General features: G+C 64.3%; 35 protein-coding genes and 1 pseudogene (1 of these 36 cut by a window edge). 28 read left to right on the top strand and 8 right to left on the bottom strand.

Going from position 1 to position 43,429, the window contains the following annotated elements; all coding sequences use genetic code 11:
* Positions 1-243: 243 nt before the first annotated feature.
* Positions 244-2,142: a sigma-54-dependent Fis family transcriptional regulator gene (locus tag CEK68_RS14640; protein ID WP_152239808.1), complete on the bottom strand. Its 1,899-nt coding sequence runs from the start codon at positions 2,140-2,142 to the stop codon at positions 244-246.
* A 243-nt stretch (positions 2,143-2,385) separates the two neighbouring features.
* Here CEK68_RS14640 and adh point away from each other — a divergent pair, with 243 nt between their 5' ends.
* The 3 genes from adh (at position 2,386) to CEK68_RS14625 (ending at position 5,466) form a co-directional block, all read left to right on the top strand.
* The gene (adh, locus tag CEK68_RS14635) at positions 2,386-3,915 is read left to right on the top strand and encodes an aldehyde dehydrogenase (RefSeq protein ID WP_017914593.1); all 1,530 of its coding nucleotides are present in this window, start codon (positions 2,386-2,388) and stop codon (positions 3,913-3,915) included.
* 127 nt (positions 3,916-4,042) lie between these two features.
* Entirely contained in the window at positions 4,043-5,071 is a 1,029-nt protein-coding gene (adhP, locus tag CEK68_RS14630) for an alcohol dehydrogenase AdhP (RefSeq protein WP_148828231.1), read from the top strand.
* On the top strand, positions 5,071-5,466 hold the full coding sequence (locus CEK68_RS14625) for a DUF779 domain-containing protein (protein ID WP_152239807.1): 396 nt from the start codon (positions 5,071-5,073) through the stop codon (positions 5,464-5,466). Before adhP ends, CEK68_RS14625 begins: the two co-directional genes overlap by 1 nt.
* 229 nt (positions 5,467-5,695) lie before the next feature.
* On the opposite strand, the gene CEK68_RS14620 is transcribed toward CEK68_RS14625, so the two are convergent.
* Positions 5,696-5,998: a hypothetical protein gene (locus CEK68_RS14620; protein WP_193314211.1), complete on the bottom strand. Its 303-nt coding sequence runs from the start codon at positions 5,996-5,998 to the stop codon at positions 5,696-5,698.
* 158 nt (positions 5,999-6,156) lie between these two features.
* Here CEK68_RS14620 and CEK68_RS14615 point away from each other — a divergent pair, with 158 nt between their 5' ends.
* Positions 6,157-6,552, top strand: coding sequence for a hypothetical protein (locus CEK68_RS14615; RefSeq protein WP_152239805.1), 396 nt, complete (start codon positions 6,157-6,159; stop codon positions 6,550-6,552).
* A complete protein-coding gene (locus CEK68_RS14610) occupies positions 6,552-7,529 on the top strand; it encodes a Ku protein (protein ID WP_152239804.1) in 978 nt (325 codons plus the stop codon). The genes CEK68_RS14615 and CEK68_RS14610 overlap by 1 nt, the downstream gene beginning before the upstream one ends.
* Before the next feature lie 269 nt (positions 7,530-7,798).
* Here the strand turns inward: CEK68_RS14610 and lldD are convergent, their stop codons facing one another.
* From lldD to CEK68_RS14590, 4 genes are all read right to left on the bottom strand, one after another.
* Positions 7,799-8,959: an FMN-dependent L-lactate dehydrogenase LldD gene (gene lldD, locus CEK68_RS14605; RefSeq protein WP_152239803.1), complete on the bottom strand. Its 1,161-nt coding sequence runs from the start codon at positions 8,957-8,959 to the stop codon at positions 7,799-7,801.
* Positions 8,960-8,972: 13 nt separating this feature from the next.
* Positions 8,973-9,773, bottom strand: coding sequence for a transcriptional regulator LldR (gene lldR, locus CEK68_RS14600; RefSeq protein ID WP_152239802.1), 801 nt, complete (start codon positions 9,771-9,773; stop codon positions 8,973-8,975).
* A gap of 85 nt (positions 9,774-9,858) precedes the next feature.
* Entirely contained in the window at positions 9,859-10,332 is a 474-nt protein-coding gene (locus tag CEK68_RS14595; protein WP_152239801.1) for a DUF2214 family protein, read from the bottom strand.
* Between the two features lie 10 nt (positions 10,333-10,342).
* Positions 10,343-10,924 (bottom strand): PEMT/PEM2 methyltransferase family protein, encoded by a 582-nt coding sequence (locus CEK68_RS14590; RefSeq protein ID WP_051067643.1) that lies wholly within the window; start codon positions 10,922-10,924, stop codon positions 10,343-10,345.
* 224 nt (positions 10,925-11,148) lie between these two features.
* On the opposite strand from CEK68_RS14590, the gene CEK68_RS14585 reads away from it, so the two are divergent.
* From CEK68_RS14585 to fabV, 3 genes are all read left to right on the top strand, one after another.
* Positions 11,149-12,246: a histidine kinase gene (locus CEK68_RS14585; RefSeq protein WP_152239800.1), complete on the top strand. Its 1,098-nt coding sequence runs from the start codon at positions 11,149-11,151 to the stop codon at positions 12,244-12,246.
* Positions 12,243-12,875 (top strand): response regulator transcription factor, encoded by a 633-nt coding sequence (locus CEK68_RS14580; RefSeq protein WP_152239799.1) that lies wholly within the window; start codon positions 12,243-12,245, stop codon positions 12,873-12,875. The genes CEK68_RS14585 and CEK68_RS14580 overlap by 4 nt, the downstream gene beginning before the upstream one ends.
* Before the next feature lie 353 nt (positions 12,876-13,228).
* A complete protein-coding gene (fabV, locus tag CEK68_RS14575; RefSeq protein WP_152239798.1) occupies positions 13,229-14,434 on the top strand; it encodes an enoyl-ACP reductase FabV in 1,206 nt (401 codons plus the stop codon).
* A gap of 572 nt (positions 14,435-15,006) precedes the next feature.
* On the opposite strand, the gene CEK68_RS14570 is transcribed toward fabV, so the two are convergent.
* A complete protein-coding gene (locus CEK68_RS14570) occupies positions 15,007-16,029 on the bottom strand; it encodes a sugar kinase (RefSeq protein ID WP_152239797.1) in 1,023 nt (340 codons plus the stop codon).
* 295 nt (positions 16,030-16,324) lie between these two features.
* On the opposite strand from CEK68_RS14570, the gene CEK68_RS14565 reads away from it, so the two are divergent.
* The 16 genes and pseudogenes from CEK68_RS14565 to CEK68_RS21040 all read left to right on the top strand — a co-directional run bounded on the left by CEK68_RS14565 (position 16,325) and on the right by CEK68_RS21040 (position 38,018).
* A complete protein-coding gene (locus CEK68_RS14565) occupies positions 16,325-19,102 on the top strand; it encodes a TonB-dependent receptor (protein ID WP_193314210.1) in 2,778 nt (925 codons plus the stop codon).
* A gap of 445 nt (positions 19,103-19,547) precedes the next feature.
* Complete coding sequence (locus tag CEK68_RS14560; RefSeq protein ID WP_152239796.1) at positions 19,548-23,336, top strand: LamG-like jellyroll fold domain-containing protein; 3,789 nt, start codon at positions 19,548-19,550, stop codon at positions 23,334-23,336.
* 246 nt (positions 23,337-23,582) lie between these two features.
* Positions 23,583-23,796, top strand: a pseudogene (locus CEK68_RS14555) (hypothetical protein).
* Between the two features lie 173 nt (positions 23,797-23,969).
* Complete coding sequence (locus tag CEK68_RS14550; protein ID WP_152239795.1) at positions 23,970-24,848, top strand: RNA helicase; 879 nt, start codon at positions 23,970-23,972, stop codon at positions 24,846-24,848.
* 107 nt (positions 24,849-24,955) lie between these two features.
* Positions 24,956-26,668, top strand: a complete 1,713-nt coding sequence (locus tag CEK68_RS14545; RefSeq protein ID WP_157836392.1) for an AIPR family protein — start codon at positions 24,956-24,958, stop codon at positions 26,666-26,668.
* A gap of 127 nt (positions 26,669-26,795) precedes the next feature.
* Complete coding sequence (locus CEK68_RS14540) at positions 26,796-27,188, top strand: DUF4160 domain-containing protein (protein ID WP_081613455.1); 393 nt, start codon at positions 26,796-26,798, stop codon at positions 27,186-27,188.
* 301 nt (positions 27,189-27,489) lie between these two features.
* A complete protein-coding gene (locus tag CEK68_RS14535) occupies positions 27,490-28,599 on the top strand; it encodes a DUF6708 domain-containing protein (protein WP_193314209.1) in 1,110 nt (369 codons plus the stop codon).
* A 195-nt stretch (positions 28,600-28,794) separates the two neighbouring features.
* On the top strand, positions 28,795-29,889 hold the full coding sequence (locus CEK68_RS14530) for a DUF6708 domain-containing protein (protein WP_193314208.1): 1,095 nt from the start codon (positions 28,795-28,797) through the stop codon (positions 29,887-29,889).
* A 124-nt stretch (positions 29,890-30,013) separates the two neighbouring features.
* A complete protein-coding gene (locus CEK68_RS14525; RefSeq protein WP_193314207.1) occupies positions 30,014-31,171 on the top strand; it encodes a DUF6708 domain-containing protein in 1,158 nt (385 codons plus the stop codon).
* 97 nt (positions 31,172-31,268) lie between these two features.
* On the top strand, positions 31,269-32,294 hold the full coding sequence (locus CEK68_RS14520; RefSeq protein ID WP_223875639.1) for a DUF6708 domain-containing protein: 1,026 nt from the start codon (positions 31,269-31,271) through the stop codon (positions 32,292-32,294).
* A 293-nt stretch (positions 32,295-32,587) separates the two neighbouring features.
* On the top strand, positions 32,588-32,941 hold the full coding sequence (locus tag CEK68_RS14515) for a hypothetical protein (RefSeq protein WP_152239792.1): 354 nt from the start codon (positions 32,588-32,590) through the stop codon (positions 32,939-32,941).
* Between the two features lie 227 nt (positions 32,942-33,168).
* On the top strand, positions 33,169-33,522 hold the full coding sequence (locus CEK68_RS14510; RefSeq protein WP_150410026.1) for a DUF2185 domain-containing protein: 354 nt from the start codon (positions 33,169-33,171) through the stop codon (positions 33,520-33,522).
* A 563-nt stretch (positions 33,523-34,085) separates the two neighbouring features.
* Positions 34,086-34,541, top strand: a complete 456-nt coding sequence (locus CEK68_RS14505; protein ID WP_152239791.1) for a hypothetical protein — start codon at positions 34,086-34,088, stop codon at positions 34,539-34,541.
* Positions 34,542-34,971: 430 nt separating this feature from the next.
* Positions 34,972-35,667: a DUF1963 domain-containing protein gene (locus CEK68_RS14500; RefSeq protein ID WP_226977897.1), complete on the top strand. Its 696-nt coding sequence runs from the start codon at positions 34,972-34,974 to the stop codon at positions 35,665-35,667.
* 175 nt (positions 35,668-35,842) lie between these two features.
* On the top strand, positions 35,843-36,139 hold the full coding sequence (locus tag CEK68_RS14495) for a hypothetical protein (protein WP_152181223.1): 297 nt from the start codon (positions 35,843-35,845) through the stop codon (positions 36,137-36,139).
* A gap of 1,609 nt (positions 36,140-37,748) precedes the next feature.
* A complete protein-coding gene (locus CEK68_RS21040; RefSeq protein ID WP_191091390.1) occupies positions 37,749-38,018 on the top strand; it encodes a hypothetical protein in 270 nt (89 codons plus the stop codon).
* Between the two features lie 1,038 nt (positions 38,019-39,056).
* Here the strand turns inward: CEK68_RS21040 and CEK68_RS14480 are convergent.
* The gene (locus CEK68_RS14480; protein WP_152239790.1) at positions 39,057-40,361 is read right to left on the bottom strand and encodes a Venom serine protease KN13; all 1,305 of its coding nucleotides are present in this window, start codon (positions 40,359-40,361) and stop codon (positions 39,057-39,059) included.
* Between the two features lie 151 nt (positions 40,362-40,512).
* Between CEK68_RS14480 and CEK68_RS14475 the strand changes: the two genes are divergently transcribed.
* From CEK68_RS14475 to CEK68_RS14460, 4 genes are all read left to right on the top strand, one after another.
* A protein-coding gene (locus CEK68_RS14475) for an IS3 family transposase (RefSeq protein ID WP_150410023.1) occupies positions 40,513-41,618 on the top strand; the annotation gives its coding sequence in 2 pieces (ribosomal slippage) (positions 40,513-40,771 and positions 40,771-41,618; 1,107 coding nt in all).
* Between the two features lie 72 nt (positions 41,619-41,690).
* Positions 41,691-42,173 carry a hypothetical protein gene (locus tag CEK68_RS14470; RefSeq protein ID WP_043090286.1) on the top strand — a complete coding sequence of 161 codons (483 nt, stop codon included), beginning with the start codon at positions 41,691-41,693 and terminating at the stop codon, positions 42,171-42,173.
* A gap of 99 nt (positions 42,174-42,272) precedes the next feature.
* Positions 42,273-42,671 carry an Imm10 family immunity protein gene (locus CEK68_RS14465; RefSeq protein ID WP_017911379.1) on the top strand — a complete coding sequence of 133 codons (399 nt, stop codon included), beginning with the start codon at positions 42,273-42,275 and terminating at the stop codon, positions 42,669-42,671.
* Positions 42,672-43,329: 658 nt separating this feature from the next.
* Positions 43,330-43,429, top strand: the start of a protein-coding gene (locus tag CEK68_RS14460; protein WP_081616361.1) for an ankyrin repeat domain-containing protein. It continues 314 nt past the right edge of the window; 100 of the gene's 414 nt are visible here — the first part of the coding sequence; it begins with the start codon at positions 43,330-43,332; its stop codon lies beyond the right edge, outside the window.

Genomic DNA, 43,429 nt, shown 5'->3' with positions numbered 1-43,429 from the left:
TTCGTCAACATCCGCGCCAAATCCCCCTTGGCCAACACCTACGCACGTCTGCGCGCAGCGGGCAAGCCGGCCAAGGTCGCCATCGTCGCCTGCATGCACAAGTTCCTGCGCTGGCTCAATGCCATCGCGCGCGATCAGGCCCCGTACGCTCCTCCTGTCATCGCAGGTGCATGACAGTTGACTCCTACGAGACGTGCGCCGTCGACGATCGCGCGGCGCAGCCGGAGACAGCGAAACGCGATCTCAGCGCGTCCCCAGCTGCAGCCGTCGGTACAGCGTGCTGCGGCTGATGCCGAGCCGGCGTGCGGCCTGCGAGACGTTGCCGGCGCAGGCGTCCAGCGCCTGGCGCATGGCCTGCAGCGCCAGGCTGTCGAGGTCGGCGGACGGCAGCGGTGGCGGTGCGACGTGGGTACCGCCCTGCTTCGCCGCGTGCACGCCGGGCAGGTAGGCCGGCAAGGCGTCGGTATCGACCAGCGCATCCGCTTCGCTCAACGCCACCAGGGTGCGCAGGCACGCCACCAGCTGGCGCAGATTGCCCGGCCACGCGTAGGCGCCCAGCGTCGCCAGGGCCGCCTCGGTCAGCCGCCTGCCCTGCCCCAGTCGCGCCCACAGCTCGGCGACGAGCGCGCGTCGGTCCGGATGCGCACGCAGCGCCGGAATCTGCACGCAGTGGTGGGCGATGCGGTAGTACAGATCGGGTCGGAAGCGCTGCTCGGCCATCGCCGTGTCCAGGTCGCGGTGGGTGGCGCAGACCAGGGCGAAATCCAGCTTCACCGGCTTGCCGCCGCCCAGCGGCAACAGTTCGCGTTCCTGCAGCACGCGCAGCAGCCGCGGCTGCAGGGCCAGCGGCATGTCGCCGATCTCGTCCAGGAACAGCACGCCGCCATCGGCCTGGCGCAACAGCCCCGGATTGCCGTGCTTGCGCGCGCCGGTGAAGGCGCCGTCCTCGTAGCCGAACAGTTCCGCCTCGATCAGCCCTTCCGGCAGTGCCGCACAATTGACCGCCACGAACGGGCGCCCGGCGCGGGCGCTGCGCCGGTGCAGCTCGCGCGCGAACACTTCCTTGCCGGTGCCGGTCTCGCCCTGCACCAGCACCGGCAGTTGCGCATCGAGCACGCGCCGCGCGCGTTCCAGCGCCAGTTCCTGCGCCGCGTCGAACAGCGGCGCGTCGGACGCCGCCGCCGCCGAAGGCCGCGATGACGCGGTCACGGTGATCGGCGCCTGCTGCGGGCGCCGCCGCGGACGATCGTCGGCCGGGCTGTCGATGCGTCCGTGCAGCGCCCGCCCCTGCAGGTCGAACACGCTGCCCTGCTGGCGCAGCCGCGACAGCGGCTCTTCGAACAGCGCTTCGTAGGGCGCGCGGCCGAGTTCGTGGCGCTCCAGCCCGAACAGCCGCAACCCGGCCTGGTTGGCCGCCACCAGGCGGCCGTTGCGGAACGCCAGCAGCGCTTCGCGCGCCGTGCCGAGCAGCGCCGGGTCGTGGTGCACGCGCAGCAGTTCGCAGCCGGGAATGCCGTCGTCGAAATAGCGGTGTTCGATGTTGGCCACCGCCATCCGCGCCAGTGCCAGCGCATGCATGTGCTGCACGCTGGCGTCGCCGGAGATGTCGAGCACGCCGGCCAGGGCGCCGTACGGATCGAAGATCGGCACCGCCGCGCAACTGAGGATCTGGTGCGGGGCGAAGTAGTGTTCGCCACCGCGCACTTCCACCGAACGGCTTTCGACGATCGCCGTGCCGATCGCATTGGTGCCGACCTGGGTTTCGCTCCAGCACGCGCCGGGCATCAGCGCCACCCTGCCCGCCTTGTCGAGGAAGCGCGGGCTGCCTTCGGCGTCGAGGATCCAGCCGGCCTCGTCGGTGAGCAGCACGATGCTGCCGGTGGCCGCGGCGTCGCCGGCCAGGCCTTCCAGCTCGGCGCGGGCCAGCCGCCACAGGCGCTCGTGCGCCTCGCGCAGGGCGCGCAGGCGCGAGGCTTCCAGTGGTTCGATCGCGGGCTTCGCGTCCGCGGCCAGGCCCAGGCGCTGGCAGCGCTGCCACGACTGCAGGATGGTGTCGGGCACCTGCCCGACCGGCGCGCCGCCGCGTTCGAAGAAGGCCCGCCGGGCCTGGCCGAGTTGGTGTTGCGAGGGGTGCTGCGCCATGTCCTGCTCCGCTGTCGCAGATTGCGACACCTGGTGATACGGGTGTTCCGATAAACAGCACATCCGCCGACGCAGCGCAATCGCAAGACGTGACGCGACGCAGCAAAACCGCAGGGGGTGCGTCGGTGTGTCGCGGTGCGACCGCGTGACGCGGCGCAGCACGCGAAACCTGGCATCGGACTTGCGCACATGCCGCTACCGGACGGCCCCGCCCGTCCTTTCCGACCGCCGAAGGAGAACACCATGAACGCCGTCAGCACCGCCAAGCCGCATGCCACCGATCCGCAGTCCATCTTCAAGTCGCGCTACGGCAACTTCATCGGCGGCAAGTGGGTGGAGCCGAAGAGCGGGCAGTATTTCGACAACAGCACGCCGATCACCGGCAAGGTATTCACCGCGGTGGCGCGCTCCAACGCCGAGGATATCGAGGCGGCGCTGGACGCCGCGCACGCCGCCAAGGACGCCTGGGGCAAGAGCTCCAGCACCGAGCGCAGCAACGTGCTGCTGAAGATCGCCGACCGCATCGAGCAGAACCTGGAGCTGCTGGCCTATGCCGAGACCTGGGACAACGGCAAGCCGGTGCGCGAAACCCTCAATGCCGACGTGCCGTTGTGCGTGGACCACTTCCGCTACTTCGCCGGCGCGGTGCGCGCGCAGGAAGGCGGCATCTCCGAGATCGACCACGACACCATCGCCTACCACTTCCACGAACCGCTCGGCGTGGTCGGGCAGATCATCCCGTGGAACTTCCCGCTGCTGATGGCGTGCTGGAAGCTGGCGCCGGCGCTGGCCGCGGGCAACTGCGTGGTAATGAAGCCGGCCGAGCAGACCCCGGCCTCGATCCTGGTGCTGATGGAGGTGATCGGCGACCTGCTGCCGCCGGGCGTGCTCAACGTGGTCAACGGCTTCGGCCTGGAAGCGGGCAAGCCGCTGGCCAGCAACCCGCGCATCGCCAAGATCGCCTTCACCGGCGAGACCACCACCGGCCGGCTGATCATGCAGTACGCCAGCCAGAACCTGATCCCGGTGACGCTGGAGCTGGGCGGCAAGTCGCCCAACATCTTCTTCGCCGACGTGATGGCCGAGGACGACGACTTCCTCGACAAGGCGGTGGAAGGCTTCGTGCTGTTCGCCTTCAACCAGGGCGAGGTGTGCACCTGTCCGTCGCGCGCGCTGATCCAGGAGTCGATCTACGAGCGCTTCATGGAGAAGGTGCTCAAGCGGGTGGCGGCGATCAAGCAGGGCAATCCGCTCGATCCCAATACCATGGTCGGCGCGCAGGCCTCCAGCGAGCAGTTGGAGAAGATCCTGTCCTACATCGACATCGGCAAGCAGGAAGGCGCCGAGGTGCTGATCGGCGGCGAACGCAACGCGCTGGATGGCGAGCTGGCCGGCGGCTTCTACGTCAAGCCGACGGTGTTCAAGGGTCACAACAAGATGCGCGTGTTCCAGGAGGAGATCTTCGGCCCGGTGGTGTCGGTGACCACCTTCAAGGACGAGGCGGACGCGCTGGCGATCGCCAACGACACGCTGTACGGGCTGGGCGCCGGCGTGTGGAGCCGCGATGCCGCGCGGCTGTACCGCATGGGCCGGGCGATCCAGGCCGGGCGGGTGTGGACCAACTGCTACCACGCCTATCCGGCGCATGCCGCGTTCGGCGGCTACAAGCAGTCGGGCATCGGCCGCGAGAACCACAAGATGATGCTCGACCACTACCAGCAGACCAAGAACCTGCTGGTCAGCTACTCGCCGAAGGCGTTGGGCTTCTTCTGATCCGCCGGGCAGGGCGGCGGCACGCTGCCGGCGTGCCGTCGTCCGCCTGCGAACTGATCTGGATCAAGGCACTCCGTCGCCGGTCGCGCGATGGTGACAGGACCCGTTTTTCTCAGGAGCGTAGACGATGGACAAGACGATGAAAGCCGCCGTGGTGCGTGAGTTCGGCAAGCCATTGGTGATCGAGGAAGTGACGGTGCCGCGGCCGCAGGCCGGCGACATCCTGGTCAAGATCGAAGCCTGCGGCGTGTGCCATACCGACCTGCATGCGGCCGAGGGCGACTGGCCGGTGAAACCGAACCCGCCGTTCATCCCCGGCCACGAGGGCGTGGGCCATGTGGTGGCGGTCGGCGCCGGCGTGGACCACGTCAGGGAAGGCGATCGCGTCGGCATTCCGTGGCTGTACTCGGCCTGCGGCCATTGCGAGCATTGCCTGGGCGGCTGGGAAACCCTGTGCGAGGCGCAGCAGAACACCGGCTACTCGGTCAACGGCGGCTTCGCCGAATATGCCCTGGCCAATGCCAACTACGTCGGCCACCTGCCGAAGAACATCGGCTTCGTCGAGGTCGCGCCGATCCTGTGCGCCGGCGTCACCGTGTACAAGGGCCTGAAGGTCACCGACACCAAGCCCGGCAACTGGGTGGTGATCTCTGGCATCGGCGGCCTCGGCCACATGGCGGTGCAGTACGCCAAGGCGATGGGCCTGAACGTGGCCGCGGTCGACGTGGACGACGCCAAGCTGGCGCTGGCCACGCGCCTGGGCGCGACGGTGACGGTGAATGCGCGCACCACCGATCCGGTCGCGTACCTGAAGAAGGAAATCGGTGGCGCGCACGGTGCGCTGGTCACCGCGGTGTCGCCGAAGGCGTTCGAGCAGGCCATCGGCATGGTCCGCCGCGGCGGTACCGTCTCGCTCAACGGGTTGCCGCCGGGCCAGTTCCCGCTGGACATCTTCGGCATGGTGCTCAACGGTGTGACCGTGCGCGGCTCGATCGTCGGCACGCGCCTGGACCTGCAGGAATCGCTGGAATTCGCCGAGCAGGGCAAGGTCGCCGCGACCGTGGCCACTGACACTCTGGACAACGTCAACGACGTGTTCGCGCGCATGCACGCCGGCAAGATCGAAGGCCGCATCGTCCTGGACATGGCCGCCTGATGGACGCGTCCGCGCCCGCTGCCGCGCTGCCGCCGCAGGTGCTGGCGACGCTGCCGGCCCTGCAGCTGATCGCCAAGCTGCGGGCGCGGCACGGCGCGCTGCTGTTCCATCAGTCGGGCGGCTGCTGCGATGGTTCCTCGCCGATGTGCTACCCGCAGGACGACTTCATCGTCGGCGACCGCGACGTGCTGCTCGGCGAGATCGGGCAGGCGCCGTTCTACATCAGCCCGTCGCAGTTCGCCTACTGGAAGCACACCCAGTTGATCATCGACGTCGTGCCCGGCCGCGGCGGCATGTTCTCGCTGGAGAACGGCGAGGGCGTGCGCTTCCTGGTGCGCTCGCGGCTGTTCAGCGACAGCGAGTACGCCGCGCTGGAGGCGGCGGGAAAGGTGTAGTGGCGGAAGGCACGCGGTGCAGCGCGTTTCTCTGCACCGTGTTTCCGATCGTGTCGATGGAAGCGCTGCCCTCCGCCCCTCCTTGTGGGAGGGACTTCAGTCCCGACTGCAGTGCAGTCGGACGCGCCGATGATGTCGCTCGTCGCGGCTGATGTTGCAGTCGAGATTTGTTGAGGTGCCCTGAAATCACTTCCACACCGACGCTGGTCTAACGCCAGACTTCGACGCGCTACGACGCCTTCGGCGCCTTCGCCGGCACGAACGGCGACACCGGATCGCTGGCGGGGAAGGTCTCTTCCAGGGCTTCGTCCTGGTTGGCGTCGGCATGCCGTCCGTGCGCGGTGTCCGGCGTGGAGTGCGCCGGAGTGTCCCGCGGGGCAGGGCGGTTCTCGCCGGTGCGCGGTTCGTGTTCGACGATGGTCTCGGGGCGGTCGCCGGCGCCGCGGTCTTCGCGGTCCTGCGTCTGGCGCTTGCCGCGCTGTTCGCCGGGAATGGGCGCGGCCTGGCGCAGCGGATCGGTGGGCGTGGACATGTCCGGTTCCTCCAGGGAATAGCGGAGGTCCAGTTCACCGCCGGCGTGGTGAAGCCATTGCGAATCGCGCATCCTCCACGGATCGGTCACGGGTCGCTAACGGCGGCAGCGCTACTGCTGCGCGTCCCCCCGCCGCCGTTGCCGCCCGGAGCCCTGCCATGCGCCCCAGCGACCGCCCCGACCCGCTGCTGTTCAACGCCCATCTGGATCCCTTGCCGAGCGTGCCGCCGCCGCGCCGCCGTGGTGCGGCACTGCGTCCGCACGACGCACCGGACTACCGCCGCTACAGCCTGGCCGACTACCGCCAGCGCCGCGCCCGCCACCGCACGCCGTGGCGCGATCTGCGCCCGGCCTACGCCTTCGCCCTGCAGACCCATGCCCGCGGCTGGCCGCGCGGGCCCGTCGCCGAGACCGAGGACGAACTGGCCGCGCACTGGGACCTGATGCGCGGCGACTCGCGGCTGGACTGGACCCAGGCGCGGCAGGTGATCGAGGATGCCTGGCAGGCGCTGGATCACCTGCCGGCGCAGGCCGCCGGCGTGGAGGCGCACTGATGCCGCGCCCGATCTGGACCGGCACGCTGTCCTTCGGCCTGCTCAACGTGCCGGTGTCGCTGATGTCCGGCGAACGCCGGGTCGACCTGCACTTTCGCATGCTCGATGCGCGCGACAAGCGCCCGATCCGCTTCGAGCGGGTCAACGCCGACACCGGCGAGGAAGTGCCGTGGAAGGACATCGTCAAGGCCTATGAATACAGCAAGGGCAACTACGTGGTGGTCGAGCAGCAGGACATCGCCTCGGCCGCACCGGAAAGCCACGAGACGGTGGAAGTGGAGGCCTTCGTCGACGCCGCCGAGATCGACCTGCGCTATTTCGAGAAACCCTACGTGCTGGTGCCGGGCAAGAAGGCCGAGAAGGGCTACGTGTTGCTGCGCGAGACCCTGCGCAACACCGGCAAGGTCGGCATCGCGCGGGTGGTGATCCGCACCCGCGAGTATTTGTCGGCGGTGATGCCGCTGCAGGATGCGCTGGTGCTGATCCTGCTGCGCTACCCGCAGGAACTGGTCGACCTGGACGACTACATGCTGCCCAGCGGCAAGGCCGCCGACTACCGGATCAGCGCCAAGGAAACCGAGATGGCGGCGCAGCTGATCGATTCGATGTCCGGGCGCTGGGACCCCGATGCCTACCACGACGAATTCCGCGAGCGGCTGCACGCGGTGATCCAGAAACGGATCAAGGCGCAGGAGGGCACCACCCAGGTCGACGAGGATGCCGAGGCGCCGCAGCGCGAGGACGCCACCACCAACGTGGTCGACTTCATGTCGCTGCTGCAGAAGAGCCTGGAGGCCAAGAAGCGCACGCCGGCCAGGCAGGACGAGCGCGTGCCGGTGCGCAAGACCGCGAAGAAGGCGACCAAGCCGGCCAAGGCCGCGGCCGGCAAGGCGAAGAAAGCCACACGCGCCAAACCGGCGGCGGCCAAGGCCAAGCCGGCGGCACGCAAGGCGCCGGCGCGGCGCAAGGTCGGCTAGGGCAGGCGGGGGGCGGTGCGAGGGCGTGCCGCCGATCCCGAGGACGCCGCATCCGGACCGGCAGATGCGCCGCTGGCGTGCAGTGCGCGGCGGTTGAGCGGTGTGCAGCGCATGCCGCCCGGCCTCGGTGGTGCGCCTGCCGAGTCAACCCGCACGACCGTGGTTGCGCGGATGTCGTTGCTCGATCGTTTCTGGCGTCCACGTCCTCGCTTCCTCGCGACAGGCACGCGCGATCGCCGCGCCGCGTGCGCGCGGATGGCCGACCCGTCCTACGGCGAGACCATCGCCTCGCGCGTCACCTGCGCCAGCGACTCGCGCGAAATCGCCGCGATCGATTTGGCACCGGTCAGGGTCATCGCCACCTGCATCTCCTTCTCGATCAGGCTCAGCAGATGCTCCACGCCGGCCTGGCCGGCGGCGGCCAGCGCGTAGACGAAGGCGCGGCCGAGCAGCACGGTGTCGGCGCCCAGCGCCAGCATGCGCACCACGTCCAGGCCGTTGCGCACGCCGGAGTCGGCCAGGATCTTCAGCTCGCCCTTCACCGCATCGGCGATCGCCGGCAATGCCCGCGCGCTGGACAGCACGCCGTCGAGCTGGCGCCCGCCATGGTTGGAAACGACAATGCCGTCGGCGCCGAACCGCACCGCATCGCGCGCATCGTCCGGATCGAGGATGCCCTTGATCACCATCGGCCCGGTCCAGAACTCGCGGATCCACTCCAGGTCCTTCCACGAAATCGACGGATCGAAGTTGGCGCCGAGCCAGCCGATGTAGTCGGCCAGCCCGGTGGGATGGCCGCGGTAGGTGGAGATGTTGCCCAGGTCGTGCGGGCGCCCACGCAGGCCCACGTCCCAGGCCCAGCGCGGATGGGTGACGGCCTGCAGCATGCGCCGCAGCGGCGCGTTGGGGCCGCTCATGCCCGAATGCGCGTCGCGGTAGCGCGCGCCCGGCACCGGCATGTCCACGGTGAACACCAGGGTGGTGACGCCTGCGGCCTTGGCCCGCTCCAGCGCGTTGCGCATGAAGCCGCGGTCCTTGAGCACGTACAGCTGGAACCACATCGGCCGGTCGATCGCCGGCGCCACTTCCTCGATCGGGCACACCGACACCGTGGACAGGGTGAACGGCACGCCCTTGGCCGCCGCCGCCCTGGCCGCCTGTACCTCGCCGCGGCGCGCGTACATGCCGGTCAGGCCCACCGGCCCCAGCGCCACCGGCAAGGCCAGGCGTTCGCCGAACAGCTCGGTGTGCAGGTCCAGCGCCGACATGTCGCGCAGCACGCGCTGGCGCAGGGCGATGTCGCTCAGGTCGGACACGTTGCGGCGCAGGGTGTGCTCGGCATAGGCGCCGCCGTCGATGTAGTGGAACAGGAACGGCGGCAGCTGGCGCTGCGCGGCGGCACGGTAGTCGGTGGAGGCGGAAATGATCATGGGGGCAGGGCGGTCAGGGAGAGGAGGGGAGGCGCGAGGCACGGGCGCGGCGCGCATCGTCCTCGTCGAGGGTGCGCAGCGCGCTGTGCACGAATTCCAGGTGGGCGTGCGCGGCGGCGCGGGCGCGTTCGGGGTCGCCGGCCAGGATCGCGTCGCGCAGGGCGCGGTGCTGGGCGAGCAGGGCGGAGAAGATGCGCGGCGATTCGAACAGCTGTTGCCGGCTCTGCGAGATGTTGGCCTGCAGCAGGTCGAACAGCCCGCGCATCACCTGCAGCAGCACCCGGTTGTGGGTGGCCTCGGCGATGGCCAGGTGGAAATCGGCGTCGGCGTGCGCCTGCGCCGCCGCATCGGCCTGCGCATGGGTCTGCAGCAGCGCCTCGTAGGCCGCCTCGATGCGCGCGCGGTCGTCGTCGGTGGCGCGCAGTGCCGCATGCCAGGCGGTGGCGCCTTCCAGCGCATGGCGCGCTTCCAGCACGTCGAAGCGGTACTCCGGGTCGGCATGCAGCAACGGCAGGAACGGCTGCAGCGGCGCCACCACCTGGTCTTCCGGGGTCGGCGGCCGTTGCACGTAGGTGCCGCCGCCCACCCGGGCCCGCAGCAGCCCCTGGCTGGCGAGCTGGGCGATGGCCTCGCGCAGCACCGGGCGCGAGACGCCCAGTTCCGCGGCGAGGGCCCGCTCGGCGGGCAGGCGCGCGTCGACCGCCAGGCCGCGTTGCGCGATCAGCGTGCGCAACTGCGCGGCGACCCGGTCGCTGAGCCGGGCAGGGGACTCGGCGGCAGCGGCAGTGGCGGCAGCTTTAAGACTATTGGTCATACCAATAAACTGGCGGGGCGCGAATGGTGTGACCATTAGGCGCCTTGGATTACGCGACGTCAATGGTTGCAACGATGCGAGCCGCCTAAATTGGTAATACCAATAAGGTCATGCCGTAACGTGCCATCGCCGCGGCCAGCACCACCAGCACCGCCAACAGGCCCAGTTCCACCCCGATCAACCGCTGCAGCGTGCGCACCTGTGCCGCGTTCGGCGACCAGGTCGGCTGCAGCCGCGCCTGCCGGCGCCAGCCCAGCAGGCGCAGCGTCGGCACCAGCGAGAGCAGGCCGATCGCCGCGAAGGTGCCGAGCTTGGCCCAGAACCAGGGGTTGTGCAGGGAGTAACCGGTGCCCTTGAGCCCGTAGCGCACGCGCAGGGCACCGATCGCCAGGATCAGCAGCGCGGCCAGCCCGTAGCCGGCGTCGACGCGGACCAGCCGCGTCACTTGGCGGTGGTCCAGCGGCGCACGCAGCAGGATCCATTCCGCCACCAGCGCGGCGATCAACAGCAGCATCGCCAGGTGGTGCAGGCTGGCCAGGATCAGGTCGCGCAGCGCCATCGCGGCGGCCTCACCACACCCACGGCAGCAGCCGCCAGCTGTGCGCGGCGTAGTCCGGGTATTCTTCTGGAAAGGCCTGGGTCAGCATCGCTTCCTCGACCCGGATGCGGCGCAGGAACGCCCAGGTCACCGGCAGCACGATCGCCAGCAGCGACAGCACGTTGCCCATGCCCAGCGCCAGCCCGTAGAACGCCAGCAGCGCGCCGGTGTACGAGGGATGCCGCAGATAGCGGTACGGCCCGTGGCGGACCAGGCGGTGGCCTTCCTGGATGGTCACGTCGACGGTGAACCAGCGCGCCAGCACCCGGATCGACCACAGCCGCAGCGCCAGCCCGCCGGCCAGCAGCGCGCAGGCCAACCAGCGCAGCGGTTCGCGCAGGTGCGGCGCATAGCGCCACACGCCGAGCAGCGACAGCAGCGCGCCCAGCGCCACCGCGCCGTACAGCACGCGCCACAGCAGGCGCAGCGTGCCCTGGTCGCGCGCACCGCCATCGGCGGCGCGACGGCGGCGGCTGAGCAGCATCTCGTACGCGCCCCAGCCCAGGCCGAGCAGCATGAACAGCAGATCCGGATGGCGCAGGGTCAGGAGCATGACGGTGTTCCTCGTGGCGGCGTGCACCACGCATTGCGTGGCAGGGTGGATGAACCGGGCCCATCCTGCGTGCCGATCGTCCGGCACCCGGCAGGGCATGGACGCAGTGTGGCGCCATCGGGGTGGCGCGGCAGTGGCCGCTGGTCATGCCGTCCGCCTGCCGGAAGTCACTTTCTGCGCCCGCCCCATTGCCGCGGCGTCGGTACGCGGTCAGCATCGGCCGCATGAACCGATTCCTGCGCGACCTGATCGAACCCAAGCGCCTGGCCGGGTTGCTGACCGTGGCCACCGTGCTGTGGTCGTTCCAGTTCGCGCCGCATGCGCTGGTGGCCTGGCGCTGGACTGCGGCGGCGCTGTTCCTGCTGCCGCTGCTCGGCGCGCACTACCTGCCCGGGCGCTGGCGCGATGTCGCGCTGTGGGTCGAGGCAGCCGCGGCGATGGCCCTGGTCTGGCTGGAGCCGCACGTCGGCACCGCGCCGGTGCTGCTGGTGGTGGTGGTCGCGCAGGTGGCGCTGCAGTGGCCGCCGCGGCCGGTGCTGGCGCTGGCGCTGCTGGCCAACCTGGGTACGTTCCTGGCGCTGTCCGCCGCCGGCATCAGGCATCCGTTGCTGACCACGCTGATCTACGCCGGCTTCCACGCCTTCGCAGGCCTCAGCGCGCACTACGCGCGCACTGCCGAGCTGGCGCGCGAGGCGCTGGCACGGGTCAACGCCGACCTGCTGGCCACCCGTGCGCTGCTCGCCGACAGCACCCGCGATGCCGAGCGCCTGCGCCTGGCGCGCGAACTGCACGACGTGGCCGGGCACAAGCTCACCGCCCTGCGCATCCAGTTGCGCCTGCTGCTGGCCGATCCGGCGCTGGCGCAACGCACGGAGATGGCGACGGTGGAGCGACTGTCCGGCGAACTGCTGGCCGACATCCGCGCGGTGGTGCAGTCGCTGCGCGACGACCGCGGGGTGGACCTGGAGACCGCGCTGTGTGCCCTGGCCGCGCCGTTCCCGCGGCCGCAACTGCAGTTGCAGATCGATCCGGCGCTGCGCATCACCGATCCGCACCTGGCCGAAACCCTGCTGCGGCTGGTGCAGGAAGCGCTGACCAACGCCGCCCGGCACGCCGACGCGGCACACGTGCGGGTGCGCCTGGGCCAGGATCGGCAGCAGCTGTGCCTGGACATCGAGGACGACGGCCACCGCGCCGAGCGCATCCGCGAGGGCAACGGCATCGCCGGCATGCGCGAGCGTCTGGCCGCGCTGCACGGACGCCTGGAACTGGGCCGCACGCCGCTCGGCGGCATGCAGCTGAGCGCGAGGCTGCCGCTGTGAGCGCGCTGCGGATCGCCCTGGCCGACGACCAGGTGCTGGTGCGCGCGGGCCTGCGCGCGCTGTTGCAGACCCAGGGCATCGTCGTCGCCTGCGAGGCCGACGACGGCCAGGCCTTGCTCGACGTGGTGGCGGCCACGCCGGTGGACGTGGTGCTCAGCGACATCCGCATGCCCGGCATGGACGGCATCCAGGCGCTGCAGCAGTTGCGCGCGCGCGGCGACCGCACGCCGGTGCTGCTGCTCACCACCTTCGACGAATCCGATCTGCTGCTGCGCGCCACCGCCGCCGGCGCGCAGGGCTTCCTGCTCAAGGACGCCGCACCGGAGGACCTGCGCGAGGCGATCGCGCGCGTGGCCGCCGGCGAGACCCTGCTGCAGCCGGTCAGCACCGACCCGGTGCGTGCGCGCTACCGCTACCGCGACGAGGACGCCCCGAGCGACACCTTCAACGACCGCGAAGTGGCGATCCTGCGCCTGCTCGCCGGCGGCTACTCCAACAAGGAGATCGCGCGCAGCCTGTTCCTGGCCGAGGGCACGGTGAAGAACTACGTCTCCACCATCCTCGACAAGCTCGGCACCCGCGACCGCACCCGTGCCGTGCTCAAGGCGATCACCTTGCGCATCATCTGATGCGTGCACCAGCGGTGGCGCTGCGACGTCCACCGGCAGAGCGTCGGGACTGAAGTCCCTCCCACAACGGTGCGACCGTGCCGTGCCGCGGCCTGCCGCAGGAGCGGCTTCAGCCGCGACAACCGATGGCGCGATTGCGGCTCGCCGATCAGCTGTTTCCCTCCAGCCAGCACGACATCCGCCGCCACGACGCCGCCCCTGTGGGAGCGACTTCAGTCGCGACGCGACCCATCCGAACGCGCGCGCCCGCCCGCAGTACGCTCCATACCCCGCCGTGTGCTACCACCGGGACTTCTGCACACCCGCCGCAGACATTAAGATGCCGCGGGCATTGTGCCGACGAGGAATTCACGTTGATCATCCATCCGAAAGTCCGCGGTTTCATCTGCACCACCACGCATCCGCTCGGCTGCGAGCGCAACGTGCTCGAGCAGATCGCCGCCACGCGCGCGCGCGGCGTGCGCCACGACGGGCCAAAGAACGTGCTGGTGATCGGCGCGTCCAGCGGCTACGGCCTGGCCTCGCGCATCACCGCCGCGTTCGGCTTCGGCGCCGCCACCCTCGGCGTGTTCTTCGAAAAGCCCGGCAGCGAGAAGAAGGCCGGCACCGCCGGCTGGTACAACGCCGCCGCCTTCGACAAGCAGGCCAAGGCCGCCGGCCTGTACAGCAAGTCGATCAACGGCGATGCGTTCTCCGACGAGGCGCGCGCCAAGGTCATCGAACTGATCCAGCAGGACATGGGCGGCCAGGTCGACCTGGTGGTGTATTCGCTGGCCTCGCCGGTGCGCAAGCTGCCGGGCACCGGCGAAGTGAAGCGCTCGGCGCTCAAGCCGATCGGCCAGACCTACACCGCCACCGCCATCGACACCAACAAGGACGCGATCATCGAGGCCTCGATCGAGCCGGCCACCGAGCAGGAGATCGAGGACACCGTCACCGTGATGGGCGGGCAGGACTGGGAACTGTGGATCGATGCGCTGGACGCCGCCGGCGTGCTCGCCCCGGGCGCGCGCACCGTCGCCTTCAGCTACATCGGCACCGAGATCACCTGGCCGATCTACTGGCACGGCGCGCTGGGCAAGGCCAAGGTCGACCTCGACCAGACCGCGCAGCGCCTGCACGCGCGCCTGCAGGCTCACGGTGGCGCGGCCAACGTGGCGGTACTGAAATCGGTGGTGACCCAGGCCAGCGCGGCGATCCCGGTGATGCCGCTGTACATCTCCATGGTCTACAAGATCATGAAGGAAAAGGGCCTGCACGAAGGCACCATCGAACAGGCCGACCGTCTGTTCCGCGAGCGCCTGTACCGCGAGGACGGCCAGCCCGCGGCCACCGACGACGAGAACCGCCTGCGCCTGGACGACTGGGAACTGCGCGACGACGTGCAGGACGCCTGCAAGGCGCTGTGGCCGCAGGTGACCACCGAGAACCTGTTCCAGCTCACCGACTACGCCGGCTACAAGCACGAGTTCCTCAAGCTGTTCGGCTTCGAGCGCAAGGACGTGGACTACGACGCCGAGGTCGACCCGGACGTCAAGTTCGATTGCGTGGAGCTCTGAGGAGCGGGGATTCGGGAGTGGGGATTCGGGCGTCGTGTCGATCCCGGATCCCGGACAGAGCATGCGGCCGGCAGCGATGTCGGCCGTTTTCTTTTGCGCTGACGGCGAGGCAGCGGTGGCGGCACGCCGACCGAATCGCGTCGGGACTGAAGTCCCTCCCACAAAGACCTCATCCATCCCCGCGGCATCTGCTGTAGGAGGGGCTTCAGCCGCGAAAACCGAAGCCGCGGTGCTGGAATTGCCAGCACACCCCCCACGACTAAAACCCCGCCACACCGCAACGCCGATCCGCACGTAAACCCCGCAGCACCAGCGCTTTTACGATTCCCCAATCCCCATTCCCGGCGCTTCACCGCGTCGGGACTGAAGTCCCTCCCACAAAGACCTCATCCATCCCCGCAGCATCTGCTGTAGGAGGGGCTTCAGCCGCGAAAACCGAAGCCGCGGTGCTGGAATTGCCAGCACACCCCCACGACTAAAACCCCGCCACATCGCAACGCCAATCCGCACGCAAACCCGGAAGCGCCAGTGCTTTTACGATTCCCCAATCCCCATTCCCCATTCCCGGCTCTTCACCGCCTCACATCGAACCGCGTCGCCCCAACGCACGCCCGCACCTCGGCCTCGCTCAGCGCCAGCACGTCGCCCGGCAGCGTGTGCTTGAGGCAGCCGGCGGCCAGGCCGAAGCGGATCGTGGCGGTGTCGTCCCAGCCACGGCTCAGCCCGTGCAGCACGCCGGCGGCGAAGGCGTCGCCGCCGCCGATGCGGTCGACGATGCCGCTCAGCTCCTCGGCCGGCGCCTGCGCGACGCTGCCGTCGCGGCGCAGCAGCATCGCGCCCAGGCTGTGCCGGTCCACGCTGTGCGCCACGCGCTGGGTGCAGGCCATCGCCTGCAGCTGCGGGAATGCGGCGAAGGCGTCGCGCGCGCCCGCTTCTACCCGCGCCTGCACGCTGTCCTGCGGGTAGCGGTGGCCCAGCACCACCTCCAGGTCGCGGTAGTCGGCGAACAGCACGTCCGCCTGCGCCAGCAGCTGGCGCAGGATGCCCGGCGCATCGCCGTTCCAGGCCTCCCATAGCTTGGGGCGGTAGTTGCCGTCGAACGACACCCGCACCCCGGCCGCGCGTGCCGCCTGCGCGGCCGCCAGCGCCGCGGCCGCGCCGCGTTCGCCCAGCGCCGGGGTCACCCCGGACAGGTGCAGCCACTGCGCGCCCCGCAGCAGCGCCGGCCAGTCGTGCCGGTCGCCCGCATCCAGCGCGAAGGCCGAGCCGGCGCGATCGTAGGTGACCTCGCTGGGGCGGTGCCCGGCGCCGGTGCTGAGGAAGTACAGGCCCATGCGCCCGGGCACGAAGCGCACCCCGCTGGTGTCCACGCCATGCCGGCGCAGTTCGCCGGCCGCGGCCTGGCCCAGCGGATTGTCCGGCAGCACGCTGACCACCGAGACGGCGTGGCCGAAATGCGCCAGCGCCACGCCCACGTTGGCCTCGGCACCGCCCACCTGCACCTCCAGCCGCGGCGTCTGCAGCAGCCGTTCGTGGCCGGGCGCGCCCAGGCGCAGCAACAGTTCGCCGAAGCAGACGATGCGGGAAACGGTCATGGCAAGCGGGTCCGGCAGCCGAAGGGACGCCAAGCATGCCGCGAAATGCAAACGCCGACCAGAAAAAGTGACTAGCGGTGTCATTTTTGTGCGGCAGCAGGCGCTTCGGCACTGGCCGACGTCGCGATCCTGCGCTATCTCATTGACTGAAAAGACCCTCGGGTCGCCGGGCACTCTGTTGCGCTGCAAGATGCCGGGATGTTTCGCAACTGTTAACGTTGGTTTTGACCAGCGGTGTCATTCGCGACAACGCCCGCAGTTCCACGCCGTCATGTAACCCTTGGGAGGGGAGGACATGCAATCACGTACCGAACGCCGGAAGACACCGGTTACCTTGCTCGCGCTGTCGATCGGCCTGGCCCTGCAGGCCGGTGCCCTGCAGGCACAGGAAGCGCCGGCGGCCGCGCCGCCCGCCGCGGCCTCGGCCGATGCCACCACCGAGCTCGACACCGTCGTCGTCACCGGTTACCGCGCCAGCGTGGAGAAGGCGCTGGACATCAAGCGCGCCGAAAAGGGCATGGTCGACGCCATCGTCGCCGAGGACGTGGGCAAGTTCCCGGACACCAACCTGGCCGAATCGCTGCAGCGCATCCCCGGCGTGGTCATCACCCGCGACGCCGGCGAAGGCCGCAACATCTCCGTGCGCGGCCTCGGCCCGGACTTCACCCGCGTGCGCATCAACGGCATGGAAGCGCTGACCACGGTCGGTGCCAGCGACCAGAGCGGCGGCACCAACCGCGGCCGCGGCTTCGACTTCAACGTGTTCGCCTCGGACCTGTTCACCCAGATGGTGGTGCGCAAGACCGCCTCGGCCGACGTCGAGGAAGGCTCGCTGGGCGCCACGGTCGACCTGCGCACCGCGCGGCCGTTCGACTACGACGGCTTCACCTTCGCCGCCAACGGCCAGGCCACCTACAACGGCATGTCGCAGAAGGCCGATCCGCGCATCGCCGCGCTGGTCGCCAACACCTGGGCCGACGGCACCTTCGGCGCGCTGATGTCGGTGGCCTATTCCGAGCGCCAGGTGCTCGAGGAAGGCAGCGGCACCACGCGCTGGGCCAACGGCCCGAGCAACAACGGCTACAGCCCCACCTCGCCGTTCGCCGCCGCCAACAGCGCCAACGTGTTCAGCCCGCGCATCCCGCGCTACACGCAGATGGAGCACGAGCAGAACCGCCTGGGCGTGACCGGCTCGCTGCAGTGGAAGCCCAACGACAGCACCGAGTTCTCGCTGGACGGCCTGTACTCGAAGATCGATGCCAAGCGCGACGAGCACTACATCGAGGCGATCAGCTTCAGCCGCGGCCGCTCGCAGAACGGCAAGCCGGACATGATCGTGCGCGACGGCTACGTCGACCCGGCCTCCGGTGCGCTGCTGTATGGCCGCTTCGACAACACCGACATCCGCTCGGAGAACCGCCACGACGAGTGGAACACGGTCTTCAAGCAGCTCACCCTCAACGGCGAGCACCGCTTCAGCGACACCTTCAAGATCACCGGCGAGATCGGCACCTCCAGTTCCAAGCACCGGAACCCGATCCAGACCACGGTGATCATGGACAAGAACAACGTCGCCGGTTACAGCTACGACTACCGCAACAGCTACACCTCGCCGGTGTTCAACTACGGCATCGACCCGACCGCCGCCAATGGCTGGACCCTGGCCGAAGTGCGCATGCGTCCGCAGTCGGCCAACAACAGCTTCGACACCGGCTCGCTGAACTTCGAGTGGAACCTGGGCACCAACTTCACCCTCAAGGGCGGCGTGCTGGCCAAGAACTACGGCTTCGACACCAAGGAGTTCCGCCGCGCGTCCGAGACCAGCGTGCCGACCTTCGCCACCGGCAACCGCATCGTGCCGGTCAACCTGGTGACGCTGGCCGGGCTCAAGGGCATCGAGGGCACGCCGTCGAACTGGGCGGTGCCTGACCTCAACGGCATCGCCGATGCGCTGGGCATCTACAGCGGCACCGGCACCTGGACGCTGACCGAGCGCGCGGTCAACACCCGCAGCGTGGAAGAGAAGGACCGCGGCGCCTGGTTGATGGGCGACTTCGCCTTCGACATCGGCGCGATCCCGTTCTCCGGCAACATCGGCGTGCGCTACGTGAAGACCAACCAGTCTTCCACCGGCTACGCCCTGGTCGGCTCGAACCTGATCAACACCACGGTCGAGCGCGACTACCACGACACCCTGCCGTCGCTGAACCTGGTCGCCGAGATCACCCCGGACTTCCTGATCCGCTTCGGCGCCGCCAAGGTGATGACGCGGCCGGGCCTGGGCAGCCTGACCCCGGGCGTGACGGTCGCCGTCGCCGGCGGCGCGCGCACGGTCAGCGGCGGCAATCCGAACCTGGATCCGATCCGCGCCAAGACCGCCGACCTCGGCTTCGAGTGGTACCTGCAGGAAGGCGCGATGTTCGGCCTGGCGCTGTTCTACAAGGACATCGACAGCTTCGTGCAGACCGCGCGCACCATCGCCCCGTACTCCAGCAGCGGCCTGCCGGTCAGCCTGCTCGACGGCACCGGCGCGGCGGCCAGCGACGACTTCGTCTTCAGCGTGCCGCTCAACACCCCGGGCGGCAAGCTGAAGGGCGCGGAGTTCAACTACATCCAGCCCTTCAGCTTCCTGCCGGGCAAGTGGGCCAACTTCGGTACCCAGCTGAACTACACCTACGTGCAGTCGAAGATCCAGTACGTCACCGGCACCGGCGCGCTGTCGTTCAACACCGATCTCACCGGCCTGTCGAAGAATTCGTACAACGCCACGCTGTTCTACGAAGGCGAGCGCTTCAGCGGTCGCGTGTCGCTGACCCACCGCGACGGCTACCTGACCCAGGTGCCGGCCACGGAAACCGGCTTCGACATGCACGGCATGCGCGGCACCAATGTCGTGGACGCCAAGCTGACCTACAAGATCGACGAGAAGATCGACATCAGCCTGGAAGGGTCGAACCTGACCAACGTGCCGTACTACGAGTGGGTGCAGACCAGCGCCACCGGCGCGCAGCTGCCGCTGACCTACAGCGAGACCGGCCGGCAGTACGCGATCGGGGTGCGTTACAAGTTCTGAAGACTGCGTTCGCCGGTGCCGCGCTGCGGCATCGGCAACGCCCCGCTGCCCGCATACTCGCGGGCCGGGGAGGGAGATCGACGCGCGCCGCCACGGTGCGCGCCGATCGCAAAGGAGCGAGATGAAACAGGCAATGTGCGGCAGCGCGGTGGGCGCCGGCGGTGGTGTGTCGGCGATCGGTCCTGGGGTGTGGCGTCGCCTGAAGGCGACGGCGGTGCACCTGCTTGCGTCCATCGGCTCGTCGCGATTGCCACAGGATGTGCCGGCATCGCGCGTCGCGGCTGACGCCACTCCCACAGTGCAGCAACGCACATGTGGGAGCGGCGTCAGCCGCGACGCGCGGTTCCTACCCACTTCGGCAAAGCAAGGCTCTACTGCATACGCCTCCAAATCGCAGAGCCCAGGTCGCATCTCACACCGCCTCGCCCTGCTCTGTGCCCTCGCGTTGCCAGCGATCGCCGCAGCCGCCACTCCCGAACTGCTGTTCCGCGTCTCCGCCGACAAAGGCCTGGACGCCGACGTCGCCCATGGCGACCCCCAACCCAACTTCCGCGACAAGATCGCCCTGGTACCGACCGGCGTGTCCGGGCAGGCCATCGAATGGGCCGACGACGGTGTGCTGTCCTGGAACGCTCCCGGCAACCTCTACACCCAGCGCGGCACGCTGTCGTTCTTCTGGCGCTCGCGCTACCCGGTGGGCGAAGCGCCGTTCGTGATCTTCCGCGTCGGCTACGCCGACCACACCAGCTGGGACATGGCCTGGCTGCGCATCGACTGGAACGGCCACGGCTTCGATGCCTTCGTGACCGACGCCAACCTGGCCCGCACCCGCGTCTCCTTCAAGCTGGACAAGTTCCCCGCACCCAGCGCCTGGACCCACCTGGCCTTCGCCTGGGACGAGACCCGCGGCGTGCGCCTGTACGTGGACGGCAAGGAAGCCGCACGCGTGGACTGCACCCAGGCCTGCGCCGACGGCGGCTCGCTCGACTTCGACGCCGCGCTCGACCAGCTCGGCCTGGCCGCACGCGTACTCGCCCCGCACCAGGTGCAGAGCCGCTACAACTTCCTGCGCGGCAGCGACTTCGACGAAATCCGCGTCTACGACCGCATGCTCGACGCCGCCGGCGTCGCTGCGCTGGCCCGGCAGCAGGAGCCGCGCAGCGCCGAGACCGTGCCCGACAGTGCCGCGCGCAACGCCTGGCTGCACCGCTTCGGCTGGGACCACGGCCGCGCACCACCGGCGCTGGATGCCCCGTCCACGCGCATCCGCAAGGTCGAGTTCGCCGACGCCAAGGACCTCAAGGAATGGATGTGGAAGGCGACCGACGGCATCGCCGAGACCACCTGGCCCGGCGTCTATAACCGCTCGCGCCTGCCCGGCCGCAACGACTACTTCCAGTTGCCCGACTGGAACGTCTACGTCGAAGGCGGCAAGGCGCTGGACCTGGTCCTGCCCGACGAACCGTTCAACCGCATCGAACTGCGCGGCGCCGCCTACGGCCAGGCCACCTATGCCGCCGCTGGCGCCACGCCCACGCCGCTGTTCTCGCGCGCCCAGGGCACGGTGCGCAGCGTCGATCAGTTCGAACGCCGCCGCGGCGGCCATCTGCGCTTCACCAACGTCGCCCAGGAAACTCCGATCCAGGAGATCTGGGCCTACGACGTCGGCGCCGGTGCCGAGCCGGCCCACCCCAGCGCCACGCTGCGCTACACCGTGCGCAGCGACATCGCCCCGGACTACGCCAACCTCGCCGCGCTGCGCGCCTACATCGCCGGGCGTTACCCGCCGGACGAGCGCAGCACCGTGGTCGCCCTGCCGACCAAGGCGCCGTCGCGCAAGCGTGCCGACGAAAAGACCGCGGTGCCGCCGCTGCCCATCGTCCACGTGCTCATTCCGTCCAACCTCGGCGACGCACCGGCCGCGCAGCCGCTGATGCGCAGTTGGTCCTACGGCTGGGAGAACATGCACGATGGCCTGGACGGCATCGCCATCGACCTGCCTGCGCTGCAGCTGCCAGCCACGCACAACGGCCTGATCCCGCTCAACATCCGCGTCAAGGATCCGATCTGGCCCGGCCGCGACATGCTCGACGTGTCGGTCTCGGTCGCGCCCGGACAGGCGCGCACGCTGTGGCTGGACCTGCGCGACCGCATCCTGACCGACGACAGCCTGATGCTCAGCATCGCCTCGGCCGCCCCCGGCTTCGACGCGCGCGCGCTGGACGGCGCGCAGATCCGCCTGCTGTTCAAGCCGCGCGAGCAGGCCAAGGCCGAGCACATCGCCGACCGCTTCAACCAGGTCAAGGACAACTGGGGCTTCCTGGTCGAGGAACACACCACCTCCAAGCGCCAGCGCCTGTACGCGCGCCTGGATGCCGACATCCACGACCTGCTGCGGGTGGACCCGGACAACGCGCTGGGCCGCCAGTACTGGGCCGACATCAGCTACGGCAACCAGGGCCCGCTGCCGGTGCAATTGCCGCAGCCGCCCAGGGACGTGCCCGGCTGGGCGTTCTGGCAGCTGGAAGACCTCAAGGCCACGCGCCGCTACATCAACTGGTGGATCGACGAGCGACAGGTCGACTACGGCGATTTCGGCGGCGGCATCTCCGACGATTCCGACCTCACCCAGCAATGGCCCGGCGTCGCCCTGATGGGCGTGGATCCGGACAAACTCAACGCCTCGCTCACCGCCCTGTCCGACGCCAACTACCGCAACGGCATGTTCACCGACGGCCTCTCCACCATCGAGACCGACGAACTGCATTCCTACGAGGACGGCATCAACATCAACAGCGAAATGCTCTACCTCAACTGGGGCGACCCGCTGACGGTGGAGCGGCTGATGCGCACGGTGAAGGCGTTCGACCGCATCATCCAGGTCAACCCGCAGGGCCACCTGCTGTTCGCCAGCAACTGGTTCGGCGGGCGCAAGGTCTACCGCGAGCCGAACTGGCAGTGGCAAAAACCCTACTCGTTCCCGATCCTGCACCCGGCGCTGCTGCTGGGTGGCTACAACGCCGACCCCAACAGCCGCCGCATCGTCACCGGCCTGGCCGACGGCTACCTGGCCCACGCCTACACCGACGCCAAGGGTCAGTGGGCGCTGCCCAACGAGATCAACTGGGCCACCGGCAAGACCCGCGGCGGCAGCCTGTTCGACGGCAGCGGCGGCCCCGACACCCTGCACACCTTCTGGGCCGCCTACCGCTGGACCGGCGATGCGCGCTATCTCCAGCCCATCGACTACCGCGTCGCCAAGGCCGGCCCCGGCGGCCTGTCCCTGCTCAACGAGAACTTCCTCGACGTGCTTGGCAAGCGCGACAGCTGGGGCGCCAGCCTGGCCAAGGCGGCGGCCGACGCCGACCCCGACGACGCCCCGGATTTCGCCCACCACGTCGCCTGGGAACAGAGCGGCGACCCGCGCTGGCTGGAAACCCTGTACCGCGCCGAGACCCGCGACAAGCTGCAGACCTTCTACATGAACACCGAAGGCCACTGGTGGAGCGACCGCGTCGAATCGCCCACCGTGAACCTGCAGCGCGCCCGCCTCGGCGGCGTCGCCCTCAAGCGCAACCAGACCTACCCCGGCCATACCGTCAGCTGGCGCTTCGCCGATCCGGAAGGCGCGGTGCAGGTGGCGCTGCTGCTGCCGAAGCCGCGGCAGGATCGCTTCACCGTCATCGGCTACAACACCAGCGACAAGACGCAGCGGGCGCAGATGACGGGGTGGAATGTCGCGGCCGGGCAGTGGCGGATGCGTTCGGGTGTGGATCGCGATGGCGATGGGAAGATCGACGGTAAGGGGGCCACGCGCGAGTTCGCGTTCGAGAAGAGCGGGGCGGTGGACGTGGAATTCCCGGCCGGGCAGACGGTGGTGATGGAGTTCGAGCTGGTCACGCCGGCCGCGGTGCCGGTCGAGCTGCGGCCGGACTTGGGGATCGGGCGTGGGGATGTGCGGGTGATGGCCGATGCCATCGAGGTCACCGTGCATAGCCTGGGGCATGCGGATGCGCCGGCGGGGTTTGTGGTGTTGGAGGATGCGCGTGGCAGGGAATTGGCGCGGGCCGGATTTCCGACGTTGGCGGCGCCGCGGGATCTGGAGCCGAAGACGGCGCAGGTGCGGTTGATGGTGCCGGACGGAAAGAGCGCAAAGGGAGGTCGGCTGCGTATCGTCACCCAGGGCGACGTGGCAGAACTGACGCAGAGAAACAATGCAGTGGATGTGCCTTGATTTAATTGGACCCACATCAAGACGCGCTCTTGCCTAGCGGAACGCGCATTCAACTCGGAATGTCCCCGACTGACGGCTTACATTTGTCTCCCCAAAAAGTGTGACGCCGTGCTACAACAGGATCGTCTGTGGGGGAGAACGGACTTCCATAGGACCTGATTGGACGGTTGCGCATGGGGATACGCGGCGCAAAACGTCCATCTGTAATGGGAACGCTAGGACGCCAAATCTTCTCAGGGGAAATCGATGTTTACCAAAGTCTCGATCATCGCGGCGCTAGCCGGGTTTGCCTTGTGCCTAGCTGTTGCATCTGCGGATGCACGTGCGCGCGCATCTGGTTCACACCACACGAAGAATCACGGCGGTCACTACACGTCGGGCCATGGTTCTTCGCATAAGGGTGGTAGCTATCTATCGTAATCTAAGCACTAACAATCAATACCGCCGACATAAGCGCTGATTTTTACAGGTTGCGAACTTGGCAACTTGAACAGCCACTCCGGTACAAGACATGGCATCAGTCCGATCCTTCCACGTTACCAGAGCCTTAGACATACCTCTGGCTGCGGTTATCCGATGTTTCTGGCGAATTGATGGAATTTAATACTAATAGTTAGCTCCAAGGGGCGATCAATGGCAACCGATTCAAAAGCACTACGCTGCGGCCTAGTGATGCCAATATCCGCAATTGACGGTTTGCCGGAAAGCCACTGGGACGAGTTACGTGCCATCATCAAAGAGGCATTGGCGGATACGGGGTTCACTGTTGAGCTTGTCAGTGATTCGAATGAGATTGGAATCATCCAAAAGCGCATCGTCCAGAATCTGTATGACAATGACATCGTCATATGCGACGTTAGCGCAAAAAACCCCAATGTCATGTTCGAACTTGGAATGCGTCTTGCGTTCGATAAGCCAGCGATAATTATTAAAGACGACAAAACCAATTATTCGTTTGACACCTCGCCAATCGAGCACTTGCAGTATCCCCGAGACCTCCACTATCACGCTATACAGGCGTTTAAAGTAAAACTCCGAGATAAGGTGCACGCAACTTACGAGGCATCAAAAGGTGCAGAATACACGACATTCCTAAAGCACTTTGGTCAGTTCGTCGTTGCAAAACTCGACGAGAAGCCTGTCGGTAAGGACGAGTATCTACTTGCAGCAATATCTGAACTTCAACAAGAGGTTCGTTCGTTAGCAAAAGCCAACCGTAGCCGCGAAACAATAACAACGACCAGGCTGGGAGAAATTTTCTCGAAAAATTCGCTTGAGAAGCGTTTACCTTCCGAGCAAGAATTTGTTTTTAATCGCTTCATGAGCATAGAGGATCCTTCAGGCCTTATGCAAGAGCTGAGTGATCAGAATTCTCCGGCGTTTAGAATAATGCTTGAGGATTATTTATCTCATCTACCCCAGAACATTGCCAGCAAGGATCGACACGTACTTGAAACCCGCAAGAGACTTGCTGAGGCGATCAGATTATTCAAGCACGCAAGTGGAAGCTAGCAATTCATCTCAGCCAACGCCGCTTCGCGGTCAGCCTAAGCCAGGAATTAGCCGGCACAGAAACGGAGTCAATTGTGTGTCCAAGAACCAACTAGACGGAGATTAACTTGTATCACTTGACTGAATTCAAGAAGAAAACCGACCTTCAGCGGCGCTACGGAAGCAACGCATACATTCTATGGGTACTTGGCCTTTACCTTGACGAACCGGACTTGGAGGCGCTTGCATCGCGTGCGTTGACAGACGGCAGCAACGACAAGTGTATGGACTTCGTTGAAATTGATAAGACTGGACAGAAGATCGTAATCGTCCAAGGTTTTTTCTCCGAGAAGTCCTCGGACAAAGCGAAGTCAAAAAAGGCATCCGATCTAATGATTGCGGCGTCGTGGATTGCACACGGCGACAGCAATGCGAAGACGATAAACGAACGCGCTCGAGCTCGCTCTCTGGAATGCCGGCAAGCGCTTGAGTCGGAAGAGATCGAGGCAGTTGAGCTCCTTTACATTCACAACCTTCCTGAGTCTCTAAACAGTCAGGAGGAGTTAGACACATGTCAACGTGCCGCGTCGAAACTCTTTGGCGACAGTGTTTTAGTTACCTGCAAAGAGTTTGGTCTTCGTGAGATCGAGACACTCTTCAATGAGCGCTCGTCACAGATCCTCGTAAAGGATAGAATTAAGATCAACGGAACATGGCTTGGCACGCAGAAGTCAGCGGACTGGACCGCGCATGTTTACTCCGTCAGAGGTGAGTGGCTGCGCGAGCTCTTTAAGGAATACGACGAGAGATTGTTCTCCGCAAACTATCGGGGATTTCTTGGAATAAGTCGCCGAAAAAAGATTAACTCGGCCATTCGCTCTACGGCGAGTTCCCAGCCGGAAGACTTCTGGGTATTCAATAATGGCATCACGCTTTTAACGGATGCACTCACAAGGCGGGGCGCATCAAGTCACCTGACTGGAATATCAATAATAAACGGAGCGCAAACAACTGGCTCTCTTGGTCATGTAGGACAGGAGACGGAACTCTCAAACGTCTGGGTTATGTGTCGTGTTGTGGTATGCAAGAGCCCAGACTTGGTCGAGGAAATTGTTAAATATAACAACACGCAGAACAAGATCACGACTTGGGATCAATATGCCAACGACGAGACCCAAAGTTCGCTCCGCACACAGTTCAAGAACATAGGATTCGACTACAGCGTCAAGCGGGGTTTTGACTCAGTTGAAGCGGAGATTGGCATAGAGAAAGCTGCGCAGCCAGTTCTCGCGTTCAACGGCCACTACGTTGACGCCATTCGGAGTAAGAATGCAGTGTTCGATCGACCGGAGATCTATCGAAAGGCATTCTCGGATCGTACTGCAACACACATATTACTGGCCTACTCGTTCTCTCGGTCTATTGACGAAGTAAAACGGTCTCTCGCAACGAAAGCCGAAAGAACTGAGAACGAAGAGAAGCAGCTTTCCTTGTTCAACTACCTGAGTTTCAAATCATTTCTGCTTGCGTGTATTGGCGCGTCGCTACAGCAATTCGTGGGCGGCAGCTTTGAGTCGAGCAATGCACGACTAGCTCCTCAGGCAATAAAAAATACAGTTGACGAGATTGCCACGCAATTCGACCGCATCACGCGCCAAGTATTAAGAGCTGTGTCTACAAGCATCGAAAATAGGGTTCGACGAGAAAGCGTGTCTGTGGCAAGGATCCTGAAGAGCGAATCCAGCCTTATAGAAATGCGTAGCGACTTAAACTCGTTCTTGGAGTCGGTTCTCGATGGGCAGCAAGACGCAGGCTACAAGAATCTAATTCACACATCGTGACCTACTCATTGATCGTGGCGGGTTTGCGCGACAATGGCCGAGAAACAGGATTAGGTTAACTTCGGAAGCTAAGTTGCTTTACTCGGCGTTTAGCTGTCCACTACTAGTTGGATCTACGGAAATTTAAATGAAACTTGACGATATTAAGCCTCATAAAGAGTGGTCTACCGGCCAGCTTCAAGAGTTGGCGGAATCACTTGAACGCGACTTTCAACAAGGCTATGTAATTGAAGAAACGGAAAAAGGTACGTTACGCATATCGTTTGAGCACGCGGTCGGACGATTGGGAAAGCTCAAGTTTGAGGTATTCTCTAAGGAGCACGCCCCGCCTCATTTCCGCGTAACTTATGGCGACGAGAGCGCCAATTTCTCCATCAGAGATTGTACCAAGCTAAACGGCGGACTTAATCAGTACGAGAAGAACATCGCGATTTGGCACCGGGAAAACAAGCAAGCAATAATAGACAGATGGAATGCCACTCGCCCTAGTGACTGCCCTGTCGGTCCGTATGTCGAGTGAACGCGCAGGTGCCATCTAACAGTGGATAACGGGGTAAACAAAAACAGGGGCCAGAGTGCACTTTTCTTGTGTGCGACACCTTTGAAAACTAGCCCAGGAAAAAAAGGGGTCAGGAAAAACAGGGGTCAGAGTGCATTTTTATTGTATGCAAGGCCATTTAAAGTTAGCTCTGACCCCAGTTCTGGCAACGGCGCCAGAAGGGTTTTGTGAGCCGCTCTAAACCCTGGCCATGGCCCGAACCAAGAACGACAAGCCCCCTGTCTCCGGACCCAAGCCATCGGCATCTGGCCGGCCACTGGGCATGGCCGATCTCGACTGGCTCGGCCAGGCGGCCTGCGACGAGTTCTTCAAGCTGCACGACAACGAAGTGTTCAGGGGCATCGGCGCGGGGGCGGTGCTCTTGCCGCCACACAGCGTACCGGCCAGCCGATCGCCCAACAGCGGCGGCGCTGTCATCGAGGCGTTTCCGCATGGGCTAGCGTACGGAAGCATGATGACTGTGCTAGTTGGATACTCTGCATTCATTGCAACAATGGGTTTACCGTTGTTGGCTCTCTTTTGGCCTACCCTTCTCGATCCAAGTTTCGCTCAGGATCGATTTAGTTTTCCGTTTATTTTTGCGGTGGGATGCCTGAGCTTTGCGTCATTACTCGTAGTGTTCGCGCTCCGCTTCGACCTCATCGGCTACCGCTACGCACCCACCCTGTTCGACCGCAACGCCGGCAAGGTCCATGTCTTCAAGGACAACACGCGTCTCTTCAGCGGATGGCCGCTCTGGGGCGGGGGCGGCCAGCACGAGATCCTCAGCTACGACTGGGCCTGCGTGCGCGCCCAGGTCGTCCGCTTCAAGACCTTCACCGGCACCGTCGCGCAGGACAACGCGGCTCTGCAGATGATCGTGCTGGCGGCGCCCGGCGACACCCGCGTGGTCGGCCAGTTCGGCCTGGGCCTGACCAGCAGCGCCATCGCGGTGCAGCCCCTGCTCGATACCTGGGAGCACATCCGCCGCTTCATGGAGCACGAAGGGCCGCTGTTCGTCGAAGGCGACGGACCCAATGAGGCCTTGTTCGAGATGCGCCTTGGGCGCTGCATCTTCTTCGGCCAGCCCTTCATCGGCCCGGGCAGTGCGGAGCATTGGAGGCATCCCGACCTGGGCGCCATCCTCTGGCAGGTCATCGCCATCCCGCTCTTTCCGCTGACCCTGCTCTACGGCCTGATCCGCTGGGCCAGTTTCCACATCAAGAGCAAGCCCATATGGCCGCCTGAAGTGCTGGCCAGCGTGGGCGGCGCCCCCTTGCATGGCAACGCGCTGGAAGCCTGGCGCCATGTGGTGCCGGACCGCGCAGCAGGGGCCGCTGCGCCGCTGCCGTCGAGCGCCTCAGCTTCGGGCGCGACCGCTCATCGTGAATAAAAGCAGCTCCCAAAACCCAACGAAGCAGTTCTGTCGAGGCACCGCATCGAAGGCAGAACGAGTAGTACGACAAGATGCGGCAACGACGCCAGAAGGGTTTTGTGAGCCCTCTAAACCCTGACCATGGCCCGAACCAAGAACGACAAACACTCCGCTTCCGAGCCCAAGCCATCGACATCGCGCCGACCCGCCGGTATGGCCGACATCGAATGGCTCGGCCAGCAGGCCGGAGACGAATTCTTCAAGCTGCACGAGAACGAAGTGTTCAAAGGCGTGGGGACCCAGGCCGTCCTCTTGCCGCCGCACGGCGTACCGGCCAGCCGATCACCCAACAGCGGAGGCGCGGTCATCGCGGCATTTCCCCATGGGCTGGCTTATGGAAGCATGATGACTGCACTCTTGGGCTACTTGGCCTTCGGCGCCTTGGTGATGATGCCCCCTCTGATCTACATCGTCTTCGATGCGACCTTTGATCGCGTACTAGGACTTAGCTACTTCGGGTTGATCGCACTCATGGTTTTGCTGGCTAGCGCACTTCTCATGCTCCGCTTCGACCTCATAGGCTACCGCTACGCACCCACCCTCTTCGACCGCAACGCCGGCAAGGTCCATGTCTTCAAGGACAACACGCGTCTCTTCAGAGGGTGGCCGCTCTGGGGCGGGGGCGGCCAGCACGAGATCCTCAGCTACGACTGGGCCTGCGTGCGCGCCCAGGTCGTCCGCTTCAAGACATTCACCGGCACCGTCGCGCAGGACAACGCGGCCCTGCAGATGATCGTGCTGGCCGCGCCCGGCGATACCCGCGTGGTCGGCCAGTTCGGCCTGGGCCTGACCAGCAGCGCCATCGCGGTGCAGCCCCTGCTCGATACCTGGGAGCACATCCGCCGTTTCATGGAGCATGAAGGGCCGCTGTTCGTGGAAGGCGACGGGCCCAATGAGGCCTTGTTCGAGATGCGCTTGGTGCGCTGCATCTTCTTCGGCCAGCCCTTCATCGGCCCGGGCAGTGCTGAGCATTGGAGGCATCCCGACCTGGGCGCCATCCTCTGGCAGGTCATCGCCATCCCGCTCTTTCCGCTGACCGTGCTCTACGGCCTGATCCGATGGGCCAGTTTCCACATCAAGAGCAAGCCCGCGTGGCCGCCTGAAGTGCTGGCCAGCGTGGGCGGCGCCCCCTTGCATGGCAGCGCGCTGGACGCTTGGCGCCATGTGGTGCCGGACCGCGCAGCAGGGGCCGCTGCGCCGCTGCCGTCGAGCGCCTCAGCTTCGGGCGCGACCGCTCATCGTGAATAAAAGCAGCTCCCAAAACCCAACGAAGCAGTTCTGTCGAGGCACCGCATCGAAGGCAGTACGAGTAGTACGACAAGATGCGGCAACGACGCCAGAAGGGTTTTGTGAGCCGCTCTAAACCCTGACCATGGCCCGAACCAAGAACGACAAGCACCCAGCCTCCGGACCCAAGCCATCGGCATCGGGCCGGCCACTGGGCATGGCCGATCTCGAGTGGCTCGGCCAGGCGGCCTGCGACGAATTCTTCAAGCTGCACGACAACGAGGTGTTCAAGGGCATCGGCGCCGGGGCGGTGCTCTTGCCGCCACACAGCGTACCTGCCAGCCGATCGCCCAACAGCGGCGGCGCGGTCATCGAGGCGTTTCCGCATGGGCTGGCGTACGGCAGCATGATGACTTTGCTTGTGGGGTATCTTGGCTTTGGCGCCGTCGCCATAGGTTTGCCATTGACCCTGATGCTTGCGAGCGCAGTTGGTGATGCCAATGCATTCACTCCTGCCTTGGTCGGCACTTCAGTCCTATCGGTGTTCGTCTACTTCATGCTCCGCTTCGACCTCATCGGCTACCGCTACGCACCCACCCTGTTCGACCGCAACGCCGGCAAGGTCCATGTCTTCAAGGACAACACGCGTCTCTTCGGCTGGTGGCCGCTCTGGGGCGGGGGCGGCCAGCACGAGATCCTCAGCTACGACTGGGCCTGCGTGCGCGCCCAGGTCGTCCGCTTCAAGACCTTCACCGGCACCGTCGCACAGGACAACGCGGCCCTGCAGATGATCGTGCTGGCCGCGCCGGGCGATACCCGCGTGGTCGGCCAGTTCGGCCTGGGCCTGACCAGCAGCGCCATCGCGGTGCAACCCCTGCTCGATACCTGGGAGCACATCCGCCGTTTCATGGAGCACGAAGGGCCGCTGTTCGTGGAAGGCGACGCGCCCAATCAGGCCTTGTTCGAGATGCGCTTGGCGCGCTGCATCTTCTTCGGCCAACCCTTCATCGGCCCGGGCAGTGCGGAGCATTGGAGGCATCCCGACCTGGGCGCCATCCTCTGGCAGATCATCGCCATCCCGCTCTTTCCGCTGACCGTGCTCTACGGCCTGATCCGCTGGGCCAGTTTCCACATCAAGAGCAAGCCCGTATGGCCGCCTGAAGTGCTGGCCAGCGTGGGCGGCGCACCCTTGCATGGCAGCGCGCTGGACGCCTGGCGCCATGTGGTGCCGGACCGCGCAGCAGGGGCCGCTGCGCCGCTGCCGTCGAGCGCCTCAGCCTCGGGCGCGACACGCTCATCGTGAATAAACCCTGACCATGGCCCGAACCAAGAATTACAAACACCCTGCCTCCGGGCCCAAGCCTACTTCCAAGCCCTCGGCGTCAGGCCGCCCCATCGGCATGGCCGATATCGAATGGTTCGGCCAGGAGGCCTGCGACGAATTCTTCAAGCTGCACGACAACGAGGTGTTCAGGGGCATAGGCTCTGGGGCGGTGCTCTTGCCGCCGCACAGCGTGCCGGCCAGCCGATCGCCTAACAGCGGCGGCGCGGTCATCGAGGCGTTTCCGCATGGGCTGGCTTATGGAAACATGATGACTGTGCTAGTGGGCTATTTCGCGTTTGGAGCCCTGGCGATAGGGCTACCACTGCTGCTTATCGGATTCCCGCAAGTCATAAACAAAGACTTCTTTGCCGGAGAACGACTTTCCTTCGGCTATGCGTTCGGGGTTGGAGGCATGTCCCTAGCCGCGCTTTTGTTCGCTCTGATGCTCCGCTTCGACCTCATCGGCTACCGCTACGCACCCACCCTGTTCGACCGCAACGCCGGCAAGGTCCATGTCTTCAAGGACAACACGCGTCTATTCAGTTGGTGGCCGCTCTGGGGCGGGGGCGGCCAGTACGAGATCCTCAGCTACGACTGGGCCTGCGTGCGCGCCCAGGTCGTCCGCTTCAAGACCTTCACCGGCACCGTCGCGCAGGACAACGCGGCTCTGCAGATGATCGTGCTGGCTGCGCCCGGCGATACCCGCGTGGTCGGCCAGTTCGGCCTGGGCCTGACCAGCAGCGCCATCGCGGTGCAGCCCCTGCTCGATACCTGGGAGCACATCCGTCGCTTCATGGAGCACGAAGGGCCGCTGTTCGTCGAAGGCGACGGGCCCAATGAGGCCTTGTTCGAGATGCGCTTGGCGCGCTGCCTCTTCTTCGGCCAGCCCTTCATCGGCCCGGGCAGTGCGGAGCATTGGAAGCACCCCGACCTGGGCGCCATCCTCTGGCAGGTCATCGCCATCCCGCTCTTTCCGCTGACCGTGCTCTACGGCCTGATCCGCTGGGCCAGTTTCCACATCAAGAGCAAGCCCGCATGGCCGCCTGAAGTGCTGGCCAGCGTGGCCGGCGCCCCCTTGCATGGCAGCGCGCTGGACGCTTAGAAACAGGGGTCTAGAAACAGGGGTCAGAGTGCATTTTTCTTGTATGCAAGGCCATTTAAAGTTAGCTCTGACCCCAGTTCTGGAGTAGACATGCTGGGTACAACAATCCACACGAGACGAATGCGTGTCGTGGTTCCGCCTACTTCATGCATTAGTCTAGTGATGGACGCGCGATGCGGCGTCCGCTTTGGACAAGTCCTCATGATCGCGAACTGTGGCATGCTCGGCTCCTGGCGGCAGTACTGGGGAGCGCGGTCCATGCTTCACCCCTTCCTTGGCACCAGCGCCTAACGATGATGCAACCCGAAGCCGCCGCGCGGTGCGGTTCAATTCAGTTGGCAGGCCCCGAGAACATGTCTATGCAGCCGGCGAAGATTTCCGTACTCGCTCTGCTGGTTCTTGAAGCAAGTCTGGTCATTTCAACGGTGGCGTCCCTCCTCTTGCGCGATGTCCCTGTGGTGCCTGTTGCGTTCGCCGTGATTGGGGTTGGCTCGTTCCTGGCGCTTCTGATCTCGGTTCCGGCAGCGTGGTACTCCGTGGCCACGGATCGCTCAACTCGCTCGGCGCCTTACTTGTCGACCGTCGTCGTCGGTAGTCTCCTGATTACCTGTTTCATCGTGCTGCCGTTTCTGGGCGGCGGCGTGTAGCAGTGGGCACACCAAGCCCGGAGGCTTGAGGCCTGACGCCGGTCTTGGTGACACCCAGCGGCCAGCGACGCCAGCAAGATCCAAGACAGAGATCTATGGCATGCTCGCGCCCATGCGGCAGTGCTGGGGAAGCGCAGTCGATGCTTCACCACCTCTGGCACCACCGTCCAACTATTCATTCAACCGGCCCTGCTTCGCGGTGTCGCCCAATCCAGGTGTCAGGACGCATGACCAAGCAGTTCCGACTCTCGCAAGATCAGATCAAGCCAATGGCCGAAGGCTACGGCGGCTGTATTGCCACCGACAGGATCACCGTCGACGGTGATTCCGTGCGCTTCATGTACCGCGAGGCGCCGGACAACGACGTCGATAGCGGTTGGCGCTTCATGTCAGGCTACGAAGACGATGCGTACATGGACAACCCAGCCAACCATGCCGTCTATGACGTCAACACGATCGCCAACTACGACCCAAGCATTATTCCGTTTTTGGACGCTCCGGAAGGGAGCGCATTTGAAAAGCCCCCGGAGTCGGAGCAGTTCATCGCTGTGACGAATTGGGAGCCAGCGGATGAGTCATGACGGCTGGATCAAACCACCTCCAGATCTTGCTGCGGTTTAACGGAGGCGTTAGCGACAATGGGCAATCTTCCGCAAATTCGGATCTATGCAGATTTCAACGGTCTGGTCCGTGGCGTCATCAATCCGGAACGAACCGCTGTCGTTCTCGACACGTTTGGCAGCATCCGGGACCTATCAAACGCTGGGGTTGTGCTGTCGCCTGGCCTTCCGCTTGTAGCCTATGATGAGTCGGATGAGTCCGAGGACCTTGAGGGGCATGGAACGGCGCAGTACGACCCGAAGCGCCGTTGGTGGGTAGTTGAGTTCGATGAGCTGGGGGTTCGGTATGTCCCGCGTGTCGGCCAAGTCTCGGCGGCAGTGTTTCACTGCGTTCGTTGCCGTCTTCCGGTGGCTGGCGTTACCTGCAATACGCTTGGCGACCCTGGGCTCTGTTGCAAAAGCTGTGGGACAAGTGCGATGGCGGCAATCAATCCGCCAGCATGATGCCACCTAAGTATTCATTCGAGCGGACGTCCCAATCGCTTCGCGCTTGGTCCGCTGCTTAGTTCAAGCCTCGACTGCACATGAAAACTTTCTTTGCTCTCGTATTGCTCACGTTCCTAGCATTGCCACTGACGCTAAGCGCGTCTGGTCCTGAGCTATTCAGCATTTCCTTCAAACATGGTCAGCCTTCTGTCGACAATGATCTGACCACATCTGTCGACTCTGCAGAGTGGCTTAGGCGCGTCTTGGAACACGATTCGCAGATCATGTTGCGTATCGATGAGGTTCGGTATCAGGTTGTTGGCAGAGCCGACCCAAGCGAATGTGCGGATGCGCAATGCAGCGCCCTGGCACTCAAGCGTGCGCAGCTGTTTCAGGATGCCTTGGTGAGCGCTGGAGTTCCGCTCTCACTGTTCTGTCCACCCGCCGCGCTTGGGCCACCTTGGCCCCCGACCTATCGACCCACACCGGAGCAATTGATATTGGCGCGCCAGGCCGGCGTTGAGCCTGTCTTCGACGGCTGTGAGCAAAAGTAGAGGCAAGAGTGCGCTGCTAGGTGCGACACCCTTGAAAGCTAGTCCGATGATTGAAGTACATGGGACGCATGCCTACGGTGTACCGGAGACGATCGCGCTTCGTGGCGCGGCTGAACCCAGTTGGTGTATCGCTCATGGAATCCATGAAGCTCTTCCCCGGATTGCTTGTCGCTCTTGGTGGCCCGGTGAAGGCCACTGCACCTGACCTCGGCTTAGAAGAGGTTGTCCTCTGTTGCTTCTCGGATTCTGATCTACGCGTATACGAGCGGCTCGTTGCGCAACGGGGGGCCTGACAACGCGCTTAAGTCCGAGGTACCGGGGAAACGGGATCGGAGCGCACTTGTCTTGGAAATGCATACTGATCCATGTTCTATTGAACGCAAAGCCACTAAACATGGCTCGGCCTAGATGAGGCGCGGAAGACGCACACGTGACGACGACAGCTGACGACCTCAAAGCCCAACTCGTCCGCTCGGGTGTCATCCTGGAGATCGGTGGATTCCGGCCGCCCGACGATCCCCTGGCCAGTTGGTTCGGTCGCGTGAACGTCTGCGCGCCGGGCGAGACATGGCCGGAGACGGCGGGACGGCCGATGCATGCGCTGTGTCAGATCAATGTCAGCGAACTGCCGCTGCGGCCGGCCCGCCTAGCGGATATCTCACTGATTGCGGTGTTCATCGGTCCCGATACGCTCCCGGTCGATACGCCTAATGGGGAAGGGTGGTGTCTGCGGGCCTACAAGCGGCTCGATGGACTGGTCCCGCTGGCGCCACGGAACATCGATTCGCCGATCAGCGCATTTCCGATGCGGCCGCATGTCTTTCATGACGACTACCCGTGCTGGGAGGATGCGCCGATGGATCTGCCAGCAGATATCGAAGCGCACTACCACGATCTTTTCCGGAACCTGGATGGCTTCAAGCTGGGAGGATGGCCGACGCTGATCCAGGCCGAGATCTTCTGGGCGCCCTTCAAACGCCATCCCGCATCGCCCGAGTTCGTCTTCCAGATCGATTCCACGGACAAGGGCCGCTGGATGTGGGGCGACGGCGGCGTCGGCTACTTCGGCCGCGGAACAGCACCAGGAAAAGAAGACGAGTGGGCGCTTGCGTGGCAGTGCTACTAGCGACGCCCGGCGGAGAAGGCTGCGGGACCAGGTGCGCAGTTGATCGAGTGATCCATCAAGCGAAATCCTAGCCAGGCTGTGCGCTATTGTGCGCAGTAGGCCAACAGTTCTACTCTGATCCAGCTGTCTGGTTGATCACATTAGGGGGTGTGATATGAAGTGTGGACTGCTGTCGTTGGTCCTGCTGGCGGGTCTTGCGGCATGTCACTCGGCGCCGTCGCCGCGGCCGGCCGTCGCACATGGGGATGGCGCACCGCCGGACCGTCCCGTCGATCTGTCTGCGGCGCATAGCGAAGGCGCGGGCATCGCCGCGCAACGCACATGGCTCGATCAGCACTACCCCGGCGCGCGCATCAAATCGCAGTCGCTGTTGTTCGAGCCATCGGCCATGGACCTCATCACGATCGTGCTGCCCTCGGGCGAGGAGCGCAAGGTCTACTTCGACATCTCTTCCTACTTTGGTAAGTGGTGAGCGGTGCGATGCATGTCGTGCAGGTATTTGTGATCGGACTCCTGGCGCTGGTTGCGTGTGCCGGAGCGGCCTTTGTCGTGGCGGTCGTCGTCCCATCCCGCCTGGTGTTGTGGTTACTTCGACCACGACCTTCCTATGCCTGCTTTGCGTCGACTGGTTCCTGTGGGATGGATTGGAACCGGACGCGGTCACGTCGCAGAGGGGAAATAGGGGTCAGAGTGCAGTTTTCCTAGAAAGTCCGCTCTGATATCCGGTTCTCCTTGCACGCCTGATAGTTATGGTGCGAACCCGAGCAAGAGCCGCCCAGCCATTGACTGCGGATCAATGCCTCGGCGAGGATCACGCCATCCCGCATCCTCGCGGTCCGTCAGGCTAGGGGCATGGAAGAAAAACGGTATTCGAAGCTAGGAACAGCTCTTCATTGGATGGGGTTGGTCGCGGCTCCTCTCTCTGTTTGGGGCGGCCTTATCGCAAACGCAGCCTTGGCGCCCGGCGTCAGCCTCTCTACAGGGCTTGCGGCGTGGATGGGCGTCTTTGTCATGACAGTGCTTCCCGTCCACCTCATTGCGTACGCCACAACGTTCGCTTTCATGAGAGACAGGCTGCGTCTGAAGTACCCGACTCTCGTTGTGGCGCTCCTCACATCCGTCGCCGCCGTCGGGATCGCTTTTTCACAGGGAGGCAATCCATTCCAAGCGGTATTTGGTGCCTGGTATACACCCTGCTTCGTGATTGCATATGCCGTTGCAGCGGGATGCCCAAGCTCCGTGCAAGGAGATGGCTCGCAAAAGTCTGGCATCTCCATCAGGGCGGCCTCGTGATATCACTACGGAAATAGGGGTCAGAGTGCACATTTTATTGAGGAAATTAGGGGTCAGAGTGCACATTTTCTTGTGTGCTACACCTTTATAGTTCACCCTGACCCCCAGTTTTAACATGCGAATTTCATGGCAAGCCAAAATTGGACAGAGAAAGAATACGTGGAGTGCCTGAAGCACGAACGCCACTTGTTCGCGCGGGTTCTTCGCTCTTACGGGTCATAATCACCGGCGGACGCTGACAACGCGGCAGTTGCACGCTATCCATACGAGGAGCCAAATGATCTACACGGGCTCATCTTTCATGACGAGGCATGGCACTGGGCCATGCTTCGCATCCACGGAGAAGTTCACTGGCTTGCCAATCCTCAGCTTGAGTCTCCGCCGCAGGAATACCTTGATGCATCATCGTCGCTGGAGCCTAACAGTGGTCCCTAACAGTTCACTCAAGCCGACGCCGAAGTCGCTGCGTGGGTCCGCTTAGTTCAGGCGCTAGGTGCCACGTCAGATGCTTAGCCAGCTTTGGGAATCATGGCAGTTCAACCTCGGACTCGGCTTGGCTAGCCTCGGCGCTGGGCTGCTGGTAGTGTCGCCGTGCCTGCTCGTCCCGTCTTGGCGTCGCAAGCTTCTTCGGTCGAACTTAGATATCGAGGGAGTCGGTCTCATTGCGCTGACGGTCGCGCTTGCTGCAGTCGGCTGTTACAACTACATCAGTGCCGGAAACGGCAGCTGACAGTTCCATTCAGGCCGAACCGGCTTCGCTGATTGAGATAATTTAAGCGTTAGGTCACATGAAGAAGATTTTCGCAAACCTAGTAACAGTGCTCGGCGTGCTATTCTCGCTGACCGGGCTATTCGGCACGCCATTAGTACTGCATCAGCTTCCGATCTCCTTGATGTTGCCAAGTGATGGAGAGACCTCCCATCAATACCTTCGGGCGGTCCCTGCCGAGCTACCCTGGCCGGAATATCTGCCATACATTTTTATCCTTTTGGGGAGCGCAATGCTTGTTGCCGGCATACTTTTGCGCCGAAAAATTCGTGCACTGCGGCTTAACTAGTTATTCAAACGGAAGCTGCCTCGCGGTTCGGTTTAAATCAGGTGTTAGTCCTTATATGTTGAGTTGCGCTAACTGTCGGGAGGTCTGGGAATCGGCTCCAAATGGGTCGTCTCTTTGCGCTCTCATCAACGGCGACATCGGCTGGCTTATGTTCTTGCCTTCGTCTGAAGATACAGGCTTCAGTTCTCGCAACCCTTCCTATTCCGGACCGCTTGACGAAATGATCGAATACAGGCTCTCCAATGGCCAAGTCGATTTATATCCAGCTTCATGGGCGCTGCCGCTCGCAACGATTGAGCGAGCCTTCGCCTCCTTCCGGGACACGGGAAAGCCCCCAACTTTCGTCCGCTGGCACAACGACTCCGGTGATGCTTTAGAAGTCTGATCACCGGTCTAGGAAAAAGAGTCAGTAGGAAAAAGAGTCAGTAGGAAAAAGAGTCAGAGTGCACTTGTCTTGAAAATGCACTCTGACCCCAGTTCTCTCACCAGTTCTCTCAGTTGAGGATCGGTCTCGTCGGCCGACTTGCGGGTATAGATGACGCAGCGCATGGGGATCTCCGGCAAAAGAATGGGAGCACGCTCAGCACCTGCTGCGCGTGCGCTCAGATCTCTTTTTGCTGTTCAAATCCACGCCGTGAAGGCGACATGCGACGCGTTCGGACATCTATGCGACGTTGACGTGGTCGAACCGGATACTACCTCAGCGCGCCCGGGCTTGAGCCAGGCGGCGCCGATCGCCGAGCAGACGCTTTTCCGGCACTGGCCGTTGTTTTCGCGCGACGCTGCCAGCCGCGCCGCATCCCCCCGGCCGCCTGGACCGATGTGCTGGCCACGGCTCTCCTTTGCCGTGCCGCATCGGCCCATGCCGACAAGGTCCTCGAACACGAGCGACTGGCGGGGGCGCAGCGCCTGCTCGATTAAGCGGCACGGCTCGCCGCTGCGGCGGCTCCTGCGGCGGGTTCTGGTATGCCGGCTGGACAACTTGATCTGCGCGCGATGCGCTAGTGATAGAGCCGGTAGAGGTGCAGCGTACTGGAATCAGTACAGCCGTAGGCCTAAGTCCACGATCTTGCCAATCGGACTGAAAACCAGCGCGCCGCACCGGCCCGGTTCGACGCCCGCATAGGAAGCGCTCTTGACGATGCCGTAGGCAATGTTTCCATAGTGGACCGGCCCGCCACTGTCACCACGAAAGCACGCCAAGTCGTCCCCCACTACCACCTTGTAGGCCAGGGGGTCACAGACCTGTCCGTTGCACTCCTTACTGCTAAAGCTCGCCGTGCTACTCGACACGACGCCGCACGTCCAACCGGTCTGCAAGCCCCTGTGGCATACCCGATCTCCAGCTACGGCGGCTGCGGCCGAGAGGATCGCCACACCGCAACTGGAACAGGTGTCCCTCGCAAAGACTTCTCCAAGTGGGCGGTAGCCCAGAACTGGGAAAGAAAACCATGCCAAGTCGTGTGTCGCGTCGAAAATCCGGTCCTCGTAAGTCAGCTTCGCGGTGACCTGTACGCCGCTTGCCGCATCCGACCAGTTTCCGTACATGAGGTTCTTGCCACAGTGCGCCGCGGTGACCAGGCCCCAATTGGTGTTGTCCTTGTTCCGCACGATGAAGCCGCCGGTGCACTGGTGCTCGTTGTCCAGATTGAGGATCTGCGAGCCGCCCCGCACATAGGGGGACTGGGTCGTTGCCAATGGCGCACTCTGTGTCGGCAACGTTGAGCTGGACGATGGCTCGGGCGACTCTTGTGGTTCTGATTCCATGGGGCCCGGCAGGAACTTGAACCTGACAGGCACGCCGAGCTGGCGACTCAGCGCTGCGTTCTCCGCTTCGTAGGCAGCTTGCTCCTCCGCAGGGACGAAGACGTAAAGCACGATCGCAGCATCCACTTCATCGATACCCGTGCCCTGCAAGCCGGGCACCTGCTCCTGCAGGCGTGCTTGGTTCGCCGCCAGGATGGCGCTGATCTCGTCTAGCGTCTTGCCGGACACCAGCGTGAACTTGACCGGGATGGTTCCGTGCGGCGTGGACAACTCATGGATAGCGGGTAGCGGACCCTGCTTGAGCCGCAGCACGAGCTTGAACCCGTCGCGGCTATCGTCCCAATACGAGGTATCGAGACGGTTGGCATAGTCCGCTTTGAAAGCGTCGATCTCCGACCGGGCAAGCACCTGCCTGAGCTCCAGGCGCCGCGAGGCTTCCGCTTCAGCCACGTGATTGTCCTTTGCGTAGCTGCGGGAGATGACCTCCAACTGGTCCAAAGGCTTGGCATCCTGAGCCTGAGCAGTACTGGACAGCGCCATTGCGCAGGCTGCGACGAAAAGCCACGTGTGTGTCATCGTTTGATCCTCCTTGAATTTTGTTCCTGAAGGGCAGCTCCATCTATTTTTCTTGTCGCGTATGCCTGTGTCAAACCGACGCCCCGACGTCCCCCGGTTTTGAGTAGCAGGGCGATTTGGAGTCCAATCCCCAACGAGACGGAGATTGGACGTGAAGAAGCGCTTTACCGAAGAGCAGATCATCGGCTTCCTGCGTGAGGCCGAAGCCGGCGTGGCGGTGAAGGACCTGTGCCGGCGGCACGGATTCAGCGAGGCCTCCTACTACCTGTGGCGAAGCAAGTTCGGCGGCATGAGCGTGCCGGAGGCCAAGCGGCTCAAGGAGCTGGAGGCGGAGAACACGCGGCTGAAGAAGCTGCTGGCCGAGCAGTTGTTCGAGAACGACGTTATCAAGGACGCCCTGCGAAAAAAGTGGTGACCGCACCGGCGCGCAGGATGCTGGTGCGGCAGCTGATGGAGCGCGGGCTCACGGAGCGTCGGGCGCTGGCCGTGGTGCGGATGAGCGCCAGCGCGCTGCGCTACGTCCCGCGTCCGGATCGCAACGTCGAGCTGCGCGAGCGGATCCTGGCGCTGGCGCAGCGGCACAAGCGCTACGGCGTCGGGATGATCTATCTGAAGCTGCGGCAGGAGCAGTGGCCGGTGAACTACAAGCGGGTGGAACGGCTGTATCAAGAGGCCAGGTTGCAGGTGCGCCGGCGCAAGCGCAAGAAGGTGCTGCTGGGCGAGCGCCAGCCGTTGCTTCGGCCTGAAGCCGCTAACCAGGTCTGGTCGATGGACTTCGTGTTCGACCGCACCGCCGAGGGCCGGGTGCTCAAGGCCCTGACCATCGTCGACGATGCCACGCACGAGGCGGTGGCGATCGAGGTGGAGCGGGCTGTCTACGGTCACGGCGTGGCCCGGGTGCTGGATCGGCTGGCACTGACACGGGGTCTGCCGCAGGTGATCCGCACCGACAACGACAAGGAGTTCTGCGGCAAGACGATGGTGACGTGGGCTCACGAGCGCGGTGTGCAGCTGCGCTTGATCCAGCCAGGCAAGCCGAACCAGAACGCCTACATCGAGAGCCTCAACGGCCGCCTGCGCGACGAGTGCCTCAACGAACACTGGTTCCCGACGCTGCTGCACGCCCGCGCCGAGATCCAGACCTGGCGACGGGAATATAACGAGGAGCGACCGAAGAAGATCTTGGGCGGCCTGACCCCGGCCGCCTATGCCCAACAGCTAGCGGCCAAAGCCGCTACGATGAAACCCGGACTCTAAAGAGCCCCGTTACTGAAAGCGGGGGGACGTCGAGGTTATGCAACAATGCGCCTAAGCCGCTGGAGAGAAAGTATGAAAAAGCATCTCGCCGTACTGCTGCTGATCGTGGGCCTTGTCTGTAATGCGCCCACGCTCGCCCAATCCTCCAAGTCGCCCTTTCTCGGAAAATGGGTGCTCGATGTCGCGAGCATGCCGGCGCCGCCCGCGCAGCGGCCGAAAAGCGCCTCGCTCACCTACAGCGATGTGGGCAAGGGCAAGTGGCAGACGAATGCCGACATCGTCGGTGGCGATGGGCATGACATCCATGCCGTCGCCATTTATCCGCTAGACGGAACCGCAGTCCCAAGCAAAGGCTACCCGACGGTCGACACCACGGCCGTATGGCTGCCGGCGCCGAACGTGATGGTCGCCGCCTTCTACTTGAAGGGAATGCCGCGCACGACGCGCACTTACACCGTCGCCCCTGATGGCAAGACGATGACCGAAACCGTGGTCTGGTTGAACATCAACGGCGAGCCGGCGATCACGATGAACCGCTTCAACCGTGCTGAATAGCCTATGCGGAAAATACGGCTCAGAGCGCGCTTTCTTGGGAGTTCGCTCTTGGCCTTCTTCTAATCTGTGGAATATGGCGAATGAGGAGCGAGCATCGGCATGTCGTCATTCGTACTTCAAGCGAGAAGCATCGCTGTAGAACACCCAGAGGGGGAGTGCCATCTTGTCGGCTTCGCCGACCAGGCGCTCGATACCACGACCTATCTCCTGCTCCAGCGTGCATTCTCGTTCGACGAGCAGGACGTGGCGTTGAGGATGGACACCTATCATGTCGAATGGTGCGGCCAGGAAACCTCGGGCTACGGCGGCGTCTCCCAGTTTCTGCTCAGCCCTGGCCACGCGCGGATTACATTCGTTCCAGATTCGCCGGTGGCACTGGCTGGTTTGGGGATTCTCACGGTCGTGTTCCAGTTGACACCGCCGGAGTACCTGACATTGCAGGCTGCCCTTCGTTGCATATTCGCGGGAAGCGGTTGCCTCTTGGTGACCGATGCTTAAAGTGTCGTATCCGACCCGTACTCGTTCGCGAGCTTGATCGTTCGGCATTAACGGCAAAGGAGGGCTAGATGCTACTTGCCCTTATCACTGCGCTTTTCCTGGCCGCGTCCTCCGCCGTGGCCAGCAGTACGATGTGGGCGTTCTAAGCGCCGCCCGGCGCACCAGTGCCGGATCTGGAATTTCTCGGCTACGACAAGATTGGTGGGATCCTCATTCAAGACAAGAATGGGCCACGCAGTCTTCCGCAAGGTTCCTACAAAGTCGTTGCGTTGGATCACAGCGCTAGCAGGATCGACCTGACCTACGCCAATCCAGGCGATCACTCGCTTCCACCGAGCTTCAGGCTAAGGGGAGCAGGGCCGGACATGACCTTGACGGTGCGTGGCAAGACGTACAAGGGCAAACTAAGTTGCGGGGCGTGGTTAGCTATCTGCGACCCCCTGGTCGTCAACCAGCGCTGTGCCGCTGAGCTGAAGGCTGGGACTGGGGCCTCTACGGAACCAGGAACCTGTTGGCGGCCTGTGTGCACTGGGCGGTTGTTTGGAGAAGCCGTAGTGAAGAGTATGGATTGGAGTCACGTGGTTCCTCCCTATAGACTGGAATTTATCCAACCCAACGACAATTCACGCGGATCGACTCAAAAGAGGCAACTTGCAACATGAAAAGGGTCTCTCTACTCGCCGTGTTGGCGCTCAGCGTGTTGCCACCCGCCGTCGACGCCAAAGACCTCTTCGCCAAAGATCGCTGCAAGGCCGCGT

This window comes from Xanthomonas sp. LMG 12461 (genome assembly GCF_009192935.1).
Classification (GTDB): Bacteria; Pseudomonadota; Gammaproteobacteria; order Xanthomonadales; family Xanthomonadaceae; genus Xanthomonas_A; species Xanthomonas_A sontii.
Note: the sequence above shows the minus strand (reverse complement) of the source record. Positions and strands in the feature narration are given on the sequence as shown.

Coding starts and splice junctions, on each gene's coding strand:
- CEK68_RS14640 (WP_152239808.1), bottom strand. CDS start 2,142: ATGGCGCAGCACCCCTCGCAACACCAACTCGGCCAGGCCCGGCGGGCC.
- adh (WP_017914593.1), top strand. CDS start 2,386: ATGAACGCCGTCAGCACCGCCAAGCCGCATGCCACCGATCCGCAGTCC.
- adhP (WP_148828231.1), top strand. CDS start 4,043: ATGGACAAGACGATGAAAGCCGCCGTGGTGCGTGAGTTCGGCAAGCCA.
- CEK68_RS14625 (WP_152239807.1), top strand. CDS start 5,071: ATGGACGCGTCCGCGCCCGCTGCCGCGCTGCCGCCGCAGGTGCTGGCG.
- CEK68_RS14620 (WP_193314211.1), bottom strand. CDS start 5,998: ATGTCCACGCCCACCGATCCGCTGCGCCAGGCCGCGCCCATTCCCGGC.
- CEK68_RS14615 (WP_152239805.1), top strand. CDS start 6,157: ATGCGCCCCAGCGACCGCCCCGACCCGCTGCTGTTCAACGCCCATCTG.
- CEK68_RS14610 (WP_152239804.1), top strand. CDS start 6,552: ATGCCGCGCCCGATCTGGACCGGCACGCTGTCCTTCGGCCTGCTCAAC.
- lldD (WP_152239803.1), bottom strand. CDS start 8,959: ATGATCATTTCCGCCTCCACCGACTACCGTGCCGCCGCGCAGCGCCAG.
- lldR (WP_152239802.1), bottom strand. CDS start 9,773: ATGACCAATAGTCTTAAAGCTGCCGCCACTGCCGCTGCCGCCGAGTCC.
- CEK68_RS14595 (WP_152239801.1), bottom strand. CDS start 10,332: ATGGCGCTGCGCGACCTGATCCTGGCCAGCCTGCACCACCTGGCGATG.
- CEK68_RS14590 (WP_051067643.1), bottom strand. CDS start 10,924: ATGCTCCTGACCCTGCGCCATCCGGATCTGCTGTTCATGCTGCTCGGC.
- CEK68_RS14585 (WP_152239800.1), top strand. CDS start 11,149: ATGAACCGATTCCTGCGCGACCTGATCGAACCCAAGCGCCTGGCCGGG.
- CEK68_RS14570 (WP_152239797.1), bottom strand. CDS start 16,029: ATGACCGTTTCCCGCATCGTCTGCTTCGGCGAACTGTTGCTGCGCCTG.
- CEK68_RS14565 (WP_193314210.1), top strand. CDS start 16,325: ATGCAATCACGTACCGAACGCCGGAAGACACCGGTTACCTTGCTCGCG.
- CEK68_RS14550 (WP_152239795.1), top strand. CDS start 23,970: ATGGCAACCGATTCAAAAGCACTACGCTGCGGCCTAGTGATGCCAATA.
- CEK68_RS14540 (WP_081613455.1), top strand. CDS start 26,796: ATGAAACTTGACGATATTAAGCCTCATAAAGAGTGGTCTACCGGCCAG.
- CEK68_RS14535 (WP_193314209.1), top strand. CDS start 27,490: ATGGCCGATCTCGACTGGCTCGGCCAGGCGGCCTGCGACGAGTTCTTC.
- CEK68_RS14530 (WP_193314208.1), top strand. CDS start 28,795: ATGGCCGACATCGAATGGCTCGGCCAGCAGGCCGGAGACGAATTCTTC.
- CEK68_RS14525 (WP_193314207.1), top strand. CDS start 30,014: ATGGCCCGAACCAAGAACGACAAGCACCCAGCCTCCGGACCCAAGCCA.
- CEK68_RS14520 (WP_223875639.1), top strand. CDS start 31,269: ATGGCCGATATCGAATGGTTCGGCCAGGAGGCCTGCGACGAATTCTTC.
- CEK68_RS14515 (WP_152239792.1), top strand. CDS start 32,588: ATGATGCAACCCGAAGCCGCCGCGCGGTGCGGTTCAATTCAGTTGGCA.
- CEK68_RS14510 (WP_150410026.1), top strand. CDS start 33,169: ATGACCAAGCAGTTCCGACTCTCGCAAGATCAGATCAAGCCAATGGCC.
- CEK68_RS14505 (WP_152239791.1), top strand. CDS start 34,086: ATGAAAACTTTCTTTGCTCTCGTATTGCTCACGTTCCTAGCATTGCCA.
- CEK68_RS21040 (WP_191091390.1), top strand. CDS start 37,749: ATGAAGAAGATTTTCGCAAACCTAGTAACAGTGCTCGGCGTGCTATTC.
- CEK68_RS14480 (WP_152239790.1), bottom strand. CDS start 40,361: ATGACACACACGTGGCTTTTCGTCGCAGCCTGCGCAATGGCGCTGTCC.
- CEK68_RS14470 (WP_043090286.1), top strand. CDS start 41,691: ATGAAAAAGCATCTCGCCGTACTGCTGCTGATCGTGGGCCTTGTCTGT.
- CEK68_RS14465 (WP_017911379.1), top strand. CDS start 42,273: ATGTCGTCATTCGTACTTCAAGCGAGAAGCATCGCTGTAGAACACCCA.